The 44,790-nt window shown below is 69.0% G+C and carries 45 protein-coding genes (1 of these 45 only partly in view); 14 read left to right on the forward strand and 31 right to left on the reverse strand.

Features of this window, described 5'->3' with window-relative positions:
* The 5 genes in view from VBO01S_RS03250 to VBO01S_RS03270 are tightly spaced (at most 56 nt apart) and all read left to right on the forward strand, a layout consistent with a single transcriptional unit that may run on beyond the window.
* On the forward strand, positions 1-728 hold the 3' portion of the coding sequence (locus tag VBO01S_RS03250) for a DUF3100 domain-containing protein (protein ID WP_062470382.1). Its footprint begins 622 nt before the window's first position; the window shows 728 of its 1,350 coding nt (coding positions 623-1,350); its start codon lies beyond the left edge, outside the window; the stop codon is at positions 726-728.
* A 25-nt stretch (positions 729-753) separates the two neighbouring features.
* Complete coding sequence (locus VBO01S_RS03255; protein ID WP_062470385.1) at positions 754-1,923, forward strand: M20 aminoacylase family protein; 1,170 nt, start codon at positions 754-756, stop codon at positions 1,921-1,923.
* 4 nt (positions 1,924-1,927) lie between these two features.
* Positions 1,928-3,313, forward strand: a complete 1,386-nt coding sequence (locus VBO01S_RS03260) for an L-serine ammonia-lyase (protein ID WP_062470529.1) — start codon at positions 1,928-1,930, stop codon at positions 3,311-3,313.
* A gap of 56 nt (positions 3,314-3,369) precedes the next feature.
* On the forward strand, positions 3,370-4,200 hold the full coding sequence (locus VBO01S_RS03265; protein WP_062470388.1) for an isocitrate lyase/PEP mutase family protein: 831 nt from the start codon (positions 3,370-3,372) through the stop codon (positions 4,198-4,200).
* 11 nt (positions 4,201-4,211) lie between these two features.
* The gene (locus VBO01S_RS03270) at positions 4,212-4,796 is read left to right on the forward strand and encodes a uracil-DNA glycosylase family protein (protein ID WP_062470391.1); all 585 of its coding nucleotides are present in this window, start codon (positions 4,212-4,214) and stop codon (positions 4,794-4,796) included.
* On the opposite strand, the gene VBO01S_RS03275 is transcribed toward VBO01S_RS03270, so the two are convergent.
* Together VBO01S_RS03275 and VBO01S_RS03280 are read right to left on the reverse strand one after the other, a co-directional pair.
* A complete protein-coding gene (locus tag VBO01S_RS03275) occupies positions 4,777-6,441 on the reverse strand; it encodes a hypothetical protein (protein ID WP_062470394.1) in 1,665 nt (554 codons plus the stop codon). The two genes, VBO01S_RS03270 and VBO01S_RS03275, sit on opposite strands and share 20 nt — an antisense overlap.
* A gap of 64 nt (positions 6,442-6,505) precedes the next feature.
* On the reverse strand, positions 6,506-6,700 hold the full coding sequence (locus VBO01S_RS03280) for a YjiS-like domain-containing protein (protein ID WP_062470397.1): 195 nt from the start codon (positions 6,698-6,700) through the stop codon (positions 6,506-6,508).
* A gap of 90 nt (positions 6,701-6,790) precedes the next feature.
* On the opposite strand from VBO01S_RS03280, the gene VBO01S_RS03285 reads away from it, so the two are divergent.
* A complete protein-coding gene (locus VBO01S_RS03285; RefSeq protein WP_062470400.1) occupies positions 6,791-7,681 on the forward strand; it encodes a LysR family transcriptional regulator in 891 nt (296 codons plus the stop codon).
* Between the two features lie 6 nt (positions 7,682-7,687).
* On the opposite strand, the gene VBO01S_RS03290 is transcribed toward VBO01S_RS03285, so the two are convergent.
* The 13 genes from VBO01S_RS03290 to VBO01S_RS03350 all read right to left on the reverse strand — a co-directional run bounded on the left by VBO01S_RS03290 (position 7,688) and on the right by VBO01S_RS03350 (position 20,955).
* The gene (locus VBO01S_RS03290; protein ID WP_095743105.1) at positions 7,688-8,341 is read right to left on the reverse strand and encodes an ANTAR domain-containing response regulator; all 654 of its coding nucleotides are present in this window, start codon (positions 8,339-8,341) and stop codon (positions 7,688-7,690) included.
* A 327-nt stretch (positions 8,342-8,668) separates the two neighbouring features.
* Positions 8,669-9,823 (reverse strand): transporter substrate-binding domain-containing protein, encoded by a 1,155-nt coding sequence (locus tag VBO01S_RS03295; RefSeq protein WP_062470403.1) that lies wholly within the window; start codon positions 9,821-9,823, stop codon positions 8,669-8,671.
* A 66-nt stretch (positions 9,824-9,889) separates the two neighbouring features.
* On the reverse strand, positions 9,890-11,524 hold the full coding sequence (locus tag VBO01S_RS03300; RefSeq protein ID WP_062470406.1) for a nitric oxide reductase activation protein NorD: 1,635 nt from the start codon (positions 11,522-11,524) through the stop codon (positions 9,890-9,892).
* Positions 11,521-12,339, reverse strand: coding sequence for a CbbQ/NirQ/NorQ/GpvN family protein (locus VBO01S_RS03305; RefSeq protein WP_062470409.1), 819 nt, complete (start codon positions 12,337-12,339; stop codon positions 11,521-11,523). Before VBO01S_RS03305 ends, VBO01S_RS03300 begins: the two co-directional genes overlap by 4 nt.
* Entirely contained in the window at positions 12,336-13,346 is a 1,011-nt protein-coding gene (locus VBO01S_RS03310; protein ID WP_062470420.1) for an alpha/beta fold hydrolase, read from the reverse strand. The genes VBO01S_RS03305 and VBO01S_RS03310 overlap by 4 nt, the downstream gene beginning before the upstream one ends.
* A gap of 11 nt (positions 13,347-13,357) precedes the next feature.
* On the reverse strand, positions 13,358-14,395 hold the full coding sequence (locus VBO01S_RS03315; RefSeq protein ID WP_062470423.1) for an aliphatic amidase: 1,038 nt from the start codon (positions 14,393-14,395) through the stop codon (positions 13,358-13,360).
* A gap of 42 nt (positions 14,396-14,437) precedes the next feature.
* Positions 14,438-15,127 carry an urea ABC transporter ATP-binding subunit UrtE gene (gene urtE / locus VBO01S_RS03320; RefSeq protein WP_062470426.1) on the reverse strand — a complete coding sequence of 230 codons (690 nt, stop codon included), beginning with the start codon at positions 15,125-15,127 and terminating at the stop codon, positions 14,438-14,440.
* A gap of 18 nt (positions 15,128-15,145) precedes the next feature.
* Positions 15,146-15,928 (reverse strand): urea ABC transporter ATP-binding protein UrtD, encoded by a 783-nt coding sequence (gene urtD / locus VBO01S_RS03325; protein WP_062470535.1) that lies wholly within the window; start codon positions 15,926-15,928, stop codon positions 15,146-15,148.
* Between the two features lie 14 nt (positions 15,929-15,942).
* Positions 15,943-16,995, reverse strand: a complete 1,053-nt coding sequence (gene urtC, locus VBO01S_RS03330; RefSeq protein ID WP_062470429.1) for an urea ABC transporter permease subunit UrtC — start codon at positions 16,993-16,995, stop codon at positions 15,943-15,945.
* Positions 16,996-16,998: 3 nt separating this feature from the next.
* Positions 16,999-17,901, reverse strand: a complete 903-nt coding sequence (urtB, locus tag VBO01S_RS03335) for an urea ABC transporter permease subunit UrtB (RefSeq protein ID WP_062470432.1) — start codon at positions 17,899-17,901, stop codon at positions 16,999-17,001.
* A gap of 5 nt (positions 17,902-17,906) precedes the next feature.
* Complete coding sequence (gene urtA, locus VBO01S_RS03340; protein WP_062470435.1) at positions 17,907-19,100, reverse strand: urea ABC transporter substrate-binding protein; 1,194 nt, start codon at positions 19,098-19,100, stop codon at positions 17,907-17,909.
* A 400-nt stretch (positions 19,101-19,500) separates the two neighbouring features.
* On the reverse strand, positions 19,501-19,998 hold the full coding sequence (locus VBO01S_RS03345; RefSeq protein ID WP_062470438.1) for a hypothetical protein: 498 nt from the start codon (positions 19,996-19,998) through the stop codon (positions 19,501-19,503).
* Positions 19,999-20,955: a LysR family transcriptional regulator gene (locus VBO01S_RS03350; protein WP_062470441.1), complete on the reverse strand. Its 957-nt coding sequence runs from the start codon at positions 20,953-20,955 to the stop codon at positions 19,999-20,001.
* Between the two features lie 95 nt (positions 20,956-21,050).
* Here VBO01S_RS03350 and VBO01S_RS03355 point away from each other — a divergent pair, with 95 nt between their 5' ends.
* Positions 21,051-22,040 (forward strand): NAD-dependent epimerase/dehydratase family protein, encoded by a 990-nt coding sequence (locus tag VBO01S_RS03355; protein ID WP_062470444.1) that lies wholly within the window; start codon positions 21,051-21,053, stop codon positions 22,038-22,040.
* Between the two features lie 7 nt (positions 22,041-22,047).
* Here the strand turns inward: VBO01S_RS03355 and VBO01S_RS03360 are convergent, their stop codons facing one another.
* The 5 genes from VBO01S_RS03360 to VBO01S_RS03380 all read right to left on the reverse strand — a co-directional run bounded on the left by VBO01S_RS03360 (position 22,048) and on the right by VBO01S_RS03380 (position 25,954).
* Entirely contained in the window at positions 22,048-22,992 is a 945-nt protein-coding gene (locus VBO01S_RS03360) for a glutaminase (protein WP_062470446.1), read from the reverse strand.
* Positions 22,989-23,897: a DMT family transporter gene (locus tag VBO01S_RS03365; protein WP_062470449.1), complete on the reverse strand. Its 909-nt coding sequence runs from the start codon at positions 23,895-23,897 to the stop codon at positions 22,989-22,991. The genes VBO01S_RS03360 and VBO01S_RS03365 overlap by 4 nt, the downstream gene beginning before the upstream one ends.
* An 82-nt stretch (positions 23,898-23,979) precedes the next feature.
* The gene (locus VBO01S_RS03370) at positions 23,980-24,483 is read right to left on the reverse strand and encodes a BON domain-containing protein (RefSeq protein WP_062470452.1); all 504 of its coding nucleotides are present in this window, start codon (positions 24,481-24,483) and stop codon (positions 23,980-23,982) included.
* Entirely contained in the window at positions 24,480-24,989 is a 510-nt protein-coding gene (locus VBO01S_RS03375) for a flavin reductase family protein (protein WP_062470454.1), read from the reverse strand. Before VBO01S_RS03375 ends, VBO01S_RS03370 begins: the two co-directional genes overlap by 4 nt.
* A 50-nt stretch (positions 24,990-25,039) precedes the next feature.
* Positions 25,040-25,954, reverse strand: a complete 915-nt coding sequence (locus VBO01S_RS03380) for a LysR family transcriptional regulator (RefSeq protein WP_062470457.1) — start codon at positions 25,952-25,954, stop codon at positions 25,040-25,042.
* 122 nt (positions 25,955-26,076) lie between these two features.
* Here VBO01S_RS03380 and VBO01S_RS03385 point away from each other — a divergent pair, with 122 nt between their 5' ends.
* Positions 26,077-28,077: an alkyl/aryl-sulfatase gene (locus tag VBO01S_RS03385; protein WP_062470459.1), complete on the forward strand. Its 2,001-nt coding sequence runs from the start codon at positions 26,077-26,079 to the stop codon at positions 28,075-28,077.
* A 6-nt stretch (positions 28,078-28,083) separates the two neighbouring features.
* Here the strand turns inward: VBO01S_RS03385 and VBO01S_RS03390 are convergent, their stop codons facing one another.
* Entirely contained in the window at positions 28,084-29,313 is a 1,230-nt protein-coding gene (locus VBO01S_RS03390; protein ID WP_062470462.1) for a spore maturation protein, read from the reverse strand.
* Positions 29,314-29,409: 96 nt separating this feature from the next.
* On the opposite strand from VBO01S_RS03390, the gene VBO01S_RS03395 reads away from it, so the two are divergent.
* The 3 genes from VBO01S_RS03395 (at position 29,410) to VBO01S_RS03405 (ending at position 32,706) form a co-directional block, all read left to right on the forward strand.
* Positions 29,410-31,002 (forward strand): phospholipase D family protein, encoded by a 1,593-nt coding sequence (locus VBO01S_RS03395; protein ID WP_062470465.1) that lies wholly within the window; start codon positions 29,410-29,412, stop codon positions 31,000-31,002.
* Positions 31,003-31,087: 85 nt separating this feature from the next.
* Positions 31,088-32,257 (forward strand): ABC transporter substrate-binding protein, encoded by a 1,170-nt coding sequence (locus VBO01S_RS03400; protein WP_062470539.1) that lies wholly within the window; start codon positions 31,088-31,090, stop codon positions 32,255-32,257.
* Between the two features lie 101 nt (positions 32,258-32,358).
* Positions 32,359-32,706 (forward strand): hypothetical protein, encoded by a 348-nt coding sequence (locus VBO01S_RS03405; RefSeq protein ID WP_062470467.1) that lies wholly within the window; start codon positions 32,359-32,361, stop codon positions 32,704-32,706.
* Positions 32,707-32,710: 4 nt separating this feature from the next.
* On the opposite strand, the gene VBO01S_RS03410 is transcribed toward VBO01S_RS03405, so the two are convergent.
* The 8 genes from VBO01S_RS03410 to VBO01S_RS03445 all read right to left on the reverse strand — a co-directional run bounded on the left by VBO01S_RS03410 (position 32,711) and on the right by VBO01S_RS03445 (position 40,488).
* Positions 32,711-33,439, reverse strand: a complete 729-nt coding sequence (locus tag VBO01S_RS03410) for an ABC transporter ATP-binding protein (protein WP_062470470.1) — start codon at positions 33,437-33,439, stop codon at positions 32,711-32,713.
* The gene (locus tag VBO01S_RS03415; RefSeq protein WP_062470473.1) at positions 33,432-34,211 is read right to left on the reverse strand and encodes an ABC transporter ATP-binding protein; all 780 of its coding nucleotides are present in this window, start codon (positions 34,209-34,211) and stop codon (positions 33,432-33,434) included. The genes VBO01S_RS03410 and VBO01S_RS03415 overlap by 8 nt, the downstream gene beginning before the upstream one ends.
* Entirely contained in the window at positions 34,208-35,170 is a 963-nt protein-coding gene (locus tag VBO01S_RS03420) for a branched-chain amino acid ABC transporter permease (RefSeq protein ID WP_062470475.1), read from the reverse strand. The genes VBO01S_RS03415 and VBO01S_RS03420 overlap by 4 nt, the downstream gene beginning before the upstream one ends.
* Positions 35,167-36,027: a branched-chain amino acid ABC transporter permease gene (locus tag VBO01S_RS03425; protein WP_062470478.1), complete on the reverse strand. Its 861-nt coding sequence runs from the start codon at positions 36,025-36,027 to the stop codon at positions 35,167-35,169. Before VBO01S_RS03425 ends, VBO01S_RS03420 begins: the two co-directional genes overlap by 4 nt.
* A 36-nt stretch (positions 36,028-36,063) precedes the next feature.
* Positions 36,064-37,266 carry an ABC transporter substrate-binding protein gene (locus VBO01S_RS03430; protein WP_062470481.1) on the reverse strand — a complete coding sequence of 401 codons (1,203 nt, stop codon included), beginning with the start codon at positions 37,264-37,266 and terminating at the stop codon, positions 36,064-36,066.
* 97 nt (positions 37,267-37,363) lie between these two features.
* Positions 37,364-37,687 (reverse strand): 2Fe-2S iron-sulfur cluster-binding protein, encoded by a 324-nt coding sequence (locus VBO01S_RS03435; RefSeq protein WP_062470484.1) that lies wholly within the window; start codon positions 37,685-37,687, stop codon positions 37,364-37,366.
* Positions 37,688-37,695: 8 nt separating this feature from the next.
* On the reverse strand, positions 37,696-39,141 hold the full coding sequence (locus tag VBO01S_RS03440) for a glutamine synthetase family protein (protein ID WP_062470487.1): 1,446 nt from the start codon (positions 39,139-39,141) through the stop codon (positions 37,696-37,698).
* A 9-nt stretch (positions 39,142-39,150) separates the two neighbouring features.
* Positions 39,151-40,488 carry an aromatic ring-hydroxylating dioxygenase subunit alpha gene (locus VBO01S_RS03445; RefSeq protein WP_062470490.1) on the reverse strand — a complete coding sequence of 446 codons (1,338 nt, stop codon included), beginning with the start codon at positions 40,486-40,488 and terminating at the stop codon, positions 39,151-39,153.
* A 297-nt stretch (positions 40,489-40,785) separates the two neighbouring features.
* Between VBO01S_RS03445 and VBO01S_RS03450 the strand changes: the two genes are divergently transcribed.
* A complete protein-coding gene (locus VBO01S_RS03450) occupies positions 40,786-41,520 on the forward strand; it encodes a GntR family transcriptional regulator (protein ID WP_062470492.1) in 735 nt (244 codons plus the stop codon).
* A gap of 16 nt (positions 41,521-41,536) precedes the next feature.
* Here the strand turns inward: VBO01S_RS03450 and VBO01S_RS03455 are convergent, their stop codons facing one another.
* Positions 41,537-42,343 carry a metallophosphoesterase gene (locus tag VBO01S_RS03455; protein WP_062470495.1) on the reverse strand — a complete coding sequence of 269 codons (807 nt, stop codon included), beginning with the start codon at positions 42,341-42,343 and terminating at the stop codon, positions 41,537-41,539.
* Between the two features lie 129 nt (positions 42,344-42,472).
* On the opposite strand from VBO01S_RS03455, the gene VBO01S_RS32625 reads away from it, so the two are divergent.
* A complete protein-coding gene (locus tag VBO01S_RS32625) occupies positions 42,473-42,646 on the forward strand; it encodes a hypothetical protein (RefSeq protein ID WP_167394953.1) in 174 nt (57 codons plus the stop codon).
* 50 nt (positions 42,647-42,696) lie between these two features.
* Here the strand turns inward: VBO01S_RS32625 and VBO01S_RS03460 are convergent, their stop codons facing one another.
* A complete protein-coding gene (locus VBO01S_RS03460; RefSeq protein ID WP_062470498.1) occupies positions 42,697-43,668 on the reverse strand; it encodes a LysR family transcriptional regulator in 972 nt (323 codons plus the stop codon).
* Between the two features lie 123 nt (positions 43,669-43,791).
* On the opposite strand from VBO01S_RS03460, the gene VBO01S_RS03465 reads away from it, so the two are divergent.
* Positions 43,792-44,334 (forward strand): hypothetical protein, encoded by a 543-nt coding sequence (locus tag VBO01S_RS03465; protein WP_062470501.1) that lies wholly within the window; start codon positions 43,792-43,794, stop codon positions 44,332-44,334.
* Positions 44,335-44,790 lie beyond the last annotated feature (456 nt).

Below are 44,790 nucleotides of genomic sequence, written 5' to 3' on the forward strand. Positions count from 1 at the left end.
TGGCCATGGGCGCCGGCGTGGGCTCGGGCAGCCTGATGGCGGCGGCGCTGGGCGCCATCGCCGCGCAGAGCCCGCCCGAGATGCTGCCGCAGCTCACGGCGATTGCCGCCGCCTCGAACCTGCTGACCACCGTGGCCGGCTTCTACTTCACGCTGTTCCTGTCGCTGCCGCTGTGCTCGTGGCTCTACGGCAAGCTGGAGCCGGTGCTGGGCCGCTTCTCGAAGCATGGCGCCCAACAGGGCGCTGCCGTGGACGCGGGCGCGAACGTCTCGAGCGCCGACGTGGCCCACGCCGCGCCGACGTCGCTGCGCGACACGCTGCTGGCCTGGCTGGTGGTGGGCGGTGGCGTGCTCATCGGCAATGCCGTGACCTACAAGGTGCCGGTGCTGGTGTCGCTCGAAGGCGTGCTCGCCGTGGTGGCGATTGCCGGCGCCGTCGAAGCCATCAAGCGCTTCGCGCCGCGCCTGCCGATGGTGCTGGTGCTCTCGGTGGTGGCCACCGTGGTCGGCATCCCGGGCCTGTTCCCCTTCTCCGACGCGCTGATCGCGATCACCGCCAAGCTCAACTTCCTGGCCTTCACCACGCCGGTGCTGGCGCTGGCCGGCTTCTCGGTCGCGAAAGACCTGCCCGTGTTCCGCCGCCTCGGCTGGCGCATCGTGGTGGTGTCGCTCACCGCGACGGCCGGCACCTTCCTCGGCGCCACGTTCATCGCCGAGTTCTTCCACTGATTCCATCCCACGAGAGATTCACGCCATGTACCGCGACCCCGAGATTGCCGAAGACACCCGCGCCCGCATGCTCAGCTGGCGCCGCGACATCCACGCCAACCCCGAGACCGCCTTCGAGGAACACCGCACCGCCAACGTGGTGGCCAACGCGCTGATGCTCATGGGCCTGCCCGTGCACCGCGGCCTGGCCGGCACCGGCGTGGTCGGCACGCTGAAGAACGGCGACGGCCCCAGCATCGCGCTGCGCGCCGACCTCGATGCGCTCAACATGCAGGAGCTCGGCACGCAGGCGCATGCCTCCAAATGCGTCGGCAAGATGCACGCCTGCGGCCACGACGGCCACACGGCGATGCTGCTGGGCGCGGCCGAGCACCTGTCGCGCCACAAGCCGTTCCAGGGCACGGTGCACTTCGTGTTCCAGCCCGCCGAGGAAAACGAAGGCGGCGGCCGCGTGATGGTGGAAGAGGGCCTGTTCGAGCAGTTCCCGGCCGACGCCGTCTACGGCATGCACAACTTTCCGAGCCTGCCGCGCGGGCGCTTCGCGATCCGCAAGGGCACCATGACGGCCTTTCTCGACACCTTCGAGATCGTCATCACCGGCAAGGGCGCCCACGGCGCCATGCCCGAGACCGGCATCGACTCGGTCGTGATCTCGGCCCAGCTCATCAACGCGCTGCAGACCATCGTGAGCCGGCGCACCGGCGCCACCGACGCGGCCGTGGTCAGCGTCACGCAGATCCACGGCGGCGACACCTGGAACGTCATTCCCGAGACCGTGGTGCTGCGCGGCACCGTGCGCACGCTCGACGCCGCCATCCAGGACAAGACCCAGGCGGCGATGCAGCAGATCTGCGACGGCGTGGCCGCCACGCACGGCGCCAAGGTGGCGCTGGAGTACCGACGCGGCTACCCCGGCGTGGTCAACACGCCGGCCGAGACCGACGCGGCCATCGCGGCGGCGGCCAGCCTGGTCGACATCGAGCAGGTGCACACCGACATTCCGCCCGCCATGGGCTCGGAAGACTTCGCCTTCATGCTGCAAAAGCGCCCCGGCGCCTACATCGGCATCGGCGCGGGCGAGGGCCCGAACGACCCGAACGTGCACAACCCGTACTACGACTTCAACGACAACATCCTGCCGCTCGGTGCGGCCTACTGGGTGGCGCTGGTCAAACAGCAGCTTCCGGCCGCATGATGCGCTGATGCTCTCCGCCTTCGACATCTTCAAGATCGGCATCGGGCCGTCCAGCTCGCACACCGTCGGGCCGATGCGCGCCGCGCTGCTGTTCGCGCAATCGCTCGAACGGCGCAGCCTGCTCGCGCAGGTGGCGCGCCTGCACGTCGACCTGTTCGGCTCGCTCGGCGCCACCGGCCACGGCCATGCGACCGACCAGGGCGTGATCCTCGGGCTCTTCGGCGACGCGCCCGACACCGTGCGGCCCGAGACCGTGCAGCCGCGCCTCGACGCGCTGCGCCGCACCGGCCAGCTCGCGCTGCTGGGCACCACGCCCATTGCCTTCGACCGCGTGCGCGACATCGCCTTTCGCGGCGAAGAGTCGCTGCCCGAGCACCCGAACGCGATGCGCTTCACCGCCTTCGCGGCCGACGGCGCCGTGCTGGCCGAAGGCACCTACTTCTCGGTCGGCGGCGGCTTCGTCGTCGAGGGCGGGCAGGCCGTGGCGCAAACGGCCGCCGCGGCAGCGGCCGTGCCGCATCCCTTCACGACCGGCGACGAACTCATGGCGCAGTGCCGCGCGCACGGCATTTCCGTGGCCACGCTGGTGCTGCGCAACGAATGCGTGTGGCGTCCCGAGGCCGAGGTGCGCGCGGGCCTGCTGCGCATCTGGGGCGTGATGCAGCAGTGCGTGCAGCGTGGCTTCGGCATCGACAACCCGCTGGCCGCGCAGGCGCTGCCCGGCCCGCTGCGCATGCGCCGCCGCGCGCCCGAGCTGCACCGCGAGCTGCTGGCGCAAGCCGGCGCCGCCGATCCGCTCGCGGCCATGGACTGGGTCAACGCCTTCGCGATGGCGGTGAACGAGGAGAACGCCGCCGGCGGCCGTGTCGTCACCGCGCCCACCAACGGCGCGGCCGGCGTGGTGCCCGCCGTGATGCACTACTACCAGCGCTTCGTGCCGCAGGCCAGCGACGAGGGCATCGTCGACTTCCTGCTCACCGCTGCGGCCATCGGCATGCTCTACAAGACCAACGCCTCGATTTCGGGCGCCGAGGTCGGCTGCCAGGGCGAGGTCGGCGTGGCCTGCTCGATGGCGGCGGGTGCGCTCGCCGCCGTGCTCGGCGCCACGCCTGCGCAGGTCGAGAACGCGGCCGAGATCGGCATGGAACACAACCTGGGCCTGACCTGCGACCCGGTCGGCGGCATGGTGCAGATTCCCTGCGTGGAGCGCAACGCGATGGGCGCCGTGAAGGCCATCAACGCCTCGCGCATGGCGCTGCGCGGCGACGGCAGCCACTACGTCTCGCTCGACGCCGTGATCCGCACCATGAAGCAGACCGGCGAGGACATGAAGTCCACGTACAAGGAGACCTCGCTGGGGGGGCTTGCGGTGAACGTCGTGGAGTGCTGAGCCCGCTGCGTCAGAATGGCCGGCTCCCTGTCCTGAACACAGAAAGCCGAGGCCCCATGACCCGCACCGTCGCCGACAAGCGCGCCGCCTTCCGCGCCCTCCACGAACAAGGCTGCTTCGTCATTCCGAACCCCTGGGACACGGGCAGCGCGCGCTATCTCGAAGGCCTGGGCTACCAGGCGCTGGCCACCACCAGCTCGGGCTTCGCGTGGTCGCAAGGCCATGCCGACGGCGCCCTGTCGCGCGACCAGATCCTCGCGCACCTGCGTGAACTCGTGGCCGCCACCGACCTGCCGGTGAACGCCGACTTCGAGAACGGCTTCGCCGCCGACGCGCAGGGCGTGGCCGAGAGCGTGCGCCTCGCGGTCGAGACCGGCGTGGCGGGCCTGTCGATCGAGGATTCGACGGGCAACCCCGACGATCCGCTGTTCCCCATCGAGGTTGCGGTCGAGCGCCTGCGCGCCGCGCGCCGGGCCATCGACGCGGCGGGCGGCGACACGCTGCTCGTGGGCCGCGCCGAGAACTTCTTTGCCAACCGCCCCGACCTGGACGACACCATCGCACGCCTGCGTGCGTACGCCGAAGCCGGCGCCGACTGCCTCTACGCGCCCGGCATCAAGACGCGCGAGCAGATCGCGGCCGTGGTGGCTGCCGTCGCGCCCAAGCCGGTCAACCTGCTGGTCGGCGCGACCAGCGATCTCACGATGGCGGACATCGCCGCGCTCGGCGTGCGCCGCGTGAGCGTGGGCGGCGGCATGGCGCGCGCGGCCTGGGGCGGCTTCATCCGCGCCGCACGCACGCTTGCCGAAGAGGGCCGCTTCGACGGCTTTGCCGATGCCACGCCAGGCACCGAGCTGAACGCCTTCTTCCGTCCGTTCGCCGATTAGTTTTCAGTACCGTGGATGCGCTGCTCGCCGAGATCCGCGCCTGCCGTGCGTGCGAGGCGCACCTGCCGCTCGGGCCGCGCCCGATCGTGCAGGCCAGTGCGAGCGCGCGGCTGCTGATCGTCGGCCAGGCGCCCAGCCTCACGGTGCACCAGACTGGCGTGCCGTGGAACGACAAGAGCGGCGACCAGCTGCGCCGCTGGCTCGGCATCGACCGCGACGTGTTCTACGACGCGACGCGCATCGCGATCGCGCCGATGGGCTATTGCTACCCGGGCCGCGGCACCAGCGGCGACCTGCCGCCGCGCAAGGAGTGCGCGCCGCTGTGGCACGACCGCCTGCTGGCACAGATGCCGCACATCGCGCTGACCTTTCTCATCGGCCAGTACGCGCAGCGCCACTTCCTCGGCAAGACCGCGCGCGGCGGCGTGACGGAAACCGTCGAGGCCTTCGCCGACTACGCACCGCGCTTCGTCCCGCTGCCGCATCCGTCGCCGCGCAACACCGCGTGGTTCCAGCACCACCCGTGGTTCGAGCGCGACGTGTTGCCGGTGCTGCGCGAGCGCGTGCAGCAGGCGCTCAGCGCGCCTTCTTTTTAGGGGTCGACGGCCGCCTCGGCGGCTTCGCTTCGAGCACCAGCTCGGCCGGCAGCGCATCGTTCCACGACTCGGTGAAGTAGGCGCGGTCGCTCGGCACCAGCTGCGGCAGCACCTCGCGCAGCTGGGCCAGCGAGTGCTCGGCCGCCTTCAGGTCGCCCGCATGCGCTGCGTACCACGCGTGCTCGAACAGCAGGCTGCCCTGCTGCAGTCCGGGGTAGCGGCGTCGCCCGGCCTGGTGGTCGGCCAGCCGCGCCTGCGCCACGTCGACCCAGCGTGCGGGCCAGTTCGCGGTGTCGAAGGCGTCGGCGAGCGGGCCCGCGAGCTTGGAGACCGCACCCGGGTCGAGCGGCTTCTGCGCGCGGAACTGCGCGAGCGTGGGTTGCGTGTCGGGCCGGCAGTGGCCGCGCGCGATGCGCATCAGGTAGATCGCGTTCCATGCCGAGCGGCCCTGGCCGTCGGTGTGGCCGCACAGCCATTCGCTGAAGGCGATCCATTGCACCGCGCGGCGCGTGGTGTCGGCCCGGTGGCCGTCGTGCGCGAGCGCCGGCAGGTCGCCCAGGCCCACGCGGTCGAACAGCCACGCGGCCATGCCCATGTTGGCCGCCACGTGCTGCGCGGCGTCGAAGGAGTGCGACTCGAAGGCCGCGGCCAGCGCCTCGCCGAAGCGCTGCAGCGACTCTTCGGCGAGCGCGGCGGCGGCCGGGCGGTCGTCGGCGGCCAGCGCGAGGGCGCGCGAGCGGCAGGCCAGCGCCCACAGGTTGCACCACTCGAAGCGCACGTCGGGGTGGTGGCGCAGCACCAGCGCACGCGCCGGGTCTTGCGCCATGCCGCCCAGCAGCGACTGCGCCAGCGGCAGGTCGCGCGCCGTGTAGGCGCACCAGGCCGAGACGATGCACTCCATCGCGCCCAGGTAGTCGTTGCCCGCCACGTGGTGCGCAAGCCGCTGCTTCTTGAGCGCCTGCAGCCGGCGGCGCGCCTGTTCGTTGTCGCCGAGCCGGCGCCACAGCATGGCCTCGTTGAGCGTGACCAGCGCGCGCTGGAAGTCGCTGGCGGCCAGCGTGCCGGCCAGGCGGATGGCTTCGAGCGCGCTGCCGCCGGCTCCGCCCGCCACCGGCGACATCAGCCGGCCCTGCCGCGCGGCCTGCTGCGAGGCGACCAGCTGTTTCCAGAAGGCGGCGTCCTGCAGGTGCACGGCGTCGGGCGGCGTGATCGCGCCGGCGGCCTGCGCCTTGCGGGCGCGCAGGCCGAGGAACGACGCCACCTCGGCGGCGGTGGCCGGGCGGTTGTCCACGAGCAGGCGCAGGCGCTTGGCTTGCGCGGCCGGCAGCCAGAACGGACCCTGGCTGCGCCGCTCGGCGTTGAGAAAGCGCGGCTCGCGCTGCAGGTCTTCGCCCCAGCCGACCTCCAGGCTCCAGGCCTTGAAGTCGCGGAACGCACGGCTCACGACCATGCGCAGCGTGCTGGCGTCGGACACCTCGCCGCGCAGGTCGGCCAGCCGCACGACACCGCTGCCGCCGCCGTGGGCATGGGCGTGCTGCATGCGCACCAGCAGCCACAGCGACTGGAAGGCCGCGCGCCGTCCGTCGACGGACTGCGGCGAGGTGAGTTCGATGGAAAGAAGGGCAGGGGAGGCGGTGGAGGGCACGCCCCGGATTGAACCTCAAATTGCCCGCGGCTTCCCGAAGAAACCGCAGGCGAGGTCCAGCGGGTCAGTAGCGGCTGCGGTCGACCAGCTCGGGCACTTCGCTGCGGCCGATGCCCAGGTCGCGCAGGTCGTGGTCGCTCATGCCGGCCAGCAGCAGCACGTCGTCGCGGGCGCGGCGGCGTGTCACGGCGCGGCGGCGCCAGTTGTGCAGGGCGTGCAGCAGGCGTTGATGAAAAGACGGTGGCTTCGGCGCGGTCACGGTGGGCTCCTGGTAGGGGAGCGCTCATCTTCCGGCGGCGCGTGCTATTGTGGAAGTTGAGATTTCTGACACCTTCAATCAGCATTCCTGATGCGACAGCTCAACCTCGACCAACTGCGCACCCTCATCGCCATCGCCGACCTGGGCACCTTCTCGGCGGCGGCGCAGGCGCTGCACCTGGCGCAGCCCACCGTGAGCCTGCACATCAGCGAGCTCGAATCGCGCCTGGGCGCGCAGCTGGTGGTGCGCGGCAACCGCCGCGTCACGCCCACCGCGGCCGGCGCGGCGCTGGTCGAGCGCGGGCGCAAGCTGCTGCGCGACACCGACGAGGCGGTGGAGGCCGTGAAGCGCCAGGCCGAGGGCCGCACGGGCCGCGTGCGGCTGGGCACCTCCACCGGCGTGGTGGTCGACCTGCTGCCGCAGGTGCTCGAGGCGCTGGGCGTGGGCCATGCGGGCATCGACGTCGAGGTGAGCATCCTCGGTTCGGCCGAGGCGATGGCGCGGCTGGCCGCGGGCACGCTCGACATCGGCCTGGTGGCGATGCCGCAGCCGCCGCAGCGCGACCTGGTGGTCACGCCCTGGCGCACGCAGCCCATGATGGCCTTCGTGCCGCCGCGCTGGAAGGCGCCCAAGCGCGCCACGCCGGCCTGGCTGGCGACGCAGCCGCTGATCTTCAACGACGCGACCACGCACATGTACCGGCTGTCGATGGAGTGGTTTGCCGCGGCCGGCTTTGCGCCGCGCGCGCGCATCGAGCTCAACTACGACGCGGCGATCCGCAGCCTGGTGGCGGCGGGCTATGGCGCGGCGCTGCTGCCGCTGCAGCAGACCACTGACGCGGCGCTCAACGAGCGCATGCAGATCGTGCCGGTCACGCCCAAGCTCACGCGCCGCCTGGGCATCGCGCACCGCCCGCATGCCACGCTCGACGGCGCCACGCAGAGCGTGCTGAAGGTGCTGACGGCGTTCCGCCAGCTCTGAGCGCGTTCAGCCCGGCCCGGGCTTGTTACTGCGGGTGCCCAGCGAGAGGATCTCGTTGGCGTTGACGATGGCCGCGGCGATGTCTTCCATGGTGGTGCGCTTGCTCATGGCCTGTTCGCGGATCAGGTCGTGGGCCTGGCCTTCGGACACGTCGTGCGTCTTCATGAGGATGCTCTTGGCCTCGGCCAGCTGGCGCACGCCGAGCAGCTTGGCCTCGGTCTTGCGCAGGCGCCGCGCGAGCGAGCGGCTTTCCTTGTGGGCTTCGCGCGCGACCACCAGCGCCGACAGCAGGCCGAACGAGCGCACCGGCGACGGCAGCACGGCCTTGGCGCGGATCTCGAGCACGGCCTCGACGATGGTCGGGTTCTCGTAGGTCACGACGGCGATGACGGCGGGAGCGTCCTCGCTCTGGGTCCATTCGAAGCGCAGGTTGATGAAGTCGGGCTGCACGGCCATGAAGGCCACGTCGATGCCCTCGGGCAGGTGCTGCACAGGCGGCCAGAAGGCCTGCACCTGGCAGCCGATGCGCTGCAGTTGCTGGGTGAGCTGCCGGCCGTCTGCGTCGTCGGGGTGGATCACCGCGATCTTCAGCAGCCGCAGCTCCTTGAGCTGCGGTGGCGTCACCCGCAGGGTGTGTCGCTTGGGGGCTGTGCTGTCCACGGTCAGCGCTTTCGTTGGGGGGTGCTGTTGTCCGGGGCGTGTGCACAGGCCACCGGGTACTTCCCTCCGCGAATGTCCCCCGCCCTTCGGGCTCCTCCTTGATTTCGCTGCGGGAAGCACCCAGCGTCCTGCGCACGATGGGCGCGGTCGTGGTGCGGGCCGATCAACGACCGCACTACCCAACGCTCACGTCGATGGGGTGCCTTGCGCAGCGAAATCAAGGAGGAGGGCGAAGCCCGGGGGACATTCGCGGAGCAAGGTACCCCGTCGGCGGGAGTGCGCCCTGAAGCATTTTCTGCAACGCGGAAAAAGCAGCGCGACCTCATCCTAGAGCTCCAGCGCATCGAGTCGCGCCGTCCAGTCGCCCAGCGAGTGCGTGACGAGGTACGGGTCCGGGTACACCGGGCGCGTCGCCTGGCGCACGATGGTGAACTGCCCGTGCGCGTCGACGCGGCCGATGCGCGGGTACAGGCAGGTGTGGTGGTTGGTCGGATCGATCTTCACGCGGCCCTGCGGTGCATCGAACTCGCTGCCCAGGATGTGCGGCAGGATCTCCGCGATGCCGTCGGTGCCCGCCTGCCGGAAGGCGTTGGCGAAGATGTGCATCTGGAAGTACGAAGCCTCCCAGCACAGGTTGGGCACGCAGCCGTCGCCGAAGCGCGCGCGCAGACGCGCCAGGCAGCGCTGGTTGGCGGGCGAATCGATCGACTGGAAATACGGCGCCGCCGTGAAATGGCCCGTGGCCACGCCCGGGCCCATCTGCGAGATCTCGGCCTCCGAGGTGGTGAGGCTCGAGATGGGCATCGTCTTCGGATCGAAGCCGGCCTCGGCGTACGCGCGGTACAGGCTCGCGGTGGAATCGCCCACCACCGTCGAGAAGATGAAGTCGGGCCGCTTGTCGCGGATGTCGTCCATGATCGCGCGGTAGTCCTTCTCGGTGGCGTCCAGCGCCACGTAGCGCTCGCCGAGCTTTTCGCTGCCGGGGCGCTGCATCACCAGTTCGCCCATGATGCGGTTCGACTCGTAGGGGTAGATGTAGTCGGAGCCGATCAGGTACACGCGCGCGCCGAAGTTCGTGGTCATGAACTCGGCCAGCTGCACGCTGTTCTGGTTGGGCGCCGCGCCGGTGTAGATCACGTTGCCCGAGTACTCGAAGCCTTCGTACAGCGTGGGGTAGAACAGCAGCTTGTTCCACTTCTCGATCACCGGGATCACGGCCTTGCGGCTGCTCGACATGTAGCAGCCGAAGAGCACGTTGACGCGGTCCTGCACGATCAGCCGCTCGGCCAGCTGGGCGTAGCGCACGGGGTTCGATTGCGGGTCGTAGCGCACGGCCACGAGTTCGCGGCCGTCGACGCCGCCGGCCGCGTTGATCTCCTCGATGGCCAGCAGCGCGCCCTGCAGCTGCGACAGGCCGATGGTCGAGGTGACGCCGGTCTCGGAATACAGAATGCCGACGCGAAGAGGGTCCCTGTCAGCCACTGGGGTGTCTCCTGGATGTGTGGGCCCTCATTGTGTGCTCCTCCCTGGCTTTCTTCATTCGGTCGGTCAATGGGCGGCGGCCAGCCGCGTGCTCATGCGGGCCAGCCGCGCGGGCAGGCTGCGCGCGTCGTCGGCGATGCAATAGTTGCGCCAGCCGAAGATGCGCCGCACGTACGCGTCGGCCGCGCCGTCCACCGCGATGCAGGCGCTGCGCACGCCGGCGTCGCGCGCCTCGGCCACGGCCTGGCGGGCGTCTTCGATCAGGTACTTCGGGTCGTGCACGTCGATGTCCGAGGGCGCCCCGTCGGTCACCAGCAGGATCGCGCGCGGCCCGGCCGGCTCGGCCTGCAGGTGCGAGGCCGCATGGCGCAGCGCGGCGCCCATGCGCGTCGAGTAGCGTCCGCGCACCGCGCCGATCATGGCGCGCGAGGGCGCAGCGAGCGGCTGGCCGAATTCGAGCAGGCGGTAGTAGTACACCTCGGCGCGCGTGTTCGACGAAAAGCCGTGGATGGCGAGCCGGTCGGTGCCGCGCGCGTTCGAGGCGGCGAGCAGCAGCGCGGCCTGCTTCTCCAGGTCGAGCAGCGACACGGCGCCATCGCCGTGGCCCGCGTCGTTGGCCGACTCGGAGAGGTCGAGCAGCACCAGCACGCTCGACGGGCGCGGCCCCTTGCCGGGGCGCATGAACAGCCGCGCATCGGGCCGCAGGCGCAGGCGGCGATCGACCAGCACCTCGATGGCCGCGTTCAGGTCGATGTCGTCGCCTTCCCACTGGCGGCGCAGGCGGTGCGTGCGGTCGAGGTGGCGCGCGCGGGGCAGGGCGAGCGGCACGATGCGCTCGTTGGCCGCCGCTCCCGAAGTGCCCGCCGCGCCCAGGCCCTGCCACGCGGGCAGCTTCTCGATCACCGTGCACCAGTCGGGCCGTAGGCGCTCCTGCGTGCGGTCCCATTCGGGGTAGGTGTAGCGGCCGAGTTCCATGTCGGCGATGCCTTCGGGTGGCGCTTCGTTGCCTTCGCTCTGGGCATCCGACGGTGGCGGTGGCCGCACGCCCGTCTGCTGCAGCGCGATGGCGTCGTCGGGCGGTGTCTCGGCCTCGCCGAAATCCCACAGGTAGCTGTTGTCGTCGCGCCAGGGCGCGGGCACGGCGTAGTCCTGCGGCTCGAAGCGCACGCGCATCTGGCCGAGGTCGTTGGCGAGGATCGAGGCGACGGCGCGGAAGGCGTCGTAGTCCTCCAGCCCCGCGCGGGCCACGGTCTCGTCGAACAGGCGGCGTGCCTTGTTCACCCAGTGGTTGTCGTCCTGCGCCCCGGCGCGCAGCAGCACGCGGTCCATGCGCGCGACCAGCGCGGCAAAGCGCAGGTCCAACGGATCGGGCGCGGGCGGCAGCGCCGCAGTGAACCAGCCTTGCAGGCCGGGAAAGTCGCGGCACAGCAGCCGCTCGACGCGCGCATCTTCAAGGGCCGAGACCACGGCGATGCCCATCGGCTTGAGCGTGCGCGCCGGCCGCGCAGGCGTCGAGTGGCGCAGATGGGCGACCGCATGCGCGACCATCGCGCGGTGCAGAGGCTCGGCCTCGTCGCCCTCGGGCAGCAGCAGCCGGCGGCCCGTGAGGACCGCACGCGCGCCGGCCAGCGGCTGCACGTCGACATCGACGCCGGCCAGCCCGCGCGCCAGCAGCGAGAGGGCGCCGTGCCCGTCGTTCATCCGAACTGCGCCTCGACAAAGCCCTGCAGCGCGCTGGCCATGTCGGGGTCGTCGGTGAGGGCGCGTGTCATCGTCATGTCGCAGCTGTCGCGCGGCGCCACGCCGTCGCGGATCAGCACGCCCGCGTAGATCAGCATGCGCGTCGACACGCCCTCGTCGAGCCCGCGGTGCTTGAGCTCGCGCGAGCAGTGCGCAATGGCGACCAGCTTCGCGGCGAGCTCGATGTCGACGCCGGCCTCGTGCGCGACGATCTCCGCTTCCAGCGCGCCGTCGGGGTAGTCGAACTCCAGCGCCGCGAAGCGCTGGCGCGTCGAGGGCTTCATGTCCTTGGCGCTGCTCTGGTAGCCGGGGTTGTACGACACCACCAGCTGGAAGTCGGGGTGCGCGTGCACCAGCTCGCCCTTCTTGTCCAGCGGCAGGATGCGGCGCGCGTCGGTCAGCGGGTGGATCACCACCGTGGTGTCCTGCCGCGCCTCCACCACCTCGTCGAGGTAGCAGATGCCACCGTGGCGCACCGCGAGCGTCAGCGGCCCGTCGTGCCAGGCCGTGCCGTTCGCATCGAGCAGGTAGCGGCCCACGAGGTCCGACGCCGTCATGTCCTCGTTGCAGGCGAGCGTGACCAGCGGCCGCCCGAGCGACCACGCCATGTGCTCCACGAAGCGCGTCTTGCCGCAGCCCGTCGGCCCTTTGAGGATCAGCGGCATGCGGTGGCGGTAGGCGTGCCGGTACAGCGCCACCTCGTGGCCCGCGGGCCGGTAGAAGGGCTCGGTCTCGATGCGGTAGGCGGCGAGCGGATCGTGCACGGGAGCGTTCATGGCGTGGCGAGCAGTTCCTGCAGGGCGTTGTCGATGAAGCGGGTGTCGACCGGGCTGCTGCCGCCGCCCGCGAAGTGGCCCCACACGCCGGGGATCGGGCGGCACTCGGCGTTCGGCATGTGCGACACCTCCCATGCGTTGTCGGCCACCGGAAGGTACAGGTCGCGCTCGGCCGGCATTACGATCGCGCGCGCCTTGATGGCGCCCAGCGCCTTCTTGAAGTCGCCCTTGAACACCGGGTTGTCGCTGATGTCGCCGTGCTGCCATGACCACAGCATCGCGAGCAGGTTGTTGGCGTCCTTCTTCAGGAAGAAGCCTTCCCAGTAGCCGACCAGGAAGTCCTCGAGCGAGCTGAAGCCCAGCTCGCGCCACAGCTCTTGCATGTAGAAGGGCTGCGACAGGCCCCAGCCCGCGTACACGCGGCCCACCGCGCGCAGCCCAGTGGTCGGCGGCGTGGTGTACCAGCCGCCGTTCCAGGCCGCGTCGGCCGTGAGCGCGGCCTTCACGCCTTCGAGGAACACGATGTTGTGCGGCGCCGTCTTCGCCGAACCGCAGAAGGGCGCGATGCGCTTCACCATGTCGGGGTAGAGGCAGCCCCACTGGTTGGTCTGCTGTGCGCCCATCGACCAGCCCACCACCAGCGCGAGCTGCTCGATGCCGAACTGCTCGGTCACCAGCCGGTGCTGCAGCGTCACGTTGTCGTAGAGCGTGACGTCCGGAAAGCGCGCGAGGTTGTAGGGCTCGGGCGTGTTGCTCGGCGAGGACGACAGCCCGTTGCCCAGCATGTTGGGCACGATGATGAAGTACTTCTCCGGGTCCAGCGCCATGCCGGGGCCGATGAGCCATTCGTTGTCGGGGTGCTGGCCCGAGTACCAGGTCGGATAGACGATGGCGTTGCTCTTCTGTGCGTTGAGCGTGCCGTAGGTCTTGTAGGCGAGCTTCGCGCCGCGCAGGGTGGCCCCCCGCTGCAGCGCGACATCGCCGAGTTCGAAGATGTCGTGGTCCATGGGGCGGTGCTTCAGCGGTGCTTGGCCGGATCGTTCGGAATCCCCTCGATCGGGCATTCGGGCGTGCCCACGGTGCTGCGCGTGAACGACTCCACCATCTCGCGTGTGCCCTCGGGGTCGTTGATCCACTGCGTGTAGAAGTTGTAGGGGCAGGCCGCCACGCCCTTGTCGCCGTCGCCCGAGTTGATGGTGCCGGTGTAGCCGCGGTGCACCAGCTTGAACAGGTGGTTCTGCGACTGGCCGTTCTTGCGCGCGTCGCGGATCAGGCCCATCGACAGCTCGGCGTAGTTGATGCCCATCTCTTCCTCGCCGCATTCGCCGAGCGTGCGGCCGTCGAAGCCGATGAGCGCGGAGTGGCCGAAGTACGAGTACACGCCGTCGAAGCCGGCCGCGTTGGCCACCGCCACGTAGGTGTTGTTCATGAAGGCCATGGCCTTCGACACCATGATCTGCTGCTCCTTGGCCGGGTACATGTAGCCCTGGCAGCGGATGATGAGCTCGGCCCCGCGCATCGCGCAGTCGCGCCAGATCTCGGGGTAGTTGCCGTCGTCGCAGATGATGAGGCTCATCTTCATGCCCTTGGGGCCTTCGCTCACGTAGGTGCAGTCGCCCGGGTACCAGCCCTCGATGGGCACCCACGGCATGATCTTGCGGTACTTCTGGACGATCTCGCCCTGGTTGTTCATGAGGATCAGCGTGTTGTAGGGCGCCTTGTTCGGGTGCTCCTCGTGACGCTCGCCGGTGAGCGAGAACACGCCCCACACGTTGGCGCGGCGGCAGGCGTCCGCGAAGATCGCGGTCTCCTCGCCGGGGATGGCCGACGCGGTGTCGTACATCTCCTTGGCGTCGTACATGATCCCGTGCGTGGAGTACTCGGGAAAGATCACCAGGTCCATGCCCGGCAGGCCTTTCTTCATGCCGACCAGCATCTCGCCGATCTTGCGCGCGTTGTCCAGCACCTCGGCCTTGGTGTGAAGGCGGGGCATCTTGTAGTTGACGACCGCGACGCCGACGCAATCGTTGCTGCTCGAAATATCACCATGTCTCATGACGCTGCTCCTGAAGGGGTGGTTGAAGAAAAAGAGAAAGGGCTACACGGTCAAAAAGGATCGGACCTTGTCCTGGTCGAGGCTCGCGCGCGCTTCGTCATGCACGATGCGGCCCCGGTCGATGACGAGAAAGCGGTCGGCCAGGTCGAGCGCGAAGCTCAGCACCTGCTCCGACACCACGACGGCGAAGCCGCGTTCGGCGCGCAGCACGTTCAGCGTCTGCGCGATCTCCTTGATGATCGAAGGCTGGATGCCCTCGGTGGGTTCGTCGAGGATCAGCACCTTCGGCTCCGAGATGAGCGCGCGCGCAATCGCCAGCATCTGCTGCTGGCCGCCCGAGAGGTTGCCGGCCTTGCGCTGCTTCATGTCCTTGAGCACGGGGAAGAAGGTGTAGAGGTAGTCGGGCACCGTGCGATGACCCGACTTCGCGGCACCGGCGAGGATGTTCTGCTCCACCGTGAGGAACGGGAACACCATGCGCCCCTGCGGCACGAAGGCCAGGCCCTGCGCCACGCGCTGGTAGCTGGGCAGCGTCGTGAGCTCGGTGCCGCCCAGGCGGATGTGGCCGCCGCGCGCAGGCAGCAGGCCGATGAGCGACTTCAGCAAGGTGGTCTTGCCCATGCCGTTGCGGCCCATGATGGCGACCGCCTCGTCGGGCGCGACGCGCAGCGACACATCGCGGATGACGTGCGATTCGCCATACGCCACGTTGAGATCGGAGACTTCAAGCATGTAGGTTTCTCCTTCTTCTCAATGGCCGAGGTACACGTCGATCACGCGCGGGTCGGCCTGCACTTCGGCCGCCGTGCCTTCGCTCAGCAACTTGCCCTGGTGCAGCACCGTGACGCGGTGCGCGATGCGCTTGACGAAGTCCATGTCGTGCTCGATCACGACCACTGATTTGCCCGCCGAAATGCGCCGCAGCAGGTCGCCCGTCTGCTCGCGCTCGCGCGGGCTCATGCCGGCCACGGGCTCGTCGAGCAGCAGCAGCTCGGGCTCCTGCATCAGCAGCATCCCGATCTCGAGCCACTGCTTCTGCCCGTGGCTGAGCTGCCCGGCGCGGTCGCCCAGGCGATCGGCCAGGAAGACCTGCTCGGCCATCGCGTCGATGCGCGCACGCACGGCGGGCGTGCGGCGGAAGGTCAGCGACTGCAGCAGGCCGTGCATGCGCGGCAGCGAGATCTCGAAGTTCTCCAGCACCGTGAGGTCTTCGTAGACCGAGGGCGTCTGGAACTTGCGGCCCACGCCGGCGCGCACGATCTCGTACTCGTTCAGGCGCCCGAGGTCCTGGCCGTTGAACAGCACGCGGCCCGCGCTGGGCTTGGTCTTGCCGCACACCATGTCGAGCAGCGTGGTCTTGCCGGCGCCGTTCGGGCCGATGATCACGCGCAGCTCGTTGCGCTCGACCGAGAGGCTGAGCCCGTCCACGGCCTTGAAGCCGTCGAAGGACACGGTGAGGTCCTCGATGCGCAGGATCTGCTCGCTCGACGGCGGCACCGCCGAGGCGGCCTGCGGCAGCCCGCCGTTGGGCATCGTCATCGTGGCGTTCATGGCGCCACCTCCGCACCTCGTCGGCGCATGAGCTTCTCGCCCAGGCCCGCGAGCCCGTTCGGCATCGCCCACACCACGAGGATGAACACCGCGCCCAGCACGTACAGCCAGCCTTCGGGAAAGGTCTCCGACAGGTACGACTTGAGGAAACCGATGAGCAGCGCGCCGATCACCGCGCCCGGAATCGACAGCCGCCCGCCGACCGCCGCGTAGATCACCATCTCGACCGAGGCCACGACACCGATCACGCCCGGTGCGATCAACCCCACCTGCAGGCTGTAGAACGCACCGCCGATGGCCGACAGCACCGCTGCCACCGCGAACACGAAGGCCTTCATGTGCGCCGTGTTGTAGCCGCTGAAGCGCACGCGGTCTTCCTTGTCGCGGATGGCGATCAGCAGCTTGCCGAAGCGGCTGCGCACGATGGCGAGCGACACCATCATCACGAGCGCGATGGCCGCCACCTCGACGAAGTACATCGTGCGCCTGGCCTCGTCGGTGGCGATGTCCCAGCCCAGCAGCGTGCGGAAATCGGTGATGCCGTTGGCACCGCCGGTGTCGCCCTGCTGGCCGACCACCACCACCGTGAGCGTGAGCGCCAGCGACAGCGTGACGATCGCGAAGTACACGCCGCTCACGCGCCGCTTGAAGATCGCGTACGAGAACACGTAGGCCAGCACCGCAGGAATCACGAGGATGCCCGCCACCGTCCAGCCCAGCGAGTGGAAGGGCTGCCACCACGCGGGCAGTTGCTCGACGCTGCTCCACACCATGAAGTCCGGCAGCTCGGGCGCCGAGGCCTCGAGCTTGAGGAACATGGCCATCATGTAGCCGCCCAGCCCGAAGAACATGCCCTGGCCCAGGCTCAGCACGCCGCCGTAGCCCCAGGTGAGCACCACGCCCACCGCGACGAACGCGAAGGCCAGGTACTTGCTCACGAGGTTGAGGCGGAACGGGTCGAGCGTGAGCGGCAGCACCACGGCCAGCAGCACCAGCACGGCGAGCAGGGCGCCGAGGTCGCGCTTGCGTTGAGGAGAAAGACCGTGCATGCCTCAGCTCCTCGACCGCGTGGCGAACAGGCCGTTGGGCCGGAAGTACAGCACCGCGATCACCAGCAGCAGGATCGTGGCCTTGGCCATCGAGCCGCTCATGAGGTACTCGAGCCAGGTCTGCGACTGCGCGATGGCAAAGCCCGAGAGCGCGGTGCCGATGAGGCTCTGCACGCCGCCGAACACCACCACGATGAACGAGTCGACGATGTACAGCTGGCCCGTGCCGGGGTTGGTCGAGCCGATCATGGTGAACACCGCGCCCGCGATGCCCGCCAGGCCCGAGCCCAGCGCGAAGGTCATCGCGTCGACGCGGTGCGTGTCGATGCCCACCGCGCCGGCGATGGCGCGGTTCTGCGTCACCGCGCGCACCTTCAGCCCCCACGGCGTGCGGTACAGCAGCAGGTACACGCCGACCGCCACCAGGGCCGTGAGCCCGACGATGAAGATGCGGTTCAGCGGCAGCTGGATGCCCGCCGTCGGCTCCCATGCCCCCGCCAGCCACGAGGCCAGCGGCACGCTCACTTCCTGCGCGCCGAAGATGGAGCGGTAGGCCTGCTGCAGCATGAGGCTCAGGCCCCACGTGGCCAGCAGGGTGTCCAGCGGGCGGTCGTAGAAGAAGCGGATGAAGCCCCGCTCCAGCACATAGCCGAACGCGAAGGTCACGGCGAACGCGAACGGGATCGCGGCGAACAGGTACAGGTCCATGAAGCCCGGCGCGTAGTGCGCGAAGAAGCGCGCCGCCAGGTAGGTCATGTAGGCGCCCAGCGCCATCAGCTCGCCGTGCGCCATGTTGATGACGCCCATCAGGCCGAACACGATGGCCAGCCCGATGGCCATGAGCAGCAGGATGGTGAACAGGCTCACGCCGTTGAACACCTGCATCACCGCGATGTCGAAGTTCATCGCGTTCAGACCTTCGGGAAGGGGTTGGGCTCGACCAGCTGCGGCGATTCCCACACGATGTCGAACTGCCCGTCGGGCCGCGCGCGGCCCACGCGCACCTTCTTCCACACGTGGTGGTTGGTGGCGTGGATGCGCACCGTGCCCTCGGGCGCCTCGATCTCCATGCCCGCGGCGGCGGCCGTGACCTTGTCGACGTCGAAGGACTTGGCCTTTTCCACCGCCAGCTTCCACAGGTACACGCTGTTGTAGGCCACCTCCATCGGGTCGCCGATCACGCGGTCCTGCCCGTACTTGGCCTTGAAGGCCTTCACGAACTTCTCGTTGGCCGGCGACTTGATGCTCTGGAAGTAGCCCATGCAGGCGTAGTAGCCGGCAGCGTTGTCCTTGCCGATGCCGTCGATCTCGTTCTCGGACACCACGGTGGACAGCAGCACCTGCTTGGCGCCGTCCAGGCCCGCCGCGCGCAGCTGCTTGTAGAAGGCCACGTTGGAGCCGCCCACCACCGTGCTGTAGATGCAGTCGGGCTTGGCGGCCTTGATCTTGTTGATGATCGACGAGAACTCGGTGTGGCCCAGCGGTGCGTACTCCTCGCCGAGCACCTTGCCGCCGGCTTTCGCGATGGCGGGCTTGGCGATCTTGTTGCAGGTGCGCGGGTAGATGTAGTCGGAGCCGACGAGGAAGAAGTTCTTGCCCTTCTCGCGCGCCATCCATTCCACCGCCGCGATCACCGACTGCGTGGCTTCCTGCGAGGGGTAGAACACGCGCTTGTCCTGCTCCTGGCCTTCGTAGTAGGTGGGGTAGAACAGCAGGCCCTTGGCCTGGTTGAGCACCGGCAGCAGCGCCTTGCGCGAGGCCGAGGTGTAGCAGCCGATGATGGCCGCCACCTTGTCGCGCTCCAGCAGCTTGCGCGCCTTCTCGGCGAACACCGAGTTCTCGCTCGCGCCGTCTTCGACCACGGCCTCGATCTTCTTGCCCATCACGCCGCCGGCGGCGTTGATCTCCTCGATGGCCAGCTTCTCGGCGTCGACCAGCGAGGCCTCGGCGATGGCGATGGTGCCCGAGAGCGAATGCAGCAGGCCGAGCTTCACGGTGGCGCCGTCCTGCGCGCGGGCCAGGCCGGCCACGCCGGAGGCGGCGCCCAGCACGATCATCGAGCCGCCGGTCTTCACGATCTGGCGGCGGTTGAAAGCGTTCGTCATGTCAAATTCCTTTGCTTTGGTTTTGTGCGAGTCATCAGGAACATCCGACCTTCGGAACCGCGTTTGGGGTGTCTCCTCCCGCCGCGCGGCCCCTGCAAACGAGCGCTGTGCTGCCAGTGCGTTTTCTCCGGGCAAGGCTGCGCCACCGGATGGCGCGCATCCGTTTGAAAAAGGCGTTGTTGCGACCGAAAAAACAAAAAAGCCCGAACCGGTGGTGAAACCGGTTCGGGCTTAATTGCCCGACACCTCGCTGGCAGCACTGGCAGCGGGCGTCGTATGACTGGGAACGATTGCTCGTTGGGGCGGATTCTTCTCAACTCACCCCGGCGTGAACATACGCTCTTTCGCTAATTGGCGAAAGGGCGGCGCGTGTGCTATTCGCGCGCAGCGCCTGAACAGATCAGCTGCGCGGGCGTGCGTAGTCCGACTCGATCCACGCGGTGGCGCTCGAGGTCGTGAGCCGGAACGCGGGCGACACGTTCACGCTCGCCAGTTCCGAGTCGTCGGCATCGTCATACGCCGTGAGCGTGGCCGAGGGGTTGTCTTCGTCGGGCACGATCGACAGCGCCACGCGAATGCGCTGGTCGTTGCGCGCGGTGACCGTCACGCTCTTGTTGAGCGTGGCGTGCAGCTGCTGCTCGTGGCGGCGGATCACCTCGGCGGCGGTCTTCACCAGCGTGTGGAAGGCGGGGGTGTCCAGCGGCTTGGGGTTCTTCTTGTCGCGGCCCATGGTCCAGGGGCCGACGAGCGCGGGCTCGGGGTCGCCGTGGCGGGTCATCTCGACGGCCCAGCCGTCGTCTTCCTCGTTCTTGATGATGCGGGCGGTCCAGAGGTCGTCGCGCCAGAGGCGGGGTTCCTGCAGGGGGAGGTGGTCGGGGGAATCGGTCGTCGTCGTCATTCAGGGAGAAGCTTTGGGTCTTGCGCGGGGCATTGTCGCCCGGGGCGCGGGGGCCGCCGCCGTGCCAACGTACTGTTGCAAGCCCTCGACCAGCGCATCGAAGGCCACGCGGCAGCGCGGGCTGTGGCGCAGGTCTTCGTGCATCGTGACCCAGGTGTCGAGCTTCAGCGAGAGCGCGCGCGGCAGCAGGCGCACCAGCGCGGCATCGCGCTTGGCCAGGCCCACCTGGCACACGCCGATGCCCGCACCCGCGCGGATGAGGGCCAGCTGGGCGAGGTCGCTGTCGGTGCGCAGCGCAAAGGCGTCGCGCGTGAAGCCCGTGACCGACTTGAAGGACTTGATCGCCTCGCGCACGAAGGCCGAGGGCTGGTCGTAGCCGATGAGCGCGTGCGCCGCCAGGTCGTCGGGCGTGCGTGGCGTGCCGTGGCGCGCGAGGTAGCTCGTGTGGGCATGGAAGCCCAGCTCGATGTTCCCGATGCGGCGCGCCACCAGCTGCGCCTGCCGGGGCCGCACCATGCGCACGGCGATGTCGGCCTCGCGCCGCAGCAGGTCTTGTACGCGGTTGGTCGACACCAGCTCGACCTTCAGCGCCGGGTGCGCCTCGCGCAGCCGCGCCACCACGGGTGGCAGCACCTCCACCGCGACCACCTCGCTGACCGACACCCGCACCACGCCGCGCACGCCGTCGCCCTGGCTGCTGGCCGCGCGCTGCAGCGAGGCCGCGGTGCTTTCCATGGCCTCGGCGTGTGTGCGCAGCGCCAGCGCCACCTCGGAGGGCAGCAGGCCCACCTGCGAGCGGGTGAAGAGCACCACGCCGAGCGCTTCTTCGAGCGCCGCCACATGGCGCCCGACGGTGGGCTGCGTGATGCCGAGCGCGCGCGCCGCACCCGAGAGCGAACCCTCGCGCAGCACGCCGAGGAAGGAGCGGTACAGCTCCCAGCTGATGTTCCAGGTCATACGGAAATGTATGGATGATGGTGCATGTTCGGCAATTCCATTCGAACCCCGTCCTGCCCAGAATTCGTCCATCGATCACTGTTCAGGAGCATTTCATGGCACGCAACGACAACACGGTTCTGGTGCTCGGCGCCACGGGCGGCATCGGCGGCGAGGTGGTCCGCCAGCTGTGCGATGCGGGCTGGGAGGTGCGCGCCCTGAAGCGCGGCGCGGTCGAAGGAAAGCGCGAGGGCATCACCTGGCTGGCCGGCGACGCGATGGACGCGCAGGCCGTGCGGCGGGCCGCGAAGGGTTGCGCGGTCATCGTGCATGCCGTCAATCCGCCGGGCTACCGCGGCTGGTCGGAGCTGGTGCTGCCGATGCTCGACAGCACCCTCGCCGCCGCGAAGGCCGAGGGCGCGACCGTCGTGCTGCCCGGCACGGTCTACAACTTCGGCCCCGATGCCTTCCCGCTGCTGGCCGAAGATTCGCCGCAGCGTCCGCTCACCGCCAAGGGCGCGATCCGCGTCGAGATGGAACGGCGCCTCGAAGACGCCAGCCGCGAGGGCGCGCGCGTGCTGATCGTGCGCGCCGGCGACTTCTTCGGCCCGAAGGCGGGCAACAACTGGTTCTCGCAGGGGCTGGTGAAGGCGGGCCAGCCCGTCCGGGCCGTCAGCTGCCCCGGCGACCCCGGTGTCGGCCACCAGTGGTCGTACCTGCCGGACGTGGCCCGCACCATGGTCGAGCTGCTGGCGCGGCGCGACCGGCTCGCGCCCTTCGCGCGCTTCCACATGGCCGGCCATTGGGACGCCGACGGCACGCGCATGAGCGACGCGATCCGCAAGGTGGTGGCCCGGCGCACCGGCGCCCAGGTGCGCGTGTCGGCCTTTCCCTGGTGGCTGCTGGCGCTGGCCTCGCCCTTCGTCGTCACTTTTCGCGAACTGCGCGAGATGCGCTACCTGTGGCGCACGCCCGTGGGCATGGACAACGCGAAGCTGGTGGCCTTCCTGGGCCGCGAGCCGCACACGCCGCTCGAAGAAGCCGTGGAGGCCGCGCTCGACGGCATGGGCTGCCTGCCCGGGGCGCCGGTGGCTGTGCCGGCCTGACCGCAGGTCAGAACACCGACAGCCCGGTGCGCGCCACGAACAGCTCCAGCGCCTTCATGCCCAGCAGCGAGTTGCCGGTGGCATCGAGCGCCGGCGACCACACGCACAGCGTGAGCTGGTCGGGCACCACCGCGACGATGCCGCCGCCCACGCCGCTCTTGCAGGGCAGGCCGATCGAAAAGGCCACGTCGCCGGCCGCGTCGTAGGTGCCGCAGGTGAGCATGAGCGAGTTGATGCGGCGCGTCTGCCGCTCGCCCGTGACTTCGGGTTCGCCGGGGATCGGGTGCGCGCCGTCGCGGCACAGGAAGGCGGCGGCGCGCGCGAGCTGGCGGCAGCTCATGCGCAGCGCGCACTGGTGGAAGTAGGTGTCGAGCACCTCGGCCACGTCGTTGTCGATCTTGCCGAAGCTCTTCATGAAGTTGGCCAGCGCGACGTTGCGAAAGCCCGTGTCGGCCTCCGACTGCGCCACCTCGCCGTCGAAGTCGATGCGCTCGCCGCACAGGCTGGCCATGAGCGCGAGGATGTCGGCCTTGGCGCTGCCGCCCTTGGCCTTCGCCTGGCTCACGAGCCGGTCGGCCACCGCGATGGCGCCGGCATTGATGAAGGGGTTGCGCGGCTTGCCCTGCTCGTTCTCCAGCTGCACCAGCGAGTTGAAGGGGTTGCCCGAGGGCTCGCGCCCGATGCGCTCCCACAGCGCGTCGCCCATGCGCTGCATGGCGAGCGTGAGCGTGAAGAGCTTGGACACGCTTTGAATGGAGAAGGGCGTCTCGAAGTCGCCCGCGCCGGCTTCCTCGCCGTCGCAGGTGCGCAGCGCGATGCCGAACTGCCGCGCATCGACGCGCGCCAGCGCCGGGATGTAGCTGGCCACGGTGCCGCCCTGGCCGAGCTGCAGGCGCAGGGTGGCGACGATCTCGTCGAGAACGGGCTGGAATCGGTGGAGTTTCTTGCTCATGCCGGGCGTTGTACCGCAGGCCGCCGGTTCACCAGCACGATGCCCAGCGCCACGCCGATCAGCGCCACCACCAGCTGCAGCGTGAGCGGCTCCTTCAGCAGCGCCACGCCGAAGATCAGCGCGAACAGCGGCGTGAGAAAGGTGAAGGACGACATCTGCGTCGCCGGGTAGTGCCGCAGCAGCCACATCCAGGTGAGGTAGCTGGCGAAGGCGCCCACCACCGTCTGCAGGCCGATGGAGGTCCAGGCCCAGGCGGAGTACGAGAAGCCCCAGGTTTCGCCCAGCGCGAGCGACAGCAGGGGGCAGACGGCGGCGGTCACGGCCACTTGGTAGAAGAGCGTTTTCTCGGCGCTGGCCGTGGCCAGGCGCGTGGTGCGCAGCGTGAGCGTGGTCAGGCCCCAGAGCATGCCGGCCGCCAGCGCCATGCCGTCGCCGATGAGCTGCGACGAGCTCATGTGGCCGAAGCCTTCGCTGAAGGCCAGCACCACGCCCGCGAAGGCGATGAACAGGCCCAGCCACTGGAAGCCGCGCAGCCGCTCGGCCGGCACCCAGCGCGGCAGCAGCAGCGAGACCCAGAACGGGGCCGTGTAGAGGAACACCGTGAGCCGCGAGGCGCTGGTGTGCTGCAGGCCCAGGTAGATGCCGGCGAACTCGCCCGCGAACAGCAGGCCGGCCAGCAGTCCGGGCCACAGCGTGCCGTCACGCTCGAACAGCGGCACGCGCCGCACCGCGCACCACAGCCACAGCAGCGCCACCGCGCCGACCATGCGCACCGTGGCCTGCCACAGCGGCGGCACCTCGGTCACGGTGGTCTTGATGAGGATCTGCTGCAGGCCCCAGAACGCGCAGCAGACGATGAGCAGGCCGATGGCCAGGGAGTCGAGGTGGGTCTTGCGCTGGATCATTCGCGGTCAATCGGTGGCGGCACGGGCCGCGGAATTCATCCGATGATCGTATCGCGCCGGCGAAGAACCCGTGCGGCGCCGCTCAGTGCCCGGCCAGCGGGTAGGGCGGCTTGCCGCGCGTGCCCACCATCAGGTCGGGCACCACGGTCTCGACCTCGGCCACGGTGCGCGCCGCGCGTTCGAGCCTGCGGGCCAGCGCCGTGTCGGGCACGCAGCCCTGCAGGTAGACCCAGCGGCGCTGCACCGTGACCCACACGCTGCTGCGGCGCACGCCCGGCACCGCGAGCAGCGCGGCGCGCACCTTGGGCGCGAGCGGCTTGTCGTAGCGGTAGGCGTTGCTGTCGGTGCATTGGCCGGCGAGCCAGCAGCTGGTGCCGCGCTCCAGCCGCGAGTGGGTCTGCGCACGGCGTTCCTCGGCGGTGTAGTAGGGGCCTTGCGGCATGGGGCAGGCCGGCAGGCCCGCGGCGACCTGGAAGAAGGGGTCGTCGAACCAGTTCTGCCGCAGCGGCGATGGCTCAGTGGTGCCCTGCGCCGTGGCGATCCGCGCGGCGAGCAGCAGGACGGCCAGCAGCGCGGGGTGCTTCACAACGGGTGTTCGGTGTAGAAGCGCCCGCCGTGGAACAGCAGCGGCGAGGCGTCGGGGTCGTGCGTGCAGCGCTCCACCTCGCCCACGAAGATCACGTGGTCGCCTTCGTCGTAGCGGCTGCGGTTGAAGCACTCGAAGCTCGCCGCCGCGCCCTGCAGCACCGGCGCGCCGCCCAGGCCTTCGGTGTAGGCCACGTCGGCCCAGCGGTCGATGTTCTTGGTGGCGAAGCGCTCCGCCAGCGTCTTCTGGTTGGCGGCCAGGATGTTGACCGCGTAGTGCGAGCCGGCGCGCAGCGCCGACATCGACGCCGCCGCGCGCGCCAGGCTCCACAGCACCAGCGGCGGCGCCAGCGACACCGAGTTGAACGAGTTGGCGGTGAGGCCGACCAGGCTGCCGTCGGCCGCGCGTGCGGTGACGATGGTCACGCCGGTGGCGAACATGCCGAGTGCCTTGCGGAATTCGCCGGGCGAGAAGGTGGGGGGCTGGGCCCGGCGGGAAGTGGTCACGGGAGAACGGACGGCAAGGCGGTGAGCGGCGGAGAAGGGGCCATTTTGGCTCAGGCTCTGGCGGGCTGCTGAACCGGCCCGAGCAACTCGGTCACCAGCCGGGTATAGACCGTGGCGGCGGCCGAGGGCGTGCGGCCTGCCAGCGTCACCAGGCTGTAGTGGGTGCGCATGCGCGACAGGCCCGCCACGGCCAGCGGCGCGAGCGCGGCGGTCTCGGGCGCGAGGCCGGGCGCGTGGGGCGCGAGGATCACCGCGTGGGCCGTGAGCGCGAGGTGCCGCAGCGTGTCGGCGTCGTCGCAGGTCACGTTGAACACGCCGCGGTCGGTGCGGCGGATCTGCCGGTCGAAATGCGCGGCCACCTCGGCCGGCAGGTTGGGGCCGGCCACCGGGTAGTCCATGAGCTGCTCGAGCGTGACAGGCGCCGGCTGCCTGAGCAGCGGGTGCCGGGGCCGCACGAAGAAGGACACCGGCACGTTGGGCAGCCGCGCCAGCTTCAGGCCAGGCTGCTTCTTCAGGTCGCGGGTGTCGGCGATGAACAGGTCGATCTGGCGCCGGTGCAGGCGCTCGCTGAGGGTGGGGGTGTCGGCCACTTCCATGCGCATCAGCAGCTGCGGGTGGCGCTGCGTCATGAGCGAGAGCGCCGCGCGCCCGAGCAGCCCGGCCGCGAACGGGCCCAGGCCCACGTTGAGGCTGCCGAGCGTGAGGCCTTCGAGCTGCTGCACCTCGCGCTGGATCTGCCGCGCGTCGGCGACCAGCTCGCGGGCCCGCGCCAGCACCAGCTCGCCGGCCTGCGTGAAGCGCACGGTGCCGTAGGCGCGGTCGATGAGGCGAGCCTTCAGCGCCTGCTCCAGCGCGTCGATGCTGCGCGAGAGCGCGGGCTGCGACAGGTGCACGGCCTGCGCGGCACGCCCGAAGCTGCCTTGCTCGGCGAGGGCGATCAGGTGCTGGAGGTGGCGCAGCTGCATTTTGCGTTTCGGTTCAAAAGCAAGCGCACATTTTGCATTTGCCAAGGGGTTGGGCGCTTCCGAAAATCGGCCGCTGCCTTCCCGTGCCCCCGTCGTCCGACAGACCCAACCCCGAGACATCGATGACCCGCATTGCTTCTGCCGCTTCTTTCGCGCCTACCCGTTTCTCCCTGGCCCTCGTCGCCTGGGCCTGCGCCTTCACCGCCACGGCGCAGCCGGTGGTCGCGCCCAAGGCGGCCGAGCCCGTCACGCTGAAGGCCAACGCCGACATGGCGAAGGCGCTGCCCTTTGCGAACAAGCAGGACTTCGAGGACGCGATGCGCGGCTTCATCGGCACCGTGCCCGACGCGCTGGTGACGGGCGCCGGCCCGCGCCCGGTCTGGAACATGAAGCCCTACGACTTCCTGAAGGCGAATGAGGCGGCCGACACGGTCAACCCGAGCCTGTGGCGGCAGGCGCAGCTCAATGCCATTCACGGCCTGTTCAAGGTGACCGACCGGGTCTACCAGGTGCGCGGCTTCGACCTGGCGAACGTCACCATCGTCGAAGGCGACACCTCGCTGATCGTGATCGACCCGCTGCTGGCCGCCGAGACCGCGCGCGCCGCGCTCGAGCTGTACTACCAGCATCGCCCGAAGAAGCCGGTCGGCACGGTGATCTACACGCACGGCCACGCCGACCATTTCGGCGGCGTGAAGGGCGTGGTCAGCGAGGCCGACGTGGCCGCGGGCAAGGTGCAGGTGATCGCGCCCTCGGGTTTCATGGAGTCGGCGGTGGCCGAGAACATCCTGGCGGGCAATGCGATGAACCGCCGCTCGCAGTACCAGTTCGGCACGCTGCTGCCGCCGGGCGCGCGCGGGCAGGTCGACACGGGCCTGGGCAAGGCGCTGGCGCGCGGCAGCGTGACGCTGATCGCGCCCACCTCGACCATCGAGAAGACCACCGAGGAGCGCACCATCGACGGCGTGCAGATCGTGTTCCAGCTGGTGCCGGGCTCCGAGGCGCCGTCCGAGATGCTCATGTACATGCCGCAGTTCCGCGTGCTCAACATGGCCGAGGACGTGACGCACAACATGCACAACCTGTACACGATCCGCGGCGCCGAGGTGCGTGACGGCAACCTGTGGGCCAAATACATCGACGAGGCGCGCGTGGCCTTCGGCGACAAGACCGACGTGCTCATCGCGCAGCACCACTGGCCCACCACGGGGCGCGAACGCATCGTCGACCTGCTGAAGAAGCAGCGCGACATGTACAAGTTCATCAACGACCAGTCGCTGCGCCTGCTGAACCACGGCTACACGGCGTCCGAGATCGCCGAGACGCTGCGCATGCCCGCGAGCCTGGAGCAGGAGTGGTCCACGCGCGGCTACTACGGCACGCTGCGCCACAACGCGAAGGCGGTCTACCAGAAGTATCTGGGCTGGTACGACGCCAACCCGGCCAACCTGAACCCGCTGCCGCCGGTGGCGCAGGCGAAGAAGACGGTCGAGTACATGGGCGGCGCCGACGCGGTGGTGGCGCGCGCCCGCGAAGACTTCAAGAAGGGCGAGTACCGCTGGGTGGCCAGCGCGATGAGCCAGGTGGTGTACGCCGACCCGGCGAACCGCGCGGCACGCGAACTCGGCGCCGATGCGCTCGAACAGCTGGGCTACCAGTCGGAGGCGGGCACCTGGCGCAGCGCCTACCTGGTGGGCGCGATGGAACTGCGCAACGGCGTGCCGAAGATCCCGGGCGGCAGCAGCGCGAACGGCGACACGCTCAAGGCGGTGAGCAACGAACTCTTCTTCGACTTCCTCGGCGTGCGGCTCGATGCGGCCAAGGCCGAGGGCAAGACGATGGTGGTCAACTGGAACTTCACCGATTCGAACCAGAAGTTCGTGCTGACGCTGGAGAACTCGGCGCTCACGCACGTGAAGAACCAGCAGGCGGCGGGTGCGGATGCCACGGTCACATTGAGCCGGGCAACGCTCGACGCGATCACCCTGAAGCAGACGACCTTTCCGGAGGCCGTGCAGTCGGGGCTCGTGAAGATCGACGGCAACCGGGCGAAGCTGGGCGAGCTGTTCGGGATGCTCGACAACTTCGACCTGATGTTCCCGGTGGTCGAGCCCCGCAAGTAGGCGGGCTCAGCCGAAGAACCAGTAGCAGACCGCGATCGCAGCCACCACCCCTGCCAGCTCCGCCAGCAAGGCACAGGCCACGGTGTGCCGGGCGCGCTGGATGCCCACGGCGCCGAAGTACACCGCCAGCACGTAGAACGTGGTCTCGGTGCTGCCCTGGATGGTGGCGGCCACCAGCGCGGGGAAGCTGTCGACGCCCTGGGTCTTCATGGTCTCGATGAGCATGGCGCGGGCCGCGCTGCCCGAGAAGGGCTTGACGAGCGCCGTGGGCATGGCGTCGACAAAGCGCGCGTCCCAGCCGCCCGCCTGCACCAGCCAGCGCAGGCCGTCGAGCGCGAAGTCGAGCGCGCCCGAGGCGCGCAGCACGCCCACCGCGCACAGCATCGCGACGAGGTAGGGCAGCAGGTGCTTCGCGATGTCGAAGCCTTCCTTCGCGCCTTCGACAAAAGCCTCGTAGACCTTGACGCGCCGGATCGCGCCGGCCGCCAGGAACACGATGATCACGCCGAACAGCGTGAGGTTGCCCAGCAGCGACGACAGCGAGGCGATGGCCGCCGCCGACAGCGTGCCCAGGAGCGCCATGAAGCCGCCCAGCAGCAGCGCGCCCGGCACCAGGTAGGCCAGCACCACCGGGTCCCACAGCCGCAGGCGCTGCACCACCGCCACCGACAGCAGGCCCACCAGCGTCGAGGCGCTGGTGGCCAGCAGGATCGGCAGGAACACCAGCGTCGGGTCGCTGGCGCCCTGCTGCGCCCGGTACATGAAGATGGTGACGGGAAGCAAGGTCAGTGACGAGGCGTTGAGCACCAGGAACAGGATCTGCGCGTTGGTGGCCGTCACGGGGTCGGGGTTCAGGCGCTGCAGCTCGCGCATGGCCTTCAGGCCGATCGGCGTGGCGGCGTTGTCCAGCCCCAGCGCGTTGGCCGCGAAGTTCATCGTGATGAGCCCGAGCGCCGGATGCCCCGCCGGCACGCCCGGCATCAGCCGTCGGAACAGCGGCCCGAGCAGGCGCGCCAGCCAGCCGACGAGGCCGGCGGTTTCCGCGATGCGCAGGAAGCCCAGCCACAGCGTGAGCGTGCCGAACAGCAGCACCATCACCTCGACGGCCAGCCGCGCCATCGCGAACAGGCTTTCGACCAGCGCCGCGAACACGGTCGGGTCGCCGCCGACGAGCCACCGTCCCAGCGCTGCGAGCGCCGCCATCCCGAAGAACCCCAGCCACAACCCATTGAGCACGCGTTTTTTCCTTCTTTTCGTTGGCTGCCGTGTGTGCCGTTGATCATAGGGCGGCATGCCGCCCCGGCCGGGCTCTGCGGCGCTACAGTGCGACCCATGGCCGCCGCCCTGTTCCGCCTTCGTCGCTTTGTCGCCCTGGTGTCGAGCGGGCTGGCCATTGCCTGGCTCGCGGGCTGCGCCAGCCTGCCGCCGCCGCAGCCGCACCCGGTGCTCACGAACGCGATCACCGACGTGGCCGACACCGACCTGGGCCGGCTGGCCGCCCAGGACGCGCCGCAGGGCGGGGCGGCGGGGCTGTCGGGTTTCCGGCTGCTGCCCGAGGCGGCGTTCGCGTTCGATGCGCGCATCTCGCTGGCGCGGCATGCGCAGAAGTCGCTCGACGTGCAGTACTACCTGATCAGCAACGACGACGTCGGTCTGCTGTTCCTCAAGGAGCTGCGCGAGGCCGCCGCGCGCGGCGTGCGCGTGCGGCTGCTGGTGGACGACCTGTACACGGCGGGCGAGGACGAGGTGTTCAGCAGCCTCTCGGCCTTCCCGAACATCGAGGTGCGGCTGTTCAACCCGCTGCCCTCGCGCGCCGGTTCGCTGCCCGCGCGGCTGCTGTTCTCGCTGGGCGACTTCGGGCGCATCAACCACCGCATGCACAACAAGCTGCTGGTGGCTGACAACAGCTTTGCGGTCTCGGGCGGGCGCAACATCGCCAACGAGTACTTCATGCGCAGCACGGCGGCGAACTTCATCGACATGGACGTGCTGTCCAGCGGGCCGATCGTGCGCCGCATGTCCGAGGGCTTCGACCGCTACTGGAACAGCGAGCACGCCTGGCCCATCGAGCGCATCGCGCCGCGGCGCGTGCCGGTGGAAGAAGCTCAGCGGCGCTTCGACACCCTGGCGCGCGCGGCCGTGCCCGACGTGCCCATGCGCCAGCGCGACATCCTGAACAAGTCGCCGCTCGGCGAGCAGCTCACCACCGGCCGCATCGACCGCTACTGGGCCCCGGCCACGCTGTTCGTGGACGACCCCGACAAGATCACGCGCAAGGCCGAGGCGGCCTACGGCGGCAGCGTGACCGAGGGCGCGCTCGGCGTGATCCAGGCGGCGAAGCACGAGGTCAAGATCGGCTCGCCGTACTTCATTCCGGGCGCGCGGGGCATGGCGATGATGAAGGCGACCATCGAGCGCGGCGGCCGCATCACGGTGGTCACCAATTCGCTGGGCGCCACCGACGAGCCGCTGGCCTATGCGGGCTACGAGCGCTACCGCGCCGACATGCTGAAGATCGGCGTCACCATCTACGAGATTGCGCCCACGCTCACCGGGCGTTCGGGGCGCTTCGGCGACTTCGGCAAGTCGATCAGCCGGCTGCACGCCAAGCTGGCCATCGTGGACGACGAGCGCTTCTTCGTCGGTTCGATGAACCTCGACCACCGCTCGGCCGCCGTCAACACCGAGATGGGGCTGGTGATCGACAGCCCGCGGCTGGTGCAGGACTACGACAAGCTCATGAACGGCGAGCGCGTCAACCTGGGCTACCGGCTGCGGCTCGCGCCGGGCGGGCGGCGCGTGCAGTGGCTGGAATACGACGATGCCGGCGGCGACATCGTGCACGAGGACGAACCGGGCGAATTCCTCTGGCTGCGCTTCAAGAACTGGCTGCTTTTACCCATCGTGGGCGAGGAGCTGCTCTAGGGTTTGTCATGACCGATCCAGTGAGGTGCGTTACATTTCTGTTTGAAATGTGAACTTTTGTCACCGACTATTGGAGGCTTTGATCATGACCGTCCCCGTGCCGCGCGAGTCGACCGCGCCGCTTTCCACCAGCCGCCGCCGCGCCCTTTCCGGGCTGGCCGCCACGACGGCCGCCGCGGCCGGCGTCGGGCTGGGATTTCCGGCGTTCGCGCAGAACCGTGCGATCCGCATCGGGACGACCTTCGACAACAGCAGCGTCGAAAAGGCCAACGGCCAGGGGCTGTACCAAGGCTCCACCGCATTCTTCAACGCGCTGAACAAGGCCGGCGGCATCCACGGCAGCAAGGTCGAGCTCGTGATGGCCGACGACACCTTCAAGCCCGAGGTGGCCAAGGCCAACGCGCTGGCCTTCGAAAAAGACAGCTCGGTGCTCGCGCTGGTGCACCCGCTGGGCACGCGCCAGACCGCCGAGGTGATGGACGCGGTGCCCGGCATGGCCGTGGTCGGCCCGATCACCGGCACCATCGCGCTGCGCAAGAAGACCTCGCCCAACACCTTCTGGGTGCGCGCCAACTACGACCAGGAGGTCGACAAGCTGGTGAGCACGGCCGCCGTGCTGGGCCAGACCCGCATCGGCCTGGTGCATTCGAACGACCCGCTGGGCCAGTCGGTGCTGGCGGCGTTCAAGAACGCGCTGGCCAAGGCCAAGCTGGAGCCGGCGGTGATCGCCACCACGCCCAACACCACGAGCATGGAAGTGGGCCCGGCCGCCGAGGCCATCGCCAAGGCCAAGCCGCAGGTGGTGGTGGTCGGCCTGGCCGGCACGGCGCCGGTGTTTTTGAAGGCGCTGCGCGGCGCGGGCAACAGCAGCTCGGCCTACGGCCTGTCGATCACGGCCAGCGCGCTGTCGGCCATGGGCGACCTGGCACGCGGCCTGGGCTTCGTGATCGTGGTGCCGTCGCCGTACTCGACCAAGTTCGAGATCGTGCGCCGCTACCAGGCCGACATGGTGGCCAACGGCACCAAGGATTTTTCGCTCACCAGCCTGGAGGGCTACATGAACGCCGCCGTGCTGGCCGAGGGCCTGCGCCGCGCCGGCCCCGCGCCGACGCGCGCCGCCGTGCTCGGCGGCATGGCGAGCATCGAGAACTTCGACCTGGGTGGCGTGAAGATCAATTACGGCCGCTCCAACCGCGAAGGCGGCCAGTTCGTGGACGTGGCCGTGATCGGCAGCCGCGGGCAGATGCTGAGCTGATGCGGTCGAGGCGTACCGCGCGCTGCGGCGCGCGGTAGCGCCTGCCGGTACGCCGGCACACGCATGGCCCTGTCGCGGGCCGGCGTGCTTACAGTGCGGCCATGACCCTCGAACTCATCCTGGGCCTCGGCCTGCTGGCCCTGGTGCTGCTGGACCTGGCCCTGTTCTTCCTCGTGCGCTGGGCCGTGCTGCGCGAGCATCTCGGCCCGCTGGTGGCCAGCCTCGTCTACGGCCTGTGCCTGGCCGTGCTGCCGTACTTCGTGTGGTGGGGCCTGGGCACCCACGTGCTGTTCGGCAAGGACACGACCTTCCTGGCGCCCGTGGTGGACGTCGGCCTGGCCTTCATCCTCTACACCTGCGTGTGGCTGTCGTGGGGCGTGAGCCTGATCGCCGGGGGGCTGGCGTCGTGGCGTTTCTTCGTGCGGGCCCGGCGGATCGGCCTGGCCTGACGGCTCAGCCGGCCGGCGCCTCGGCGATGCCGACGCCCAGCAGGCCTTCGAGCAAGTCCTTGTCGGCCGCCAGCGCCGCGCTCGGGCCGGCATGCACGACGGTGCCGCGCTCCAGCACGATCGCCTGGTGCGTCATGTCCAGGGCCAGCACCGGGTGCTGCTCCACCACGATCGAGGCCAGGCCTTCGGATTCGCACAGGCGCCGGATCGCCGCCGCCAGCTCTTCCACGATGATCGGCGCGAGGCCTTCCATGGGCTCGTCGAGCAGCAGCAGCTTCGGGTTGGTCATGAGCGCGCGGCCGATGGCCAGCATCTGCTGCTCGCCGCCCGAGAGCTGGTTGCCGTAGTTGCCGCGCCGCTCGCGCAGGCGCGGAAAGAATTCGTACACGCGCTGCAAGGTCCAGCTGCCGGGGCGGGCGATCACCGTGAGGTTTTCTTCCACCGTGAGCGAGGGGAACACCTCGCGCTCCTGCGGCACCCAGCCCAGCCCCGCACGCACGCGCTGGTGCGCGGGCCAGCGCGTGATGTCGGCGCCCTGCCAGCGGATCGCGCCCTGCATCACGCGGGTGTTGCCCATCAGCGTTTCGAGCAGCGTGGTCTTGCCCACGCCGTTGCGCCCGAGGATGGCCAGGCTTTCGCCGGGCCGCAGCGAGAAGTCGAGGCGGTCGAGGACCACGGCGTTGCCGTAGCCGGCGGTGACGCGGTCGAAGGCGAGTGCGGCGGTTTCAGCCATGGTGGTGCGAGCTTCCCAGGTAGACCTCGCGCACGCGCGGGTCGGCGCCGATCTCGGCGGGCGTGCCTTCGGTCAGGATGCGTCCGCCCACCAGCACCGAGATGCGGCGCGCAAAGCGGAACACGAGCTTCATGTCGTGCTCGATGAAGAGCACGCTGATGTCGGCCGGCAGCGCCGCGATGGCTTCGAAGAGTTCGCCGCTCTCGTCCTCCGGCACGCCGGCGGCGGGCTCGTCGAGCAGCAGGATGCGGGGCTTGGCGGCGAGCGCCAGCGCGATCTCGAGCAGCCGCTGCTTGCCGTAGGCCAGCTCGGCCACGGGCACGTCGGCCAGGGTGTCGAGCTTCAGCGTGGCCAGCAGCGCATGCGCTTCGTCGAACACGGCGGTGCAGCCCTTGAGCGGCCGCCACCAGGTGGCGCCCAGCCCTTCGCGCTCGCTGATCGCGAGCACCACCGACAGCAGCGGCGTGAGGCTGGGGAACAGCGTGTTGATCTGGAAGGTGCGCGCCAGCCCCATGCGGGCGCGCTTGTCGCCGGGCAGGCGCGTGATGTCGCGCGCGCCCAGGTGGATCTGGCCGCTGGTGGGCTTGAACACGCCCGTGAGCAGGTTGATGAGCGTGGTCTTGCCGGCGCCGTTGGGGCCGATCAGCGCCTGCCGCGCACCGGGCTCGAGCGACAGGTTGACGTCGCTCACAGCCTGGAAGGCGCCGAAGCGGATGCCCAGGTTCTGCGTGCGCAGCGCGTGCGTGGTGGTGGTGGTGGTGGTCGAGCTCATCGCGTCTTCCCCGTGCGCACCACGCGCGAGAGCGCGCCCATGATCCCGCCGCGCCCGAGCATGACGGCCGCGATCAGGAAGATGCCGAGCCAGAACATCCAGTACTGCGGGTTCATGTCGGCGAACCAGTCGTGCACCAGCATGTAGACGATGGCGCCGATGAGGCCGCCGTACAGCCGCCCGGTGCCGCCGAGCACGAGGATGATCAGGACTTCGGCCGAGCGGTTGAAGCTGATCGATTCGATGCCGACGAACTGCGTGGTCTGCGCCAGCAGCGCGCCCGCCACGCCGGCCACGGCGGCCGACATCGCGTAGGCCATGCGCAGGCGCGCTTCCACCGGCGAGCCGATGGCCGTCATGCGCTTGCGGCTGTCGTGGATGCCGCGCAGCGCCAGGCCGAAGGGCGAGCGCAGCACCAGCCGCACCAGCAGGAACATCGCGAGCACCACGCCGAAGGCATAGCCGAACGCGGTCTTGCCGTAGAGGTCGAAGTCGAACAGGCCCAGCACCGGCGCGATGACCACGCCCTGCAGGCCGTCGGTACCGCCCGTGATGCCCGAGAGCCGGTTGGCCAGCTCGAACAGCAGCACGCACACGCCGATGGTGATCATCAGCCGCGTGAGGTCCGCGCCGCGCACCACGAGGTAGCTCAGCACGTAGCCCAGCAGGCCGCACACGGCGAGCGCGAACGCCAGGCCGGTGAAGGGCTCGCTCCAGCCGTACTTGGCGAGCAGGCCGGCCGCATAGGCGCCCGCGCCGAAGAAGGCGGCGTGGCCCACGGTGAGGATGCCTGCGTAGCCCAGCGCCATGTCCAGCGACACGGCGAAGAGCCCGAAGATCATGATCTGGCTCATCAGCGTGAGCTTGTCGGGCAAGAGGAAGAAGCTCGACGCGAGCGCGAGCCAGAAGGCGATTTCGGCCACGCGCAGCTGTGCGGGGGACAGGCTCAGCGGCTTCATGCGAGCCCCTTCTTGGCGACGATGCCGTTCGGGCGCACCAGCAGCATGACGATCATGAACACGTAGATGAGAAAGGCGCCCGTTTCAGGCAGGTAGTACTTGCCCGCCACGTCGACGATGCCGACCAGCAGCGCCGCAATGAACGGCCCGGTGACGGTGCCCGCACCGCCCACGCACACCACCATCAGGAAGTAGACGAGGTACTTGAGCGGGAACGACGGCTCCAGCCCCAGCATGCCCAGGCTCAGCGCGCCGCCCAGGCCCGCCAGGCCGCAGCCCAGAGAGAAGGTCAGAAAGAACAGGCGCTGCACGTGGATGCCCGTGCCGCCCGCCACGCGCTGGTTGTCGACCGCGGCGCGCACCATCGCGCCGTAGCGCGTCTTGCCCAGGCCCAGCAGCAGCGCGACCAGCACGGCCACGCCGCAGCCGATGAGGAACAGGCGATAGCGGCCCACTTCGAGGCCGAGCAACGACACCTGGCCTTCGAGCGCCTTTGGCAGCGTGAAGGGCTGCATCGTCGGGCCGAAGAAGTAGGTGAAGGCGGCGATCGAGACGAACACCACGCCGATCGACAGCAGCACCTGGTCCAGCGGGTGCGCGCGGTACAGCCGCCGGTAGAACACGAACTCCAGCACCGCGCCCACCACCGCCGCCGCCACGAAGGCCGCCGCCAGCGAGAGCCCGAAGCCCAGGCCCCACTGGTTCATGAGCACGCTGGCCGCGTAGCCGCCCACCATCGCGAAACTGCCGTGCGCGAGGTTGACGAAATTCATGAGTCCCATCGTGATGGACAGGCCCACGCCGATGAGAAACAGGAGCATGCCGTAGGCCACCCCATCGAAGATCACGATACCCATGAATTTCCTGCTTGCTGCGTGCTGGCTGGCGTTGGCTTACTTGGGAGCGGCTTCCTTGGCCGGGTCCTTGACGCGCTCGAACTTGTCGAACTCCACGTTCACCAACTGGCCGTTGGCGCGCTCGGTCTTGCGGATGTAGACGGTCTGCACGATGTCGCGCGTGGCGGCATCGATCTCGATCGGGCCGCGCGGGCTCTCGAAGCTCAGGCCCTTGAGCGCGTCCATGAACTTGTCGCCGGCGGTGTCGCCCTTGGTCTTGGCCAGCGCCAGGTCGATGGCGGCCATGGTGTCGTAGGCGGTCACGGCGAAGTAGCTCGGGCGCAGCTTGGTGCCGTTGTCGGCGGCGAAGTCCTTCACGAACTTCTGGTTCTTCGGCGAGTTGTGCGCGAACGAGTAGTGGTGGCTGGTCACGAGGCCCAGCGCCACGTCGCCGGTGGCGTCCAGGTAGCTGTCGTCGGTGGCTTCGCCGGTGGCAAAGAGCTTGATGCCGGCCTGCTCCATGCCGCGCTCCTTCCACACCTTGAGGAAGGCCGGCGGCATCACGCCCGAGGGGAAGAAGAAGAACACGGCCTGGGGCTTGGCGTCCTTGATGCGCTGCACGTAGGCCGAGAAGTCGGGGTTGTTCATCGGCGTGCGCACCTCGCCCGAGACCTTGCCGCCGCCGGCGGTGAAGGCCTTCTTGAACGCGGTCTCGGCATCGACGCCCGAGGCGTAGTCGGCGACCACGGTGTAGGCGTCCTTCACGCCCTGCTTGAGCATGTAGCGCGCCATCGGGTCGGTGACCTGCTGCACAGTGAACGACAGGCGCGCCACGTAGGGCGAGCTGGTGGTGATGGCCGAGGAGGCGGCGTTCATCACCAGCGTGGGGATCTTGGCCTGCGTGGCGATGGCGCCCACGGCGTACGCGTTGGGGCTGAAGTCCAGGCCGGTGAGCACGTTCACCTTGTCGCGCACGATGAGCTCCTGCGCGATGCGCTTGGCGGCATCGGGCGCGGGACCGGCGGTGTCCTTCTTGATGATCTCGACGGTGCGACCGCCCACCTTGCCGCCGTGCTCCTTCAGGTACAGCGCGATGCCGGCGTCGAACTGGCGGCCGTAGTCGGCGTAGGGGCCGGAGTAGGTCGCGATGAGGCCGATGCGCAGCGGCTCCGTGGTCTGGGCTTGAGCGGCACCCGCCATGCCGAGGCCGGCGAGCAGCAGGGTCGAGAGGAGGGTTCGCTTGGTCATCGTCGTCGTCATGAAAAAACGCCTTTCAGTGGGAGTGGAATGCGCCGTACGGGCGCCGCTGGCTTGTAACCGGATGTTTGGCCGCGGGCGATGATGCCCGACGCGCTGGTCAGACCTGTGTATCGGGCACACGCACCGTGAGGCCATCGAGGGCGGCGCTTACGCTGAGCTGGCAACTCAGGCGCGAACCGGGCCGGCGCTCGGACGCGACGGCATCGAGCAGCGCGCTTTCCATGTCGTCGGGCGGCGGCAGCAGTTCGAGGAACGCGTCGTCGACGTAGACGTGGCAGGTCGCGCACGAGCAGCAGCCGCCGCACTCGGCGTCGATGCCGCGCACGTTGCCGCGGATGGCGGTCTCCATCACGCTGGCGCCGACCTTGGCGTCGACCTCGCGCGTGGTGCCGTCCTTGAGGATGTAGTGGATCGTGGGCATTGAAGGGTTCAGAACATGTCGAAGTACTCGCGGTGTTCCCACTCCGAGACTTCGAGGTTGAAGCGGGCGATCTCCGCTTCCTTGATGTGGCACAGGTAGTCGACGAAGGTCTTGCCCATCTGCGCGTTGAGCATCTCGTCTTTGCGCAGGCAGGCGAGGGCGTCGCCGAGCGACCGCGGCAGTTGTTCGGCCGGTGTTTCGTAGGGCGCGTCGGCCGAGGGGCCGGGGTCGGTCTGGTGGCGGATGCCGTCCAGGCCCGAGAACAGCTGCGACGCGAGGTACAGGTACGGGTTGGCCGTCGGCTCGCCCACGCGGTTCTCGACGCGCGAGGCGTTCTGGCCCGGGCCGCCGAGCACGCGCAGCATCGCGCCGCGGTTGTCGCGGGCCCAGATCGCGCGGTCGGGCGCGAGCGAGAAGGGGCGGTAGCGGCGGTAGCCGTTGATCGTCGGGCTGGCCAGTGCCGCCGCGCCGCAGGCGTGCGCCTTCAGGCCGCCGAGGTAGTGCATGCCGATCTCGCTGAGGTCGCGCCCGCCGGGCTCGGGCATGAAGGCGTTGACGCCGTCGCTCTTGCGGCGCAGCGACTGGTGCAGGTGCCAGCCGCTGGACATCACGTTCGGGATCTTCGGGCGGCACATGAAGGTGGCGTGCAGGCCGGCGCGCTGGCAGATCTGCTTGATGGCGCTGCGCAGCAGCACCATGGTGTCGGCGGGTGTGACGCCGGCCGTGGGGCCGAAGGTGAGCTCGAACTGGCTCGGGCCGAACTCGATCTCCAGCGAGCGCAGCGGCAGGCCGAGCGCCACGAGCTGCGAGCGCAGCAACTCCATGAGGCCGTCGACGCGGTCGTAGCGCAGCTCGGTGAGGTACTGGTGGCCGTGCGAGAGCAGCGACACGCGCGGCGGTTCGCCGGGCTGGCCCGAGTCGGGCAGGCCCATGCGCGCGTCTTCGAGCTTGAAGACGTGGAACTCGACCTCGAGGCCGGCGATGAAGTCCAGCCCGAGTTCGTCGAGCTGCGTCACCGCGCGCTGCAGGATCTGCCGCGTCGCGAAGGGGCAGGGCCGGCCGTCGGCCATGTAGGCGTCGCACAGGATCCAGCCGGTGCGCGGCGCCCAGGGCAGCACCTTGAAGGTGGCGGGGTCGGCCACGATGGTGAAGTCGGCGCCGCCCTGCAGGCCCTCGATGGCGAAGCCGCCGCCCTGCGTGAACACGGGGAACACGGTCTTGTGCGAGGTGTCCTTGGCCAGCAGGGTGGAGGTGAGGTTCACGCCCTCCCACAGGGCCGAGCGCGCCTCGCTCGCGACCAGGGTCTTGCCGCGCAGCAGGCCGTGCTGGTCGGGCCAGGCGAAGCGGACGGTGTCCACCTCGCCGCTGTCGATGCGGCGCACGAGTTCGCGCGCCTGCGCATGCTGGTCGGCCGACCAGAGACCGAAGCGGTCGACGAAGGTGTGGCTGTTCATGGCGCGTGCTCAGGCCGTGGCGGCCAGACGTGCGGACGCCCAGTCGGACTTCAGGCGGCGCGCGCGGTCGGCGTCCTGCCAGTAGGCCTCGGTGGCGGCTTCGTCGACCACCTTGCCGATGCCGTCGATCGACGGCGGGCCGGTCATGGCGCTGGCCTGCGCGGCGTCGATGAGCATCGGCGCGGTTTCGCCGGCCAGCGTGGCCTCGATGGCCTTCACCAGCACGCGGCGGTAGGCAATGATGCCCTTGTCGGTGCTGCCCAGGTGCTCGCGCGTGCGGTCCTGGATGGCGCCTTGCGACTCCACCGCCCACTGGTCGTGCACGTTGATGTCGTCGCCCATGCCGGTGTAGGTTTCGGTCAGCTGCTCTTCGATGCTGAAGCCGTAGTTGTTGCGCTTGTTCTTGCGCGAGGTGTAGTCGGGCAGCTCGTACAGCTTCAGGCGCTGGTCGCGCATCTGCTGCTTGTCGACCGGGCCCGTGAAGCTGGTGAACACGGCATACCAGTAGCAGTGCGTGTCGTCCACGGGCACGTGCCATTGCGAGATGGTCATCTCGGCGCTCATCGGGATCACGAAGGCCTGCGGGAACACCACGTTGGTCACGCGCACGTGGGTGGTGTCTTCGGAGAGCTTGCGCAGCGCCTTCAGGCGGAAGCCGTAGTCGGTGGGCTCCACGCTGATGTCGGGGCGGTCGTACTCGCGCAGCACCTTGGTGATGGGCATGTCGGAGTCGGCCGAGGCGCCGCGGAACTGCTTGCCGTAGCTCCCGGAGGTGTCTTCGTCCTCGAAGAAGCGGTGCAGGTACGAGGCGTGCGCGGGGTCGATGCCCACCTCGAGCGCCTGCAGCCAGTTGCACTCGAAGAGGCCCTTGAACGCGAAGGTGTGGCTGTCGGGCGCGACGAAGCAGTCGAAGTCGGGGAAGGCCGGGGGCTCGCCCTCGCCGATGTACGCGAAGACGATGCCGGCCTTCTCGACCACCGGGTAGGCCGACTGCTTGATGCGGCTGCACAGCTTGCTGGTGGCGGGCTCGGCCGGGGTCTCCAGGCAGTTGCCCTTGGCGTCGAACAGCCAGCCGTGGAAGGCGCAGCGGATGCCGCCGTTTTCCAGCCGGCCGAAGGCCAGGTCGGCGCCGCGGTGCGGGCAGTCGCGGTCGAGCATGCCGAGCTGGCCGCTCTCGTCGCGGAACAGCACGAAGTCCTGGCCCATGAGCTTCACGGGCTTGACCGGGCGCGGGCCCGCCAGTTCGTCGGCCAGGGCCACCGGCTGCCAGTAGCGGCGCAGCAGCTTGCCGGCGGGCGCGCCGGGTCCGACGCGGGTGATGAAATCGTTTTGCTCGGCGCTGATCATCGTGCGGGCTCCATCGAGAGGTCTTTGTCAGAAGGCCTGCAGGCATTGCATGCAGTTGTATGCATTGTCTTGGTGATTTTTGACAAAGGTCAAACTTTCATCGGCCGATTCGCCCTGTTTCGGGGCTTGAAGCGGCCACATATAGGGTTAACGCTGAGGTGGTTGTGTGTTTTTGACACACTTCTGTTTGCGGTGCATGCAACAACCGCGCCCGTTTGGCTATGCTGTGTGCAGTGGTGGGCGGGTCTCCTAGAATCCGCCCATTCATCCCTCTCCTTGTTGCCCTGGCGCCTCCCGATGGACTCCCAACAATCCCGCGTGCTCGTGCAACTGCGCGACCTGATCCTCAAGGGCGAATTCGTGCCTGGAGAGCGGCTGGCCGAGATCCCGCTGGCCGAGAAGCTCGGGGCCTCGCGCACGCCGGTGCGCCTGGCGCTGGCCAGCCTCGAGCACGAAGGGCTCATCGAGCAGTCGCCCAGCGGCGGCTACCAGATGCGCCGCTTCACCTCGCAGGAAGTGGCCGACGCCATCCGCGTGCGCGGCGTGATCGAGGGCTTTGCCGCCCGCCTGCTGGCGGAAGACGGCGTGTCGCGCCAGCTGCTGCGCGACCTGAAGGACTGCCTGGAAGACGGCGACCGCGCCGTCAACAAGCCCAGCATGGAGATCGACGACTACGCGGCGTACGTCGAGATGAACGACCGCTTCCACCGGCTGATCCTCGAAGGCTGCGGCAACCTTGCGCTCAAGCGCGTGATGGACATGCTCGGCGGCCAGCCCTTCGCCGCGCCCAGCGCGATGCTGCCCATGCAGTCGTCGATGGAGGAGGGCCAGCAATGGATGCGCCAGGCGCACCGCACGCACCACGCGATGGTGCAGGCCATCGAGCGCGGCCAGGGCTCGCGCGCGCAGGCGCTTGGCGAGGAGCACGTCGAGATCGCGCGCATGAACCTCGACTACGCGCTGGAGCGGCCTGAACTCGCGGCCGAACTCATGCCGGGCATCCGGCTCGTGGCCAAGGGGCGCACCGCCTGAGCGGCGCAACGGCCGGTCAGCGGATTTCGATCAGCAATTGGGGCTGGTAGCCCTCTTGTTCGCCGTTGCTGCGGTAGCCCAGCGGATTGGCGACCACGCGGCAACCGTCCTTCACATAGTCGAACGGGCAATGCAGGTGGCCGTGCAGCCACAGCTGTGCGTGCGGCAGCAGCTCGTCGAGCGAATTGCAGAAACCCGCGGTGCCGGGCGTGAGCCCGTAGCGCGGATCGGCGCTCGCCAGGCTGGGCGCGAAATGGGTGATGGCCACCGTCGTGCCGTCGTAAGGCTGGGCCAGCGCATCGCGCAACCAGGCTTGGCAGGTGAGTGCTTGCTCTCTCATTTCGACTGACATGAAGGGCTTGCCGTTGCGCGTGCCGGCCATCTTCTCGAGGTAGAAATCGGCCGCGCGCATCGCCTTGCCGCGCTTCTTGAGCGCCTCGGCGAGGCCGTCGCGGGGCTCGACCAGCGCGTCGAAATCGGCCCACAGCGTGGTGCCGATGAAGCGGATGCCCTCGATGACCAGCGTCTCGCGCTCCAGCCAGAGGATGCCGAGCTCGTCGCACAGCGACCGCAGGCGCGCATGCGTCGCGTCGAAATCGAGGTTGTCGTACTCGTGGTTGCCCGGCACGTAGACCACCGGCGTCGGCCAGCCCTTGCGCGGCGAGAAGCGGCCCAGCCCGAAATCGGTGTCCGTCAGGCGGGAGCCTTCCTGGTAGGAGCCGATGTCGCCCCCGAGCACGAGCAGGTCGGCGCCCGGGATGGGGTCGGCATGAAAGTTCGGGTGGGATTCCAGGTGGAGGTCGGAGAGCAGTTGCAGCTTCATCGTCGGGTCAGTCTAGGTGAATCGCACTATGCGTGAGATGCATAACCTGGGGCTTGCTTTACTAGGGATTACCCTTAATCTACATCCATCGTTAATCAACCCCGTCGCAGCCACAAGCCGCGCACCGTCATGTTCAGTCTTCTTGCCCAAGTGGCCCGTTTCTTCCGTTCGTCGCCGAGCCAGACCCCCGCCAGCCACGCCGCTGCGCTGATGGAAAGCGCCGACAGCCGTGCCGGTCGCGGTGCGCACCACGCGCAAGAACTGCGTGCGGCGGCTTCCGCCTGGCTCAGCGTCGTCAGGTAATTCGCTGACGCGCGCCGCCCCGTGCGGCGCACCCGGGATCCAAGGGCAGGTCACGCCTGTCCGTGGACCGAGCCCGCGAACGCCGCGGCCGCCGAGCGCAACAGCGCCGTACGCAGCCACTCGTGCGAATGCCCATGCTGGGCGCGCCGGTGCCAGATGGCATCCACATGCACCGGCGGCTGGTCGAAGGGCAGGTCCCGCACCACCAGTTGATTCTCGATGCCCGTCACGCTCACGAAGTGACGCGGCAGCACCGCCAGCAGGTCCGAATTTGCGACCACGCGCCCGGCGGTGAAGAACTGGTTCACCGTCACCGCGATCCGCCGCTCGCGCCCCATGGCGCCCAGCGTCTGGTCGATGAAGCCGTACGGCCGCCCCGAAAAACTCACCAGCAGGTGCCGCGCCGTGCAGTAGCTGTCGAGCGTCAGCGGTGCGCTGGCCAGCGGATGGCCGCGTCGCATCACGCAGACATATTGGCCCAGGTAGAGCCGCTGGGTTTCGAACGGCACCCCCACCCCTGATTGCCCGCGCGCCGCCAGGCTCGCGATCACGGCAGGAAAGTAGCCGATCGCCATGTCGACTTCTTCGTGCTCCAGCATGCGGCGCGGGTCGCGCGTGGTCAGCGGCAGCACGCGCAGCGAGATGGCCGGGGCTTCTTCTTCCGCAATCTTCACCAGGCCTGGCATGAGCTCGGCGGCCGTGGCGTCGGCCATGGCCAGCAGGAAGGTCGTGTCGGCGGTGCCGGCATCGAACTCGCCGGGCGCCAGTGTGTGCTGCAGCTGGCGCAAGGCGTCGCGCACCGTCGGCCAGAGGGCTTGCGCGCGCGGCGTGGGTTCCACGCCCGCACCGGAACGCCGCACCAGCTCGTCGCCCAGCAATTCGCGCAGGCGGCGCAGCGAGTTGCTTACGGCCGGCTGGGTGATCGCGAGGTTGCGGGCGGCGCGCGTGAGGTTGCGCTCTGCCATCACCTCGTCGAAGACGCGCAGCAGGTTGAGGTCGAATGTGCGGAAATTGACGTCCATCAGCGATATGAATGATAAACATCAGAAAGATAAAGTGGCGGAACACTGGGGTAATCCCTAATATTGGGTCATCGGCCTTGTTCGCCACCACTGATTACCACTTATCCCCAGGAGGGATGCATCATGACCAGCTTTGTCCACGTTGACCAACCCACCGAACATCCCGGCGTCCGTCGCGCCGAAATTCTCTTCGGCCAGATCCAGGCCGCCCGTGCCGGCGCCCATGGCGCCCGTCCGCTGATCGCCCTGTTCGTGCTGGCCCTCGCGGCCGCCGTGCTCGTGGTCGCCGACAAGATCGTCTCCAATTGGGACGAAGGCGCGCTGCTCGCCGCATGGACTGTGTTCTGCGTCGCCGCCATCGCCTTGTTCGCGCTCTTCGTCGGCTCGGTCCGCAAGAGCAGCCTGGCCACCCTGTGGCGCGAAGCTGCTGAGCGCCGTGCACAAGCGCGTGCAGACGCCCGCTTCCTGGCGACCGCCCAGAGCGACCCGCGCATCATGCAAGAGCTGCAAGCCGCAGTGTGGCGCCAGCAGTCGGACGACGTCGTGTCGGTTGAGGCCGTCGCCAAGGTCGACGCCTTGGCCCGCATGAACCGTCGTTCGCAAGAAGTGCGCATGCCCACGCTGTACGAAGCGATGCGCCGCATGAACAGCTCGCGCTATTACTAAGCAAGGCTGGGCCGGGCGCTGAGTGGCCGGCTGTAGTTGAGTTGGTTCAAAGGCCCGTCGGACGTATGTCCGACGGGCCTTTTTCATTGGGGGCGGAGCCGATGCAGGTTGGTGAATGTCTCTGCTGTCATAGAGGCGCTGCGGGAGTTGCTCAATGGCGCCCTAGTTGGGGGAGCGTACGCCTCTATATATATAGGGGCGAATGGAGTCGCTCCTGGGGAGCGCAGTGAGATCAAGCGGTGCCTGAAGACGCGGCAAGCTGTGGAGCGGTCTCACTGCAAGATTCTTTTCATCTCGTGTTGGCTTCGGCACCCAAAATGACATACACTGACAGGCTTGGCTGCTGAATACCTCTGGTGTTTGAAGCGACCGGTGCTCTCAGGAGTGTTGGTTGTGAGTGGTGAAGAAAGTCTTCGAAAGTTGACGCGGTTTGAGAAAACAGTGCATAATCGAAGG

The organism is Variovorax boronicumulans NBRC 103145 (genome assembly GCF_001591345.1).
GTDB classification, from domain to species: Bacteria; Pseudomonadota; Gammaproteobacteria; order Burkholderiales; family Burkholderiaceae_C; genus Variovorax; species Variovorax boronicumulans.

What these genes read in the sequence shown, in the direction of transcription:
- VBO01S_RS03255 (WP_062470385.1), top strand. Translation starts at nt 754, where the DNA reads ATGTACCGCGACCCCGAGATTGCCGAAGACACCCGCGCCCGCATGCTC.
- VBO01S_RS03265 (WP_062470388.1), top strand. Translation starts at nt 3,370, where the DNA reads ATGACCCGCACCGTCGCCGACAAGCGCGCCGCCTTCCGCGCCCTCCAC.
- VBO01S_RS03285 (WP_062470400.1), top strand. Translation starts at nt 6,791, where the DNA reads ATGCGACAGCTCAACCTCGACCAACTGCGCACCCTCATCGCCATCGCC.
- VBO01S_RS03300 (WP_062470406.1), bottom strand. Translation starts at nt 11,524, where the DNA reads ATGAACGACGGGCACGGCGCCCTCTCGCTGCTGGCGCGCGGGCTGGCC.
- VBO01S_RS03305 (WP_062470409.1), bottom strand. Translation starts at nt 12,339, where the DNA reads ATGAACGCTCCCGTGCACGATCCGCTCGCCGCCTACCGCATCGAGACC.
- VBO01S_RS03310 (WP_062470420.1), bottom strand. Translation starts at nt 13,346, where the DNA reads ATGGACCACGACATCTTCGAACTCGGCGATGTCGCGCTGCAGCGGGGG.
- VBO01S_RS03315 (WP_062470423.1), bottom strand. Translation starts at nt 14,395, where the DNA reads ATGAGACATGGTGATATTTCGAGCAGCAACGATTGCGTCGGCGTCGCG.
- urtE (WP_062470426.1), bottom strand. Translation starts at nt 15,127, where the DNA reads ATGCTTGAAGTCTCCGATCTCAACGTGGCGTATGGCGAATCGCACGTC.
- urtD (WP_062470535.1), bottom strand. Translation starts at nt 15,928, where the DNA reads ATGCCCAACGGCGGGCTGCCGCAGGCCGCCTCGGCGGTGCCGCCGTCG.
- urtC (WP_062470429.1), bottom strand. Translation starts at nt 16,995, where the DNA reads ATGCACGGTCTTTCTCCTCAACGCAAGCGCGACCTCGGCGCCCTGCTC.
- urtB (WP_062470432.1), bottom strand. Translation starts at nt 17,901, where the DNA reads ATGAACTTCGACATCGCGGTGATGCAGGTGTTCAACGGCGTGAGCCTG.
- urtA (WP_062470435.1), bottom strand. Translation starts at nt 19,100, where the DNA reads ATGACGAACGCTTTCAACCGCCGCCAGATCGTGAAGACCGGCGGCTCG.
- VBO01S_RS03345 (WP_062470438.1), bottom strand. Translation starts at nt 19,998, where the DNA reads ATGACGACGACGACCGATTCCCCCGACCACCTCCCCCTGCAGGAACCC.
- VBO01S_RS03350 (WP_062470441.1), bottom strand. Translation starts at nt 20,955, where the DNA reads ATGACCTGGAACATCAGCTGGGAGCTGTACCGCTCCTTCCTCGGCGTG.
- VBO01S_RS03355 (WP_062470444.1), top strand. Translation starts at nt 21,051, where the DNA reads ATGGCACGCAACGACAACACGGTTCTGGTGCTCGGCGCCACGGGCGGC.
- VBO01S_RS03360 (WP_062470446.1), bottom strand. Translation starts at nt 22,992, where the DNA reads ATGAGCAAGAAACTCCACCGATTCCAGCCCGTTCTCGACGAGATCGTC.
- VBO01S_RS03365 (WP_062470449.1), bottom strand. Translation starts at nt 23,897, where the DNA reads ATGATCCAGCGCAAGACCCACCTCGACTCCCTGGCCATCGGCCTGCTC.
- VBO01S_RS03380 (WP_062470457.1), bottom strand. Translation starts at nt 25,954, where the DNA reads ATGCAGCTGCGCCACCTCCAGCACCTGATCGCCCTCGCCGAGCAAGGC.
- VBO01S_RS03385 (WP_062470459.1), top strand. Translation starts at nt 26,077, where the DNA reads ATGACCCGCATTGCTTCTGCCGCTTCTTTCGCGCCTACCCGTTTCTCC.
- VBO01S_RS03395 (WP_062470465.1), top strand. Translation starts at nt 29,410, where the DNA reads ATGGCCGCCGCCCTGTTCCGCCTTCGTCGCTTTGTCGCCCTGGTGTCG.
- VBO01S_RS03400 (WP_062470539.1), top strand. Translation starts at nt 31,088, where the DNA reads ATGACCGTCCCCGTGCCGCGCGAGTCGACCGCGCCGCTTTCCACCAGC.
- VBO01S_RS03405 (WP_062470467.1), top strand. Translation starts at nt 32,359, where the DNA reads ATGACCCTCGAACTCATCCTGGGCCTCGGCCTGCTGGCCCTGGTGCTG.
- VBO01S_RS03410 (WP_062470470.1), bottom strand. Translation starts at nt 33,439, where the DNA reads ATGGCTGAAACCGCCGCACTCGCCTTCGACCGCGTCACCGCCGGCTAC.
- VBO01S_RS03415 (WP_062470473.1), bottom strand. Translation starts at nt 34,211, where the DNA reads ATGAGCTCGACCACCACCACCACCACCACGCACGCGCTGCGCACGCAG.
- VBO01S_RS03420 (WP_062470475.1), bottom strand. Translation starts at nt 35,170, where the DNA reads ATGAAGCCGCTGAGCCTGTCCCCCGCACAGCTGCGCGTGGCCGAAATC.
- VBO01S_RS03425 (WP_062470478.1), bottom strand. Translation starts at nt 36,027, where the DNA reads ATGGGTATCGTGATCTTCGATGGGGTGGCCTACGGCATGCTCCTGTTT.
- VBO01S_RS03430 (WP_062470481.1), bottom strand. Translation starts at nt 37,266, where the DNA reads ATGACGACGACGATGACCAAGCGAACCCTCCTCTCGACCCTGCTGCTC.
- VBO01S_RS03435 (WP_062470484.1), bottom strand. Translation starts at nt 37,687, where the DNA reads ATGCCCACGATCCACTACATCCTCAAGGACGGCACCACGCGCGAGGTC.
- VBO01S_RS03440 (WP_062470487.1), bottom strand. Translation starts at nt 39,141, where the DNA reads ATGAACAGCCACACCTTCGTCGACCGCTTCGGTCTCTGGTCGGCCGAC.
- VBO01S_RS03445 (WP_062470490.1), bottom strand. Translation starts at nt 40,488, where the DNA reads ATGATCAGCGCCGAGCAAAACGATTTCATCACCCGCGTCGGACCCGGC.
- VBO01S_RS03450 (WP_062470492.1), top strand. Translation starts at nt 40,786, where the DNA reads ATGGACTCCCAACAATCCCGCGTGCTCGTGCAACTGCGCGACCTGATC.
- VBO01S_RS03455 (WP_062470495.1), bottom strand. Translation starts at nt 42,343, where the DNA reads ATGAAGCTGCAACTGCTCTCCGACCTCCACCTGGAATCCCACCCGAAC.
- VBO01S_RS32625 (WP_167394953.1), top strand. Translation starts at nt 42,473, where the DNA reads ATGTTCAGTCTTCTTGCCCAAGTGGCCCGTTTCTTCCGTTCGTCGCCG.
- VBO01S_RS03460 (WP_062470498.1), bottom strand. Translation starts at nt 43,668, where the DNA reads ATGGACGTCAATTTCCGCACATTCGACCTCAACCTGCTGCGCGTCTTC.
- VBO01S_RS03465 (WP_062470501.1), top strand. Translation starts at nt 43,792, where the DNA reads ATGACCAGCTTTGTCCACGTTGACCAACCCACCGAACATCCCGGCGTC.